Raw genomic sequence first — 57,671 nt, 5'->3', positions numbered from 1 at the left:
TATCCACCTGCGTGGCGAAACGGGCTGAGTAGGCGGAATATAACAAGCCCGCGACAAACATCAGTATCCGGGCGGTGATACGGTTCAAACGGTTGCTGTAATAGGCATCCAGCGAGTGTGTAATTTTCTCGAGCATGGTCTCTTCCTGCTTACTGCTGACCCGCCGTTCCGCTGGCGATGGAGGCCAGACGGGTGCGCAGCTCGTTTTCCATTGTGAGGAGCTCTTTTTCTACTTCAGCCCGGCGTTGACGCGCGTCAGTCGCAATTTTCACCGACTCTTCAATGGTGCTCAGCAACCGCGACTGCACATCGCGCAGGGTGTCGATATCCACCACTGACCGCTCCACCTCACGCGCCGTTTCCAGCGTGCCGGTTTGCAGCATTTCCGCATTGCGGCGCAGTAAATCATTGGTGGTATCCGCCACCTCTTTTTGCAGTTTCGCCGCCTGACGCTGGGTTTGCAGCGACATGGCCAGCGCTATCTGGCTTTTCCATACCGGAATGGTGGAAAGAATGCTGCTCTGGATCTTTTCCGCCAGTGACTGGCTGTTGCTCTGCATCAGGCGAATTTGCGGGGCGGACTGCATCGCAATCGTGCGCGATACCATCAAATCATGCAGGCGACGCTCAAAGCGCTGAATGCCTTCCAGCAGATCGCGCACGCGCTGCGCATTCATCGGGTCCGATGCAGCCTGCGCCTGCAACGCGGGCAGTTCGTTCTGTTTTACCTGCTCCAGCTTTTGCTTACCGGCAATAATGTGCAGCGTAATTTGCTGAAAAACCTCGCGGTTACGCTCAAAGAGGGTCTCAAGCACCGAAATATTACGCAGCAGATCAACCATCGCGTCATTCAGCTTTGCGGTAATGCTTTCCACCTGCTGAGACAGCGTCTGGTACTCCAGCAGCGTGCGCTCAATGCGGTTAAACAGCGATCCCAGCAGCGGCAGCGAGGCGAGAAAGCCCGGTTTTTGCTCAAAGGCGCTGATATCCACCCCTTTGATTTTTTGCAGTAGCTCGGTCAGTTGCGTACCGATAATGCCCGCATCTTTTGCCCGCACTTCCTGCATCAGGGAGTCGGAGAACTGCGAGATGCTGTTCATGGTTTTTGCGCCGAAGCCCAACGAAAACGCCGGGTCGTTAATATTGATCTCTTCGACAATATGCTGGATTTGCGCGTGATCCGCCGGGGTTAAATGTTCACTGCCGGGCAGGTCATTCATCGACTGGTTTACTTGCTGCGGTGCTGCGAGGTCAAGCGAGGTATTTTCCGTCATCCAATACGTCCTCAATGGGTAAATGGCAGACAGCAGTAATCTTATGTAATCGCTGGTTTTCTTGAGTCTTTATAAGGCTGTCTGTAAAGGCTAATACGTTACAACAGCAGCAAAGTATTAAACAGCCCAATTGTTAGCAAGTATAATAACCGTCTATTAACTTAAATTTTTTATTAAGATGGCAGATATTACACCGGCAAATTTCCTTGAAAATCAGGGAGACGCGCACAACTTTCATCCGATGCCGGGTGCGCGCAATCCGCATCTACAAACGATGCTGCCACGTCTTTTACGTCGTCGCCTGCAGTTTGAGCCGTGGTGGCAGCGCCTTGAACTGCCGGATGGCGATTTTGTTGATCTCGCCTGGAGTGAAGAACCGTATCAGGCGCGGCATAAACCGCGTTTGGTGGTGTTTCATGGTCTTGAAGGCAGCCTGCACAGCCCTTACGCCCACGGTCTGGTTCATGCCGCCAGGCAGCGCGGCTGGCTGGGCGTGGTGATGCATTTCCGTGGCTGTAGCGGCATCCCTAATCGTCTCAACCGCATCTATCACTCGGGTGAAACCGAAGATGGCACCTGGTTTTTGCACTGGCTGCGCCAGACGTTCGGCGCAGCGCCGACGGCGGCAGTCGGTTACTCTCTGGGCGGCAACATGCTCGGCTGCCTGCTGGCGAAAGCCGATGACAACCTGCCGGTCGATGCGGCGGTGATTGTGTCAGCGCCGCTGGTGCTGGAAGCGTGCAGCTACCACATGGATAAAGGGTTCTCCCGCGTTTATCAGCGCTACCTGCTGAACTTGCTGAAAGCCAACGCTGCGCGGAAATTACGCGCTTACCCAGGCTCGCTACCGTTAACGCTGTCGGCACTGCGCAAAGTGCGTCGCATCCGCGAGTTTGACGATCTGATCACCGCGAAAATCCACGGCTTTGCCGACGCGCTGGACTACTATCGCCGCTGTAGCGCAATGCCGGTATTGCCGGATATTCGCAAACCGACGCTGATCATTCACGCCAAAGACGATCCGTTTATGGATCATAACGTGATCCCGGATGCCGGGCATTTGCCAGCGAACATTGAGTATCAATTGACCGAACACGGGGGTCATGTCGGTTTTGTCGGCGGAACGTTACGCCACCCGGAAATGTGGCTTGAAACGCGCATTCCGGACTGGCTGTCCGCATATCTGGAGTCCAAATGATCATTCCCTGGCAAGATATCGCAACCGAAACGCTGGATAATCTCATTGAGAGCTTTGTCTTGCGTGAAGGCACCGATTATGGTGAACATGAACGTTCGCTTGAACAAAAGGTCGCCGACGTTAAACGGCAACTGCAACGCGGTGAAGCCGTGCTGGTGTGGTCTGAACTGCACGAGACGGTAAATATTATGCCGCGCGGGCAGTTCCGGGACTAACAGGGTGCAAGGCGGCTGGCTATACTGAAAACAATCGTTGATTCAGGGAGTTGCTATGTCCGCCAAACACCCGGTTATTGCCGTCACCGGTTCCAGCGGTGCGGGAACCACCACCACCAGCCTCGCCTTCCGTAAAATCTTCGCCCAGCTTGGTATGCAGGCCGCCGAGGTGGAAGGCGACAGTTTTCATCGCTATACCCGTCCGGAAATGGATATGGCGATCCGTAAAGCCCGCGATCTTGGGCGGCATATCAGCTACTTTGGCCCGGAAGCGAATGATTTTGGGCTGCTGGAGCAAACCTTTCGCGAATATGGTCAGACCGGCAAAGGTCAGGCGCGAAAATATCTCCATACCTACGATGAAGCCGTGCCGTGGAATCAGGTGCCGGGTACGTTTACCCCCTGGCAACCGTTGCCTGAACCCACAGATGTACTGTTTTACGAAGGGCTGCACGGCGGTGTTGTGACGCCGCAGCATGATGTGTCGCGCTATGTGGATTTGCTGGTCGGTGTGGTGCCGATTGTTAACCTGGAGTGGATCCAAAAGCTGGTGCGCGATACCAGCGAACGCGGGCATTCCCGTGAAGCGGTAATGGATTCCGTCGTGCGCTCAATGGAAGACTATATCAACTTCATCACCCCGCAATTTTCCCGCACCCATATTAACTTCCAGCGCGTCCCGACCGTCGATACCTCAAACCCGTTTGCGGCAAAAGGCATTCCCTCGCTGGATGAGAGTTTTGTGGTGATCCATTTCCGTAATCTGGAAGGGATTGATTACCCGTGGCTACTGGCCATGTTGCAGGGTTCGTTTATTTCCCATATGGACACGCTGGTAGTGCCGGGCGGTAAGATGGGGCTGGCGATGGAGCTGATTATGACGCCGCTGGTGCAACGGCTGATGGAAGGGAAAAAGATCAAATAGCGGTCGGCGTATAATGCCCGGTACGCCTGACGCTACCGGGCATCGTCCATCAGGCTTCGATGACTTCGTAGGAATGGGTGATGTTCACCGCTTTTTCCAGCATCAATGCCACAGAGCAGTACTTCTCCGCCGACAGATCCACAGCACGAGACACCGCCGCGTCTTTCAGATCGCTACCGGTGACGATAAAGTGCAGGTTGATATGCGTAAACAGACGCGGCGCTTCTTCACGACGTTCCGACGTCAGTTTCACTTCGCAGTTCGTCACGTTATGACGCCCTTTTTGCAGGATTGAAACCACGTCGATCGCGCTGCATCCGCCTGCAGCCATCAGCACCATTTCCATCGGGCTTGGCGCTTTGTCGCCTGAGTTGCCGTCCATCAGGATTTGGTGGCCCGATGCGGACTCACCGAGGAACGTTAACCCTTCCACCCATTTCACACGAGCCTGCATTTTAATTTACTCCGGAGTTGCAATTTTCTTTACAGATTACGCGTACATAACAAAAGTCGCAACGGAAGGCGACCTGCGTCATGCTGAAGCGAGACACCAGGAGACATGCGGTAAAAGCTATGCTAAAACAATCTGGATGCTACAGAGATACATTGACATTACGCATGTACGCAAAGGACATCATACATTAGAGACCGCAGATGACGCTGACGGTCCACTTCCAGGGATTTTGGAAGCGAAGACACGAAGTCGAATGATAGCGTGTATAGATTGCAACCCCAGAAGCAGGGTGCACATCCTGTGTCTGGAGACAGCTTATAACAGAGGATAATCGCGCATGGTGCTTGGCAAACCGCAAACAGACCCGACTCTCGAATGGTTCTTGTCTCATTGCCACATTCATAAGTACCCGTCGAAGAGCACGCTGATTCACCAGGGTGAAAAAGCAGAAACGCTGTATTACATCGTTAAAGGCTCAGTGGCAGTGCTGATCAAGGATGAGGAAGGGAAAGAGATGATCCTCTCCTACCTGAATCAGGGAGATTTTATCGGTGAACTGGGGCTGTTCGAAGAAGGTCAGGAGCGCAGTGCATGGGTACGCGCTAAGACCGCATGTGAAGTGGCCGAAATCTCCTACAAAAAATTCCGTCAGTTGATCCAGGTTAACCCGGACATTCTGATGCGTCTCTCCTCGCAAATGGCGCGCCGCCTGCAGGTAACGTCGGAGAAAGTTGGTAACCTCGCATTCCTGGACGTAACAGGCCGTATCGCACAAACGCTGTTGAACCTGGCGAAACAGCCGGATGCCATGACCCACCCGGACGGCATGCAAATTAAAATTACCCGTCAGGAAATTGGTCAGATCGTCGGTTGTTCCCGTGAAACAGTGGGCCGTATTCTGAAAATGCTGGAAGATCAGAACCTGATCTCCGCCCACGGTAAAACCATCGTGGTTTACGGAACACGTTAATCCGCAAAACGGCGCGTTGGTCATCCGGCGCGCCGTTTTTGTTTCCCCATGTGGCGCAGGCTGATTTATCACCCCGAAATCAACTATGCACTGCGACAAACGCTGGTGTTATGTTTGCCCGTGGCCATCGGGTTAATCGTCGGCCATCTCCAACAAGGCCTGCTGTTTTCTCTGGTTCCTGCCTGTTGCAACATTGCCGGTCTTGATACCCCGCATAAGCGCTTCTTTAAACGTTTGATTATTGGCGGCTCGTTGTTCGCCGGATGCAGTCTTGCCGTGCAGCTTCTGCTGGCCGAAGCGCTGCCTCTGCCGCTGATTTTTACCGTCCTCACCTTACTGCTCGGCGTGACTGCCGAGATCAGTGCACTGCACGGGCGCTTGCTGCCTGCGTCGTTGATAGCCGCGATCTTCACGCTGAGCCTTGCGGGCAGTATGCCAGTGTGGGAGCCGCTGCTGATTTATGCGCTGGGTACGCTCTGGTACGGCGCGTTTAACTGGTTCTGGTTCTGGATGTGGCGGGAACAACCGCTGCGCGAATCGCTCAGCCTGCTCTACCGGCAACTGGCTGATTATTGCGAAGCCAAATACAGCCTGCTGACGCAGCATGCCGATCCGGAAAAAGCCTTGCCACCGCTGCTTGCGCGCCAACAAAAAGCGGTGGATATGATCAGTACCTGCTATCAGCAACTGCATATGCTGGCGGCCAATCAACACAATGACTACAAACGCCTGCTGCGCGTCTTCCAGGTTGCGCTGGATTTACAGGAACATATTTCTGTCAGCCTGCACCAGCCGGAAGAGGTGCAAAAACTGGTGGAACAGACCCATGCTGAACAGGTGATCCGCTGGAATGCGCAAACCGTCGCCGCCCGCCTGCGCGTCCTGGCGGATGACATCCTCTATCACCGCTATCCGACACGTTTCACAATGGACAAGCAAATTGGCGCGCTGGAAAAAATCGCCCGCCAGCACCCGGAAAACCCGGTCGGACAGTTTTGCGCCTGGCACTTTAGCCGTATCGCCCGCGTGCTGCGAACCCAGCGTCCACTCTATCTGCGCGATTTGATGGCCGAAAAACAGCGCCGTCTGCCGCTTATTCCGGCGCTCAGAAGCTATTTATCATTGAAATCCGCGGCGTTGCGTAATGCCGCGCGTATCAGCGTGATGCTCAGTATCGCCAGCCTGATGGGCAGTGCGCTGCATTTGCCGAAGCCGTACTGGATCATGATGACCATCATGTTTGTGACGCAAAACGGCTATGGCGCAACACGGGTGCGTATTGTGCACCGGGCGGCCGGCACGCTCGCCGGGCTGATGATTGCCGGGATTGCCCTGCACTTTCACGTACCGCTTGGTTTTACGCTGGCGGCAATGCTGCTGATCACCCTGATAAGCTATCTGATTATCCGTAAGAACTACGGCTGGGCGATGGTCGGCTTTACCATTACCGCCGTGTATACCCTGCAACTGCTGACGCTCAACGGCGAGGAGTTTATCGTCGCCAGACTGATCGATACCCTGCTCGGCTGCCTGATTGCCTTCGGCGGCATGGTCTGGCTATGGCCGCAATGGCAAAGCGGCCTGTTGCGGCAGAACGCCCACGACGCGCTGGAAACCGATCAGGAGGCTATTCGCCTGATCCTCAGCGATAGTCCGCAGCCTACCCCGCTGGCCTGGCAACGGATGCGCGTCAACCAGGCGCACAATGCGCTGTTCAACTCACTGAATCAGGCCATGCTGGAGCCGGGGTTCAATACCCGCTATCTGGAGGACATGAAGCTTTGGGTGACGCACAGCCAGTTTATCGTTGAGCATATCAACGCCATGACCACCCTCGCGCGCGAACACACCATGCTGACGCCGGATCTGGCGCAACGCTATCTGCAATCCTGTGAAATTGCACTGCAACGCTGCCAGCAGCGACTGGAGTATGACGGGCCGGGCGAGTCGGGGGATGTGAATATTCTGGAGGCGCCGGAGACATTGACCCACGGGCCGATGAGCACTCTGGAGCAACATCTACAGCGGGTGCTCGGGCATCTGAACACCATGCACACCATTTCGTCGGTGGCATGGCGTCAGCGCCCGCATCATGGCATCTGGCTGGCCCGCAGACTGCGGGGTTAGCCGTTGATCACTTTTGCCACTGCAGCGGCAAAGCGATTCATCCCTTCGTTAATGTCTTGCACGTCTATCACCAGCGAGGGCGCAAAGCGCATCACATCCGGGCCGGCATTCAGCACCATTACGCCCGCATCGGCCGCCGCGTAGAGGAAATCACGGGCGCGGCCTTTAAACTCTGCTTTTAACTCTGCGCCAATCAACAGCCCCATACCGCGAATGTCGCTGAACAGGTCGAATTTCTCGCCGATTTGCTGCAAATGTTTAACGAACAGCTGGCGTTTTTCATTCACTCCGCTCAGCACGTCTGGCGTATTGATAATATCAAACGCCGTCCCGGCAACGGCGCAGGCCAGCGGGTTGCCGCCGTACGTCGAACCGTGTGAACCGGCATGGAACGCGCTGGCAATCTCATGCGTGGTCAGCATGGCGCTGATGGGGAAACCGCCGCCCAGTGCTTTCGCGCTGGTGAGAATGTCCGGCGTGACGCCATAGTGCATATAAGCAAACAGCTCACCACAACGCCCCATACCGCACTGGACTTCATCAAACACCAGCAACGCATCGTGCTGATCGCACAGTTCACGCAAGCCTTTAAGAAACGCCGGCGTTGCCGCGGTGACGCCGCCTTCACCCTGAATCGGCTCAACCACCACCGCACAGGTGTGATCGTCCATCACTGCTTTTACCGCATGCAGATCGTTAAACGGGACATGGATAATGTCTGCCGGTTTCGGACCAAAGCCGTCGGAGTACTTCGGCTGACCACCCACGCTCACAGTGAACAGCGAACGGCCATGGAAGGCATGATGGAACGCGATGATTTTGGTTTTATACGGGCTGTGACGCGTAGATGCATAAAAACGCGCCAGCTTAAATGCGGTTTCGTTGGCTTCAGTACCGGAGTTCATGAACACCACGCGCTCGGCAAACGTGGCGTCAATCAGTTTCCGCGCCAGGCGAAGTGCCGGTTCGTTAGTGAACACATTGCTGGTATGCCACAGGGTTTCCCCCTGCGTTTTCAGCGTTTCCACCAGCGCCGGATGGCAATGACCTAACGCCGTGACGGCAATACCACCTGCAAAATCAACATACTCTTTACCCTGCTGATCCCACACACGGCTGCCTTTTCCCTTCACCGGGATAAACTCGGCTGGTGCGTAAATTGGCAGAATAACGTCATCGAATGTTGCGCGCGTAATTGCGTCTTGCTGAGTTGCCATGTCATGCCCACCTATTAATATGCAGCATTGATTATGAAAATATAATCACGAAATATGCATAAAAAATCACTGCATGGCAACCACAAATCACCGGATGAGGAAGTTTTTCAGTAGCTGATGCCCTTGCTCGCTCAGGATGCTTTCCGGGTGAAACTGCACCCCTTCCAGATCCCACTGTCGGTGACGGATCCCCATAATTTCCCCGCTTTCACTCCACGCCGTGACCACAAAGTCGCCGGATAACGTAAGCGGATCGATAACCAGTGAATGGTAACGCGTGACGGTTAATGGATTATTAAGGCCGGTGAACACCCCGCTGCCATCATGGCTGATTGGCGAGGTTTTGCCGTGCATCACTTTTGCCGCACGCACGATCGTTGCGCCAAATGCCTGCGCGATCGCCTGATGCCCAAGACAGACACCAAGAAGGGGACATTTTCCGGCGTAATGGCGGATCACGTCTAACGAAATACCGGACTCATCCGGCGTGCAGGGGCCGGGTGAGATAACGATTTTTTGCGGTGCCAGCGCAGCGATATCCGCCAGTCCTATCTCATCATTACGTCTGACCTCTACGCTTGCCCCTAATTCGCAGAAATATTGATACAGGTTCCAGGTAAAAGAGTCGTAATTGTCGATAAGCAGGATCATGGTGGCCTCTGTGGTAGCAAACCGCGCTAGTTTACTCGCTTTCGCTGGCTTCGCTTACTACTTTGCTGAAGATCGCGCAGAGCGGCGCTAAATCCCCCATTGCTCCGGCCTGGTTCGCCGCCCCCCAGCGCGCAGGGTCGGCTTCCCGCCAGTCAAGAGAGAAACCGGCGTGCAGCGCCAGCTGTTCAAAGAAAATACGCTGCGCAATGCCATTACCAAGGCGGAACGGATGCAGCATATTGATTTCACAGTAGTAGTGGGCCAGACGTGCGACAAACTCCGCCTTTTCCAGGCCGCACAGCCACTCTTCATTTTCCAGTTGCTGCATCAGCGCATTGCCCTCTTTTTCGATGTACCCGAAATGGCAAAAGCGTGTATCGCCCTGATAGATATCGACCTCACGAAACCGCCCGGCCCAGTCAAATACATCCTGATAGAGGTGATGATGGATAGCGCACAAATGCGGCAAACCGCGCGCAAGCGGACCAAGCCCCAGCGTCGCTGCACGTAAGGCCGTCAATTCATACGCAGCCTGTTCCAGCCGTTGCGCTTGCCGGATGCTTAACACATTGCGCATCACGTTCAAACCGGGGTAGAGATAGGGATCGCGCCCGTCGCCAAATTTATCGCTCATAGTGCCTCCTGAGTTCATCAAGACGCGCATTCGCTTCGGCGGGGGTGAGCGTCACCAGAGGCGTGTCAACACCCTCCAGACGCCTGCTGGCCTGGAAATTGGCGTTGCGCTGCTGCTCCCAGAGACGGGATTTTTGCCTGTCGGTGAGTTTTTTGGTCATAGCGCCTCCCTGTTTCACACAGTTGCCACAAGTATAAGCAGCAATTTTGCGTTACGCAGAGCGCGCGAAGCGGCACGGGCCGGTTGACCCGTGCGGAAGAGACTTACGGCAGTACTTTCGCGGAAAGGATAACTATCGGTTTTGACGGGACATTCTGGTAAGGACCGAAGTCATGCGTCTGTACCTGAGAAATCTTATCGGCGACATCCATGCCTTTCACAACTTTACCGAAGACCGCATAGCCGAAATCGCGCTGGCCATGATCGAGGAAGGCATTATCCGCAACGTTGATAAAGAACTGGCTGGTGGCGCTGTCTTTATCTGCCGTACGCGCCATCGCAATGGTACCGCGGGTATTACGTAAACCGTTGTCGGCTTCGTTTTTGATCGGCGGGTTAGGCTGCTTTTGCTGCATCTGCTCGTTGAAGCCCCCGCCCTGAACCATAAACCCCGGGATCACACGGTGAAACGTCGTGTTGTTGTAAAAACCGTTGTTCACATAATCAAGGAAGTTTTTCACCGACACAGGGGCTTTCTGGTTGTTCAGCTCCAGTTCGATATTACCTGCAGAGGTGGTGAGCAGAACATGGGGGTCGCCTTTTGCGGCGAACGCAGCAGAGGAGAGACCGGAAAGCACAAAAACAGCCGCAACAGCCGCCAGAGTCGATTTAACCATTAGGTTTCCTTAACGAAGAGCAGTAAAGAAAGCGAGTGGCTTGATTCTAAAGAGCAGTCAGCCAGCAGGCCAGCCTTTTACTCAATTTTACGTATTTGGAAACATATGTAACACCAGGCAGCGCTTTGCAAAAGCATACCGCCTGGTGAATCGCTATTTTTGTGCGTTATGACGGCTGAACACCACCTCTTCACCGCCATTATCTGTCTGCACCCAGGTTTGCGCTGGTTGCGTAGTGGCAATCACCCGCCCCTGACGAATCGACCAGCGTACCGACGCCTGGCAACGCACGGCGTCAAAACCGCTTTCCACCGGTAAAATAATCATATTTGCCGGATTGCCCGGAACAATGCCGTACTCTGTCAGACCAAAGGTGCGGGCGCTGTTATGGGTGATTAAGCGCAGCCCCTCATCAATTTGCTGATAGCCCATAAGCTGACAAACATGCAGTCCCATATGCAATACCTGCAACATATTGCCCGTGCCCAGCGGATACCAGGGATCGAACACGTCATCGTGACCGAAGCAGACATTAATGCCCGCCGCCAGCAGCTCTTTTACCCGCGTAATGCCCCGACGTTTGGGATAATCGTCAAAGCGCCCCTGCAAATGAATATTGACCAGCGGATTGGCGACAAAGTTAATGCCGGAGAGTTTTAACAAGCGGAACAAACGGGAAGTATAAGCCCCATTATAGGAGTGCATGGCAGTGGTATGGCTGGCGGTCACACGCGGGCCAATACCCATTTTTAACGCCAGCGCCGCGACCGTTTCCACAAAGCGCGACTGCTCATCATCAATTTCATCACAGTGGATATCCAGCGGGCGATCATACTTCTGCGCCAGCGCAAAGGCGATGTGCAGCGATTCGACGCCATACTCACGGGTAAATTCAAAATGCGGGATCGCCCCCACCACATCCGCACCTAACCGGAGCGCTTCTTCCAGTAACGCTGCGCCATTGGGGTAGGAGAGGATCCCTTCCTGGGGAAAAGCGACGATTTGCAAGGTTATCCATGGCGCCACTTCGGCTTTCACTTCCAACATTGCTTTTAATGCCGTCAAGGAAGGATCGGAAACATCAACATGGGTGCGTACATACTGCACGCCGTTGGCCATTTGCCATTTCAGGGTTTGCCACGCGCGGCGCTTCACATCCTCATGGCTGAGCAACGCCTTGCGCTCGGCCCAGCGTTCAATGCCTTCAAACAGCGTACCGGATTGATTCCAGTTCGGCTCCCCGGCGGTTTGCGTGGTGTCGAGATGAATATGCGGCTCAATGAACGGCGGCAACGCCAGTCCGCCGCGCGCGTTCAGCACCTCATAACTGTCGCTGTGCGACGACCCCATCGGCGTGATATCACCAAAGCGTCCGTTCTCGATCGCAATTTGCCACACGCCATCGCGATCCGGTAAATGCACATTCTGAACTAACCAAAGCGGTGCTGCAGACATAACGCTACTCCCTCTGTTTTCGTCTGCTATTTCGGATCAGACGAGCAGGCAAAAAGACCTCTCTTTTTGTACACAATTTCTGCAAACCAGAAAAGCCTGTTATATCCACAACTTATAAAAACCAATAAAAATCAATCATCTACTCATTAAGTGGTATGCGAAGATGTATTTGATGCACATCAATAAGCCCCGAAGCTGAATCGTTAAGGTAGGCAGTAATAGAAAAGAAATCGAGGCAAAAATGAGCAAAGTCAAACTCGCTATCATCGGTAACGGCATGGTCGGCCACCGCTTCATTGAGGACCTCCTCGATAAAGCCGACGCGTCCGAATTCGACATTACCGTTTTCTGTGAAGAGCCGCGTAAAGCCTACGACCGCGTCCATCTCTCTTCCTACTTCTCTCATCACACGGCTGAAGAGCTGTCGCTGGTCCGCGAAGGTTTTTACGAGAAACATGGCGTTAAAGTGTTGGTCGGCGAACGCGCTATCACCATTAACCGTCAGGAAAAGGTGATTCACTCCAGCGCCGGGCGCACCGTCTGGTATGACAAACTGATCATGGCGACAGGTTCGTATCCGTGGATCCCGCCAATCAAAGGTTCTGAAACGCAGGACTGTTTCGTCTACCGCACCATTGAAGATTTAAACGCCATTGAGTCGTGCGCGCGTCGTAGCCGCCGAGGCGCAGTGGTAGGCGGCGGCCTGCTCGGTCTGGAAGCCGCAGGGGCGCTGAAAAACTTAGGCGTCGAAACGCACGTCATTGAATTTGCGCCGATGCTCATGGCGGAGCAGCTCGACCAGATGGGCGGCGAGCAGCTTAAACGCAAAATCGAAAGCATGGGTGTGCGTGTGCACACCAGCAAAAACACCAAAGAGATTGTCCAGCAAGGCTCGGAAGCGCGTAAAACGATGCACTTTGCCGACGGCAGCGCGCTGGAAGTTGACTTTATCGTCTTCTCTACCGGTATTCGCCCGCGCGATAAGCTGGCCACGCAATGCGGCCTGGAAGTCGCGCAACGCGGCGGTATTGTCATTAACGACACCTGCCAGACCTCCGATCCGGATATCTACGCCATCGGCGAATGCGCAAGCTGGAGCAATCGCGTTTACGGTCTGGTCGCGCCGGGTTACAAAATGGCGCAGGTCGCCGTGGATCATATTCTTGGCAAGCAAAATGCGTTTGAAGGCGCGGATCTTAGCGCCAAGCTGAAACTGCTCGGCGTTGACGTTGGCGGCATTGGCGATGCGCATGGCCGTACACCGGGCGCACGTAGCTACGTTTATCTTGATGAAAGCAAAGAAGTCTACAAACGCCTGATTGTCAGCCCGGATAATAAAACCCTGCTTGGTGCGGTACTGGTGGGTGACACCAGCGACTTCGGCAACCTGTTACAACTGGTGCTGAACGCCATTGAGCTGCCGGAAAACCCGGACGCGCTGATCCTGCCGGCGCATGCCAGCAGCGGCAAACCCTCTATCGGTGTCGATAAGCTGCCGGATAGCGCACAGATTTGCTCCTGCTTCGATGTGACCAAAGGCGACCTGATTGCCGCCATCAACAAAGGCTGCCATACGGTTGCGGCGCTGAAAGCCGAAACCAAAGCCGGTACCGGCTGCGGCGGGTGTATCCCTCTGGTGACACAGGTACTGAATGCGGAACTGGCGAAACAGGGCATCGAAATCACCAACAACCTGTGCGAACACTTCGCCTATTCGCGCCAGGAGCTGTATCACCTGATTCGCGTAGAAGGGATCAAATCCTTCGACGAACTGCTGGCGAAATACGGTAAAGGCTACGGTTGCGAAGTGTGTAAACCGACCGTTGGCTCACTGCTGGCATCCTGCTGGAATGAGTACATCCTGAAAGCGCAACATACGCCGTTGCAAGATACCAACGATAACTTCCTCGCCAACATTCAGAAAGACGGCACCTATTCGGTGATCCCGCGTTCCGCCGGTGGTGAAATCACCCCGGAAGGTTTGATGGAAGTCGGTCGAATCGCCCGCGAGTTTAATCTTTACACCAAAATCACCGGGTCGCAGCGTATTGGTCTGTTTGGCGCGCAAAAAGATGACCTGCCGGAAATCTGGCGTCAGCTGATCGATGCTGGTTTCGAAACCGGTCATGCCTATGCCAAAGCGTTACGCATGGCGAAAACCTGCGTCGGCTCGACCTGGTGTCGTTATGGCGTTGGCGATAGTGTCGGGCTCGGCGTTGAGCTGGAAAACCGCTACAAAGGCATCCGTACGCCGCACAAAATGAAATTCGGCGTTTCCGGCTGCACCCGTGAATGTGCGGAAGCGCAGGGCAAAGATGTGGGGATCATCGCCACTGAGAAAGGCTGGAACCTGTATGTCTGCGGTAACGGCGGTATGAAACCGCGTCATGCAGATTTGCTGGCGGCGGACCTCGACCATGACACGCTGCTGCACTATCTCGACCGCTTTATGATGTTCTACATCCGCACAGCAGACAAACTGACGCGTACCGCGTCCTGGCTGGACGGTATGGAAGGCGGCATCGAGTACCTGAAGAGCGTGATCATTGATGACAAACTCGGCTTTGATGCCCAGCTCGAAGCGGAAATGACTCGCCTGCGCAACGCGGTGATCTGTGAATGGACAGAAACCGTGAATACGCCAGCCGCGCAGGTACGCTTCAAACACTTTATCAACAGCGATCGTCGCGACCCGAACGTGCAGGTCGTGCCAGAGCGCCAGCAGCATCGTCCGGCGACCCCGTATGAACGCATCCCGGTAACGTTAGTGGAGGAAAACGCATGAGTCAGTGGAACACCATCTGCAAAATCGACGACATTTTGCCAGCCACCGGCGTTTGCGCCCTGGTGAACGATCAGCAAGTGGCGATTTTCCGCCCGCGCCACGACGACCAGGTTTACGCCATCAGCAATATCGACCCGTTCTTCCAGTCCAGCGTGCTGTCCCGCGGGCTGATTGCGGAGCATCAGGGCGAGCTGTGGGTCGCCAGCCCGCTGAAAAAACAGCGTTTCCGCCTGCGTGACGGGCTGTGCATGGAAGATGAAAGCCGCTCTGTCGCGCATTTTGATGCGCGCGTTAAAGACGGTGCCGTACAGATTAAAGCGTGATACCCCGGCGGGGGTGCAATGCTCCCGCCGTTACTTTTTGATTTTTAAACTTTTCTTTTTAACTTTGGATAATCAACACTATGTTTACCGACACGATTAATAAGTGCGCGGCTAACGCTGCGCGCATTGCACGCCTCGCGTCACAAAATCCGCTGGGTTTTTGGGTGAGTTCCGCGATGGCAGGCGCTTACGTTGGGCTTGCCATTATTTTGATTTTCACGCTCGGCAATCTGCTCGATCCCTCCGTTCGTCCGCTGGTGATGGGGGCAACATTTGGTCTTGCATTAACGCTGGTGATCATCGCGGGTTCTGAGCTGTTTACCGGCCACACCATGTTTCTGACGCTGGGCGTTAAAGCAGGCAGCATCAGCCACGCTCAGATGTGGACGATTTTGCCGCAAACCTGGCTGGGTAACCTGCTGGGTTCCGTTTTTGTTGCTCTGCTCTACAGCTGGGGCGGCGGCAGCCTGCTGCCGGTGGATACCTCTATTTTGCACACCGTTGCGCTGGCAAAAACCAACGCGCCAGCCTCGGTGCTGTTCTTCAAAGGCGCCCTGTGCAACTGGCTGGTCTGCCTGGCAATCTGGATGGCGATCCGCACCGAAGGCGCGGCGAAATTCATTGCTATCTGGTGGTGTCTGCTGGCGTTTATCGCTTCCGGCTACGAGCACTCCGTTGCCAATATGACCCTGTTTGCGCTCTCCTGGTTTGGTCATCATAGCGATGCATATACCCTCTCTGGCATTGGCCATAATCTGCTGTGGGTAACGCTGGGCAATACTTTCTCCGGCGCCGTATTTATGGGGCTGGGTTACTGGTATGCTACGCCAAAATCAGAGCGTCCTTCTGCGGTCAACACCGTGAAAAGCCAGCCAATAGCAGATAACTAATTTATCGGGGTAATGTCGTGGATCACTTACCAATTTTTTGCCAGCTACGCGATCGCCACTGCCTGCTCGTCGGCGGCGGCGATGTTGCGGAACGTAAAGCCCGGCTGTTAATGGACGCGGGTGCACGACTTACCGTCAATGCTCTCTCTTTTGTTCCCCAGTTCACCGTCTGGGCTGAGGAAGGCATGCTGACTCTGGTGGAAGGCGAATTCACCGAAACGCTGCTGGATGCGTGCTGGCTGGCCATTGCCGCCACCGACAATGAAGCGGTGAATCAACGCGTCAGCAATGCCGCAGAAGCACGCCGCATTTTCTGTAACGTGGTGGATGCCCCCACACAGGCGAGCTTTATCATGCCGTCAATTATCGACCGCTCGCCGCTGATGGTGGCCGTCTCCTCCGGCGGCACGTCGCCGGTGCTGGCGCGTTTGCTGCGTGAGAAACTGGAGTCGCTGCTGCCGCAACATCTCGGGCAGGTGGCGTTGTTCGCCGGAAAGCTGCGCAACCGGGTGAAGCAGCATTTTGCCACCGTCAGCGAGCGCCGTCGCTTCTGGGAAAAACTGTTCGTTAACGACAGACTCGCGCAGTCCCTGGCTAACCAGGACATGTCTGCCGTCAACAACATCACCGAGCAGTTGCTGGCGGAGCCGCTGGACAGCCGTGGCGAAGTGGTGCTGGTTGGCGCAGGCCCCGGCGATGCCGGGTTGCTGACCCTGAAAGGTTTGCAGCAAATCCAGCAGGCGGATGTGGTGGTGTATGACCGGCTGGTCTCCGACGACATTATGAAGCTGGTGCGCCGCGATGCGGATCGTGTATTCGTCGGTAAGCGCGCAGGTTACCACTGCGTACCGCAGGAGGAGATCAACCAGATCCTGCTGCGCGAGGCGCAAAACGGTAAACGTGTCGTGCGACTGAAAGGCGGCGATCCGTTTATCTTCGGGCGCGGCGGTGAAGAGCTGGAAACCCTGTGCCATGCGGGCATTCCTTTCTCGGTTGTGCCAGGCATCACGGCAGCCTCGGGATGTTCCGCCTATTCCGGCATTCCGTTAACCCACCGCGATTATGCGCAAAGCGTCAGGCTGGTTACCGGGCATCTGAAAACCGGCGGCGAGCTGGACTGGGCCAACCTGGCGGCAGAAAAGCAGACGCTGGTGTTCTATATGGGTCTTAATCAGGCGGCCACTATTCAGGCACAGTTGATTGCGCATGGCATGCAGGAAGACATGCCGGTAGCGCTGGTGGAAAACGGCACCTCGGTGCAACAGCGCGTGGTCAACGGAAGTTTGTCGCAGCTCGGTGAGCTGGCGCAGCAGGTAGAAAGCCCGGCGCTGATTATTGTTGGCCGTGTGGTGGCGCTACGCGATAAGCTGAAGTGGTTTTAAAGACAGAAAAAAGGGCAGGTTAAACCTGCCCTTTTCTATTTCGTCCGCGATTACGGTTTTGCTACAAAACCAATCGCTTCGTAGACTTTTTTCAGCGTTTCAGACGCACGGGCGCTGGCTTTCTCCGCCCCATCTTTCATCACCTGCTGCAGGAAAGCTTCGTCATTGCGATAACGGTGATAACGCTCCTGCAACTCGGTCAGCATGCCGGATACCGCATCCGCGACTTCGCCCTTAAGGTGACCGTACATTTTGCCTTCAAAGTGTTGCTCCAGCTCAGGAATACTCTGGCCTGTCACCGCAGAGAGAATATCCAGCAAGTTAGAGACACCCGCTTTATTGGCAATGTCGTAACGCACTACCGGCGGCTCATCGGAGTCGGTGACCGCACGTTTAATTTTCTTCACGACCGATTTAGGATCTTCCAGCAGGCCAATAACGTTGTTGCGGTTATCGTCCGACTTGGACATTTTTTTGGTCGGCTCCAGCAGCGACATCACGCGCGCGCCAGATTTCGGAATGAACGGCTCCGGCACCTTAAAGGTATCGCCATAAATGGCGTTAAAACGCTGTGCAATATCGCGGCTCAGTTCCAGATGCTGTTTCTGATCTTCACCCACCGGTACCTGGTTCGTCTGGTACAGCAGGATATCGGCAGCCATCAGCACCGGGTAATCAAACAGACCGGCGTTAATGTTCTCTGCATAGCGCGCAGATTTATCTTTGAACTGCGTCATACGGCTCAACTCGCCGAAATAGGTGTAGCAGTTCAGCGCCCAGCCCAGTTGAGCATGTTCAGGTACGTGGGACTGAACGAAGATGGTGCTCTTCTGCGGATCGATACCACAGGCCAGATAGAGTGCGAGGGTATCCAGCGTTGCCTTACGCAGCGCCTGCGGATCCTGGCGCACGGTGATGGCATGCTGGTCAACGATGCAGTAGATACAGTGATAGTCATCCTGCATGTTCACCCACTGACGCAGCGCACCCATATAGTTGCCAATGGTTAATTCACCGGAGGGCTGTGCGCCGCTAAAAACGATGGGCTTAGTCATTTTTCGTTTCCTGATTTTCACTGTGCGGGAGCCCGAGTGCGGGCAGTAAATCTTTTAAGCTTTCAAACACGAAGTCTGGTTTGCTTAAGGTGATGTCTTCGCCGTAGTTGTAACCGTAAGTCAGCCCTACAGAGGTGCTGCCTGCCGCCTGAGCGGCGAGAATGTCATTACGCGAGTCGCCGACGAAAAGCAGCTCATGAGACTGAATATTGAGCTTTTTACACACCAGAAGCAACGGTTCCGGATGCGGCTTTTTGTTCACCACGTCGTCACCGCCCACCACGAAGGTGAAGTACTGTGCAATACCGAGCGCTTCCAGTAACGGTGCGACAAACGGCGTCGGCTTATTGGTGACCAGCGCCAGAGGCAAACCTTTAGCATGTAGCGCCGCCAGCGTATCTGCGACGTCCGGGAACAGGAAACTGCCCTCTTCCACGGTCTCTTCGTAGTAACGGTTAAACAGTTTTCGCAGCATACGAACCTGTTCTTCCTGCGGCACATCACCGACATCAACATCCGGTTTACCTTGTGCAGCACGCTGAATAGCGCGCTCCTGGCGTGACCAGTTAAACGCGCGCTCCATCAGCACATCGGCGCCGTTACCAATCCAGGTCACCACGCGCGCCTCTCCGGCCTGCGGCAGCTCCAGCGCATACAATGCACTGTCTACGGCGGCAGTCAGGCCCGGTGCGCTGTCAACCAGCGTGCCATCCAAATCAAAAGCAATACCCTGAATTGACTGCATTTTACTCATGACTTACCTTTGCCAGTTCGCGACGCATTTCATCAATGACTTTTTTGTAATCCGGTTGGTCGAAAATCGCCGAACCCGCGACGAACATGTCCGCCCCCGCGGCAGCAATTTCGCCGATATTGTTCACCTTCACGCCGCCGTCGACTTCCAGACGAATATCGAAGCCGGACGCGTCAATGCGGCGGCGTACTTCACGCAATTTATCCAGCGTGTGCGGGATAAAAGACTGACCGCCAAAGCCCGGGTTAACGGACATCAGCAAAATCACGTCCAGCTTATCCATCACGTAATCAAGGTAGCTCAGCGGCGTGGCCGGGTTAAACACCAGCCCGGCTTTACAGCCATGCTCTTTTATAAGCTGCAGCGTGCGGTCAACGTGCTCAGACGCTTCAGGATGAAAGGTAATGATGCTTGCGCCCGCAGCGGCAAAGTCCGGCACCAGACGGTCGACCGGTTTCACCATCAGGTGCACGTCAATAGGCGCGGTGATGCCATAGTTGCGCAGCGCTTTCAGCACCATCGGGCCAATTGTCAGGTTCGGGACGTAGTGATTATCCATCACGTCGAAATGGACGACGTCCGCCCCGGCAGCCAGTGCATTGGCGGTGTCTTCACCCAGACGGGCAAAATCAGCCGACAGAATCGAAGGGGCAATCAAATACTGTTTCATCCGCATCTCCTTGAAAAATGATAAGTCGGCAGGCTGGCGGCGCGGTGAAAGCAGGTTACCGGGTTGCCGGGCGGTAAAGCGCCAGCAATTCATCCACCTTTTTACGCGTGCCGCCGTTACTGCTGATACTGCGACGCACTTTCACCACATGCAATTTTGCCTGACGGTACCACTCGCGCGTTAGCGCTGTATCGTGGTTGGAAATTAACACCGGGATCCGGTTCTGCACCAGGCTTTCGGCAATCGCCGCCAGATGCGCCTGCTGCTCCAGATTGAAACTGTTTGTGTGATACGCCGTAAAATTAGCGGTAGCGGAGAGCGGCGCATAAGGAGGATCGCAATACACTACGGAGTTCTCGTCGGCGCGCGCCATGCTGTCGGCGTAAGATTCGCAGTAAAAGAAGGCATTCTGCGCTTTTTCTGCAAAGTGATACAACTCTGCTTCCGGGAAATAGGGTTTTTTATAACGCCCGAACGGCACGTTAAATTCGCCACGCAGGTTATAACGGCAAAGACCGTTGTAACCATGACGATTGAGGTACAAAAACAGCAATGCGCGCCGGAACGGATCCTGGCAGGCATTAAACTCATCGCGCAGCGGGTAGTAAACCACAGACTGATTGGTTTCAGGCGTGAACAGTTCCCGCGCATGATGCACATACTCATCAGCACGGTCTTTGACGATGTTGTAAAGGCTTATCAAGTCGCTGTTGATATCAGCGAGGATATAGCGAGAGAACGACGTGTTGAGGAACACCGATCCCGCGCCGACGAACGGCTCGATAAGGCATTCGCCCTGTGGCAGATGCCTTTCGATATCGTCCAGCAGGGGGTACTTCCCCCCCGCCCATTTCAAAAAAGCGCGATTCTTTTTCATGCTGACTGATTGCTTACACTCTCTCCGGCTGTGGAGAAAGCTCCGACAGCATCTGCGCTTTAAACATTACTTCAGATCGGCCTGAACCTGATGCAGCGGTTTCGCCCACGGGTTCTTCGCCTGTACATCCGCTGGCAGTGCAGCAACCGCGCGTTTTGCATCATCTTTCGAGGCATACACGCCGCTCACCAGCACATACCACGGCTGACCGTTACGCGTGGTCTGATAAACAACGAAGTTTTTCAGATTTTCTTTCTTCGCCCACGCATTCAGGTTGGTGGAGTTCGAAGAGCTGCTCAGCTGCAACGTATAGTGGCTACCTGGCGCCGCTTTCAGTGCAGCGACATTACCGGTCGATGCTGCACCGCTTGCAGCAGGCGCTGCGCTCGCCGCTGGCGCAGTGACAACCGGCACAGCTGCCGTCGCGGCCGGTTTCGGCTGGACTGGCGTTGCTGCCGGCGTTTTCACTGGTGCAGCCGTCACGGTTTCAGTGCGTTTCGGCGGCTGAGCAACCGGTTTTGATTCTGCCGTTACCGCCGGGGCTTTCACCTGCGGTTTCGGCTCGATAACCATTTGCTTGCGCTCAGGACGCGAGGCAGCGGTATGGTTTTCCGCCGTTGCTGACTGCTGGCGGGCAGCGGCATTGCCATTACGCACCGGCGCAACCGTTGCCGGTTCGGTTGGCAGCGTGGAGTTAACGGCGCTGTCAATCTGCGACTGGTTTTGCGGCTGCGACAGCGCGCTGTTCAGATCGCCCTGCACTTCCACACGCTGCTGACCTTCTGGAGCAGTTGGCGTCTGGCCCTGCGACGGGGTAGATGAGATTGGCGGCAGAGAGACATCCTGCGATGGGTTACCCGCAGTCTGCGGCGCAGAGGCTGTACCCGGCGCTGGCTGAGCACCGTTCGTTTGATCGGCAGTGCCGCCAGGCGCACTTGCATTGCCATTATTCGCTGAGAGATCGATATTTTTCTCAGCCGGGGCTTGTTCGGTCGTGGAGGGCGCAGGCGATTTCAGCGCAGAGCCGATGCCAACAATCAGCAGCAACAGCACCAGAATACCCACACCCATCATCATGTACTGACGGGACGCAGGCCTTGCAGCAGCGGCCGTTTTACGCTTGCGCGGACGACGTTCTTCACGCTCCTCGTCCAGAGCGCCTTCATCCTCGTCATAACCCTCTTCCTCGCGCTCATCACGCGCCCGGCGGGTACGGGAAGGACGACGATCGTCGGTATCAAGATCAACATCATCAAAGTTGATCTGCGGCTCATCGACGCGATCGGAAGATTGACGAGAACGACCAGCACGACGATCGCTGGGATCGGGTTTCAGCTCGTCTTCTGGTTTGAATTCATCCATTTAACACCCCACTCAAAGGCGCATGCTACGACCTGCATAGCGCCCGAAGTTAAACGTCACGGCTTACCCGTGACCAGACCTTTCTAATTAGTTACGCTTGCTGGCAATCAGCAATAGCGGCCAGAACTACGTCGTGCGGCACTCCGCCGCGTACTTCACTCTTCCCTATGGCCAACGGGAGCACCAAGCGCATCTCCCCCGCCAGCACTTTTTTATCGCGCATCATATGCGGCAGGTAGGCTTGCGCGGACATGTCGCGAGGACCGTGCACCGGCAACCCTGCTCGTTCAAGCAGAACAATAATACGCTGCGTATCGGCCTTGCTGAACTGGCCCAGACACTCTGATGTGCGTGCTGCCATCACCATGCCAGCCGCAACGGCTTCGCCATGCAACCAGTTGCCGTAGCCCATTTCCGCTTCAATGGCATGGCCGAAGGTATGACCGAGATTCAGCAAAGCACGCAGGCCTGTTTCACGCTCATCGGCAGCCACGACTTCGGCTTTCAGTTCACAGCAACGGCGAATGCAGTACGCCATCGCCTGGCCATCTAGACGCAATAACGCGTCCATATTCTCTTCAAGCCATTCAAAGAACTCGCCGTCGAGAATAATGCCGTATTTGATCACTTCCGCGAGACCGGAAGACAATTCGCGGGCAGGAAGGGTATCCAGACAGTCGAGATCCACCACCACAGATGCAGGTTGATAGAACGCGCCGATCATGTTTTTACCGAGAGGATGGTTCACCGCCGTTTTACCGCCGACGGAGGAGTCAACCTGGGAGAGGAGCGTGGTCGGGACCTGGATAAAACGCACGCCCCGCTGGTAGCTTGCCGCCGCGAAGCCGGTTAGATCACCGATCACCCCACCGCCAAGCGCGATCAGCGTGGTGTCGCGCCCATGAGGTTTTTGCAACAGCGCGGTGAAGACCGTATCCATTACCGCCAGGCTTTTGTATTGCTCGCCGTCCGGCAAAATAACACTGTCGACTTTCACCCCAGCCTGCTCAAGCACGCGGCGAACGTTATCCAGATAGAGCGGAGCCAGTGTTTCGTTGGTGACCAGCATAACCTGATCACCAGACTTCAGCGGCGCGAAGGAAGCTGGATCGTTAAACAAACCAGCCGCAATGGTGATAGGGTAACTACGTTCCCCGAGAGTGACGGTAATCCTCTCCATGACGCGACATCCACCTTAGTTGCTTAAACCCGCAGGCCTTGTATTAAGCCAGAATTAGTTGCCTTCCAGCATATGAATAATCTGGTTTGCGACTACTTTAGCGCTCTGATCGTCGGTACGAATGGTCACGTCCGCAATCTCCTCGTACAGCGGATTACGTTCGTTGGCCAACGCTTCCAGCACTTCGCGCGGCGGTGAGTCCACTTGCAGAAGTGGGCGTTTTTTGTCACGTTGCGTGCGAGCCAATTGTTTTTCGATAGTGGTTTCCAGATAGACCACTACGCCACGGGCGGAGAGACGATTACGGGTTTCGCGAGATTTCACAGAACCGCCGCCGGTTGCCAGTACAATGCCCTGCTTTTCCGTCAGCTCATTGATGATTTTTTCTTCGCGATCGCGGAAACCTTCTTCACCTTCAACGTCGAAGACCCAGCCCACATCAGCTCCGGTGCGTTTCTCAATCTCTTGATCAGAATCGTAAAATTCCATATTGAGTTGTTGAGCTAACTGGCGCCCAATAGTGCTTTTGCCGGCACCCATAGGCCCAACCAGAAAGATATTGCGTTTCTCTGCCATTTTTTTGGTACTACTAAGACTATTCGTTGATGATAAACCCGCTGCGCAGACACCTGGCGTAGCAGGACATGAACTGAAACCTCATATGCGATAGTGCGAGAGTCAGATCGAAAATTATCTCAGTACTCCGGCTTGTTTGGCAACACATTAAATTACCAGTCGGGCGCGGATACCTGTTCAGGTGCGACGGAGACCACTGACGCTCAAATCGGTACTCCTTGTAAGCTAAATCATCTCTCACGTCAAACACCTGAACTAAGTTCCGTAGAAAAAGGGAGGGTAACGGCGGGATTAATGTACCGATGCCAGTCGCGGGGTAATAAACACCACCAGCTCGCGTCGTTCATTATCCTTTGTATCGTGACGAAATAACCGCCCGAATCCTGGGATGGCGCCGACCCCGGGAACCCGGCTTTCGCCAGCGGTCTGCTTTTGCGAGAAAATGCCGCCCAGCGCCAGCGTATCGCCGCTTTTCACCTCCACCTGCGTTTCAATTTCCTGTTTATCAATCGCCATCGTTTCACCACCGGCCTGTTGCAGGATCTGGCCGGGCATATTCTGGCTAATACGCAGTTTTAAACGCACACGCTTATCCGGCAATACCGTCGGCGTGACGTCCATACCCAGCACCGCCTCCTTAAATTCCACCGATGTCTGTCCGTTGTCACCGCTGGAGACCTGATAAGGGATTTCACTGCCTTGCTTAATGCTGGCAGGCTGGCGATGTGATGCCAGCAGCCTTGGACTGGCAATGATCTCCAGTTGCTGCTTTTGTTCAAGTGCGGACAGCTCAAGCTCCAGCAAGCGGGCATTGATACTGCCAATATTAAATCCCACCCGGGTCGACGCGGTCGGTACAGACAAATCGGCAGACAGCGCACCAACCTGCCCGCGTGCCGTCGATTCAGCCTGCGCCAACCCCCACTTCACACCCAGCTCTCGCAGGCTTTTTTCATTAATGGTGACGATATGTGCCGCCAGTTCAACCTGCTCAACCGGTAAGTCCATTTGCGCCACCCATTTTTCCAGCGCCGCCAGCCCTTCTTTATTATCACGGACTAATAAACGGTTAAGACGCATATCCACCGTGATTGTCCCTTGCGGGCTCAGCATCGCTCCCCCGGCTTTTGCCAGTTCCCCGGCGTCGGCATAACGCAACTCCATACTACGACTCAGGACAGGCGCATTCTGTTTACGTTTTGCCTGCGCCGCCTCCCGTTCAGCCTGCTGTTGCTGTTGCCGCGCGGCCGTGTGCGCCAGCCAGATATTCCCTTGTTGGCTCAACGTAAGCCCAGCGCTGGCGGCTACGGTTTGCAACGCCTGCCGCCAGGGAACATCCACCAGATGCAGCGACAACGTGCCGTTAACGTCCGGCGGGATCACCAGGTTTTGCTTCTCCAGCGCGACCAGCGCCTGCAGCACTTGCGCGACGGGCGCATCATCCACCGTCAGCGTCACCGGGGTTAGTGTCTGTGCGCAGACGATCGGCAAACTGAAGCACGCGGCGCTGACTATCCATTTTTTCATCCTGATCTCCTTCTCGTTTCCAGCGCCATTCTGCTGGCGTACAGCGCTCTCCCAGGGTTATTCGTATGCCATGTTCGTTGACGGCAATAACGCGCCACCCCGTTGGCAGCGTCTCTCCCTCGACGACCCGGCGCCATCGCCCGCTGTCATCGCGTAAAATGCCGATGCTTTGCTCCCCCGCCACGACCCCATGAAAACGCCAGTTTGCGAGCTGCCCCGTAAGACAGGTATCCCGCGGAGGCTGAAAGGGATCGCGCATTCCGCTCAGCAGCAAGCAGAGTCCTCCGGCGCAGAGCAGGCGTTTAGCGGTCATGATCATGTTCCAGCCCCAATGTAAAGCGCAGCCCATTTTCCTCAGCAATCAGCGAGAACGACGGAACCAACATGTCGCGCTGCGCCAACATCAGAAACGTCCCGCTAACCAGCGCCCATTGCGTTTGCAGCACCATTTCACCGCCGTTTTGCGCCGGTTGCCAGCGGAGCAACTGCCGTTCATGGGTATGAAAATCCAGCGGAGTAAACGGAGACAACGCGGCGTCGGTAGCGCTTTGTGGCGGTGGCGTGATATCGCGCAATTTACGCCACTGCGCACGCAGCGCACTTTCATTTGCTTCCTGCAGGATCAACAGTTGCGCTTGCCTGTCTTTTAATGGGGAAACAACCAGCCACCACGCCAGCATCAGCCCACAAAAGGCGCCCGTAAGCCAGCACACAACGCGCAAGCGTGGCGACATGGCAAACCAAAAATCAGCGTTAAGGGGCACGAAGAGGCTCCTTATTCAACTGGTAATGGAATTGCCATCGCCCTTGCGCATCGCGCACCGTCGCCCCCGTAGGCAAAAGATGGAACCCCGGTACAGCCCGCAGCGTCGTTTCAAGGTCGTTTAATGACGCAAACGCTCTCGCCAGACCCGACAGTTCCAGACGCCCCTGCTGCCAGCGAAGCTGCGTCAGCCAGGCCTCCTGCGGCAGATTTTCCGCCAGCGCAGAGAGCAGCGGCTGCCAGTCCCGGGTCTGCTGCCTCCGCTGCGCCCGCGCTTGCGCCTGCTGCCATTGCTGTTGCCTGAGCAGCAGCGGCTTCTCTCTGGCGATCAGCGCCGCCAGTACGTTTTCGTCCGATTGTCGCCAGATTGACGCCTGATGAAGATCGCCCGCGACAGTACCGCGCCAGACCATACAGCCAATAACCAGCAATAATGCCGTGCCCGTAAAGGTTGCCGCCCATACCCGCGCAATGTGCTGCCGCCTGCGCCGTCGCCAGGGTAAAAAGTTGACCAACTGCGACATCAGCACCTCCCGGCAAGCGCCAGCCCGAGAGCAACGGCATAGCTGGCCCCGGCTTTGGGCAGCGGAGGCTGGCGCCACGGAATAACCGACCAACAATCGAATTCGCCTTCCGCCTCGCCGCAAAGCGTGATTTCGTCAGTTGCCAACCCAAGCAGTGCGGCCAATTGTGCAACGGTATCGGCCTCCTCCAGACCTCGTCGCCCCCAGCTCTCTTTTGTCGCCCACAGCCATTGTCGTTCATCACGCCAGGCGAGGCAGCGAACGGGAGGAGTAAGCCAGGGAACGAGCGGTTGTAGCGCTGCGGCGTCAGGCGTAATAGAGGAAAGAGTTAACGAGAGCGACTGCGCCAGGCTCAGTAATGTCGCGACATCTTTATTTTGTGCGGCGGTCACACCATATGCGTTTCCGGGTTCATCTTCGGTGAAGTCGAAACAGAGATCGCTTTCCGCCATCTCCAGTTCCCGCGAAACAGAATGAGAAACCCAGCCGGACAACTCCCGCTCGCGCAGCGAGATAGCCGGTCGCGGCAGTTTTCTTTGCAACGTTTGCCCGGCGGGAAACGCCAGACGTACGCAGTGTCGCTGCGGAAGCGCGTGACGCCAGGGGCGCAGTACCGTCAGAAGCTGTTCAGGGGATTTAATCCGCCCTTGCACAATCACGCCATGGGGCAGCGGAAAATGCCACCAACGGCGTAGAGTCTGGCCGCGTCGGCCAGCGGCGATGGCGACGCTGAAGATGCCATCTTGTTGAATATGCAGACCAATCTTCCATTGCCTGAATGCCATAAATTACGATCTCCTTATCGTCTCTCTGGATGACGCTATATCAATGCATCAGGCTTGCCTTTATACTACCGCGCGGTTGTTTATAAACTGCCCAAATGACACTAAATGGGAAATCTCCAGTGAAGTTCGTAAAGTATTTATTCATCCTTGCAGTATGTTGCATTCTGCTGGGAGCAGGCTCGATCTACGGTCTGTACAAATATATTGAGCCACAGCTACCTGACGTCGCGACGCTCAGAGATGTGCGGCTACAGATTCCAATGCAGGTGTACAGCGCCGATGGCGAATTGATCGCACAATACGGCGAAAAACGCCGTATCCCGTTGTCCCTTAATCAGATCCCACCGGAAATGGTGAAGGCGTTTATCGCGACAGAAGACAGCCGTTTTTATGAGCATCACGGTGTCGATCCGGTCGGGATTTTCCGCGCCGCCAGCGTGGCGTTGTTTTCCGGCCATGCTTCACAGGGGGCGAGCACCATCACGCAACAGTTGGCGCGTAACTTCTTCCTGAGCCCGGAACGCACGCTAATGCGTAAAATAAAAGAAGTGTTCCTGGCCATCCGTATTGAGCAGCTACTGAATAAAGATGAGATCCTTGAGCTCTATCTCAACAAGATCTACCTCGGTTACCGCGCCTATGGCGTGGGCGCAGCGGCACAGGTCTATTTCGGTAAATCCGTCGATCAACTGACGCTGAGTGAAATGGCGGTGATAGCCGGTCTGCCTAAAGCCCCGTCGACGTTTAACCCGCTCTACTCGCTTGATCGTGCAACAGCCCGCCGCAACGTGGTGCTGGCGCGTATGCAGAGCGAAGGCTATATCACCCAGGAACAGTACGATCAGGCGCGCGGTGAGGCTATTGATGCCAATTACCACGCGCCGGAAATCGCCTTCTCCGCCCCTTATCTTTCCGAAATGGTACGCCAGGACCTGGTGGCGCAGTACGGCGATAAAGCCTACGAAGATGGCTATCGCGTTTACACCACCATCACCCGTAAAGTGCAACAAGGTGCTCAGGATGCGGTGCGCAATAACGTGATGGATTACGATATGCGCCACGGCTATCGCGGCCCCTCCAATGTGTTGTGGAAAGTGGGTGAAGCGGCATGGACCAGCAAAAAAATCACCGACTCGCTGAAAACGCTGCCGACATACGGACCACTTTCTCCGGCTGTTGTCACCAGCGCGAATCCGCAAGAAGCCACCGCCATGCTGGCAGATGGCACCTCCGTGTCGCTGCATATGGAAGGTGTGCGCTGGGCGCGTCCGTACCGTTCAGATACTCAGCAGGGCGCAACCCCGCGTAAAGTGACCGATGCGGTACAGGCCGGTCAGCAGATTTGGGTTCGTCAGGTAGATAACGCCTGGTGGCTGGCGCAGGTGCCGGATGTAAACTCGGCGCTGGTTTCCCTTAACCCACATAATGGCGCGGTACTGGCGCTGGTGGGGGGATTCGACTTTAACCAAAGCAAATTCAACCGTGCGACCCAGGCGCTGCGTCAGGTTGGGTCGAACATCAAACCGTTCCTTTACACGGCAGCGATGGATAAAGGCCTGACACTGGCAAGCATCCTCAATGACGTTCCGATTTCTCGTTGGGATGCAGGTGCAGGTTCCGACTGGCGCCCCAAAAACTCACCTGACGAATATGCCGGGCCAATCCGCTTGCGTCAGGGTCTGGGCCAATCGAAAAACGTGGTGATGGTTCGCGCCATGCGCGCCATGGGCGTCGATTACGCAGCAGAGTACCTGCAGCGATTCGGTTTCCCGGCGCAAAACATTGTGCATACGGAATCTCTGGCGCTCGGTTCGGCGTCGTTCACGCCGATGCAGGTTGCCAGAGGATATTCCGTGATGGCCAATGGCGGCTTCCTGATTGATCCTTACTACATTGCCAAAATCGAAAACGATCAGGGTAATGTGTTGTTTGAAGCGCACCCGAAAGTGGCCTGCGCGGATTGCGATATCCCGGTGATTTACGGTGAAACACCGAAATCAAACGTTCTGGAAAACAAGGACATGGAGAATGTGGCTCTCTCGCAGGAGCAACAGAATACTTCCGTGCCCATGCCGCAACTGGAACAGGCAAATCAGGCCCTGGTGCAGAGAAGCGGTGGCGAAGAGTATGCGCCGCATGTGATCAGCACTCCGCTGTCGTTTTTGATTAAGAGCGCGTTGAACAGTAACGTCTTCGGCGAACCGGGCTGGCAAGGTACTGGCTGGCGGGCAGGCCGCGATCTCAAACGTACTGATATCGGCGGAAAAACCGGCACCACCAACAGCTCGAAAGATGCCTGGTTCTCCGGTTACGGTCCCGGCGTTGTGACCTCGGTGTGGATCGGTTTTGACGATCATCGTCGCGATCTGGGGCGCACCACCGCTTCCGGGGCGATCAAAGATCAGATTTCCGGTTACGAAGGCGGTGCGAAGAGCGCCCAGCCAGCGTGGGATGCCTACATGAAAACGGTACTGGATGGCGTTGCGGAAGATCCGTTAACACCACCGCCTGGCATCGTGACGGTGAACATTGACCGCAGCACCGGGCAGTTGTCGAACGGAGGCAGCAGCCGTCAAGAATATTTCATTGAAGGTACGCAACCCACGCAGCAAGCCGTACATGAAGTGGGTACGACAATCATCGATAACGGCGAGACCCACGAACTGTTCTGATCCCTCACCACTTCCCTGAGAAGTGGTGTAAAAATGGCAACAAAAAAGGGCGCAAAAGCGCCCTTTTTATTGGCTTACGTCGTTACAGCCGCCCCTGCCCCTTCAGCCACTCACGGACCAGAAACAGTGCGCTGACGTTACGCGCCTCATTGAAATCGGGATCTTCCAGCAAATCCATTAAATGCTTCAGCGGCCAGCGAACCTGTGGCAGCGGCTCCGGCTCATCACCGGGCAAGGATTCAGGATACAGGTCTTCGGCAACGATAATATTCATCTTACTGGAGAAATAAGAGGGCGCCATGCTGAGTTTTTTCAGAAAAGTAAGCTCATTTGCACCAAATCCTACTTCTTCTTTTAGTTCACGGTTCGCCGCTTCGTATATACTCTCACCAGGATCGATAAGACCTTTGGAAAATCCCAGCTCGTAGGACTCGGTTCCCACCGCATATTCGCGGATCAGGATCAGATGGTCGTCGACAATTGGCACAATCATCACGGCTTCGTGTGTGGAAGGACGCATGCGTTCGTAGACACGGCGCACACCGTTGCTAAATTCCAGATCCACACTTTCGACGTTAAACAGTCGTGAAGAAGCGACCGTTTCAACATTAAGAATGGTGGGTTTTTGCAATGATTCGCTCATTATTATCGGTCTTTGCAGAGAAACTTGCGTTATTGTGCGACACTACACACGGTTTGGGCAATGTCATTCGCCGCTAATTTACATTTTCGTAACCTACCAGAAATCAATCCCCAAATAAACCCAAAAGTCAATAGCTTGAAATAAAACTAAGAATTTGCTGATATTCCCGTTAGGGTGGTTTTGCTATTCTTGTGTGTGATGGTATGCGCTTAAAATTACTCAAGTTAATTTCCTGCTTGCGGCGGCCAACCACAACACGTTATTTACGGGAAGGGTGCAACTGACTACACCTGTTAGAAAAAGTAAGATGGGGAAAGCATGAGCACCATTTTGATTTTTTTCGCTGCTATGCTGGCCTGCGCATTCCTCGCTGGATGGATTTTCAGGTTCAGGTCGCAACGTCGCTACAGGCTGCCTTATTTACAGGCCTTCGCTGGCGCGACGACCCGTAAACTGTCGCCAGAAGAGCGCGAAGCCGTCGAAAGCTATCTGGAGTCGCTCTCCCGTACACAAAATATCCCAGGCCCAACCGGCGCAACGACCGCCCCGGTGTCCATCAAATTAAATGCCCAAAGCAATACCGTCCTGTTTGTGGCGCACTCCATTACGCGCTATGGCATCACTACCGACGCCCCCAATAAATGGCGCTACTATCTTGATTCTGTCGAAGTGCATCTGCCGCCCTTTTGGGAGCAGTACATTACCGATGAGAACAATGTCGAACTGATCCGTACCGACTCACTGCCGCTGGTGATCTCACTGAATGGTCATACTCTCAGTGAATATATGAATGAAGAGCGCAGTGGCGAACTGGAGCGCGTTTCTGCGGCGCACTCCGCCATCCGCGGTGAAGAAACGGAGCAGATCGAACTGCTGAATATCCGCCGGGAAACGCAGGAAGAGTTCGCCTTAAGCCGGCCAGATGGCATGCGCGAAGCCCTGCTGGTATCTACCGCGTTCTTACTGTTCTTCTTCTGCCTGGTCGCCCCGGAAGTCTTCGTTCCGTGGCTGGCGGGCGGTGCCGTTATGCTGCTTGCCGCCGGGTTATGGGGGCTGTATGCGCCGCCAGCCAAAAACACCCTGCGCGAAATCCACTGTCTGCGCGGTACGCCAAAGCGTTGGGGTTTGTTCGGTGAAAACAATCAGGAGCAGATGAACAACATCTCGCTGGGCATTATCGACCTGATCTATCCTCGCCACTGGCAACCCTTCGTCACACAGGATTTGGGGCAACAAACGGATATCGATATTTATCTCGATCGCCACGTCGTGCGCCAGGGGCGTTTTTTATCCCTGCACGATGAGGTGAAAAACTTCCCGTTACAGCACTGGGTACGCAGCGCGGTGATCTCCACCGGTTCGCTGGTGGTACTGGCGATGCTGCTGATTTGGGTGCCGCTGGATATGCCGATTAAATTCACCGTCTCGTGGATCAAAGGCGCGCAAACCATTGAGGCCAGCAGCGTCAACCAACTCGAAGCTGCCGGGTTGCGCATAGGCGACACGTTGCGCCTCAGCGGCACCGGGATGTGCAACATTCATACTCAGAGCAACTGGGCTTCGCGTCAGACGTCACCGTTTACGCCATTCGACTGTTCGCAGATTATCTGGAATAACGCACCGCCGCTGCCACTGCCGGAGTCCGGGACGGTGACCAAAGCCACGGCGCTTGCCCAGGCGGTCAGCCGTCAGTTACACCCCACAGCAGAAGATGATTCCCGCGTTAGCCCTGTGCTGCGTTCCGCCATTCAGAAGTCTGGCATGGTCTTGTTGGATGACTTTGCCGATATCGTGCTGAAAACCCAGGATTTGTGTTCCGCTGAAGACGAGTGTTTACGGCTGAAAAACGCGCTGGTTAACCTGGGCAACAGCAAAGACTGGGACACGCTGACCAAACGGGCAAGCGAAGGGAAACTCACCGGCGTGAACGTTCTGCTGCGCCCGGTAAGTGCAGAGTCGCTGGATAATCTGGTCACCACCTCCACCGCGCCCTTTATCATGCGCGAAACAACCCGCGCGGCGCAGGCGCTGAACAGCCCAGCCCCCGGAGGTTTCCTGATTGTCAGCGAAGAGGGCAACGAGCTGGTCGACCAGCCATGGCCGCCGATCGCCCTGTATGACCACCCTGCGCAGGAACAGTGGACTGAATTCCAGAGGCTGGCGCAAATGCTGATGCAAACGCCATTCAGCGCGGAAGGGATCATTACCAACATCTATACAGATGCCAACGGCACCAAACACATCAGCCTGCACCGGATGCCGGATGCCACCGGCCTGTGGCGCTATGCCGGCACCACGCTGTTGCTGCTGACAATGATCATCAGCACCGTCTACAACGGCGTCCTTGCGCTGCGTCGTTACCAGCGTAATCGCACGCGTCTCGAAGAGATTCAGCAGTACTATGAAAGCTGCCTGAACCCACAACTGCTCCCCACGCAGGAAAGCCTCAGCTGATAACGACCCGCTGAACGAGCTGTGTTAACCTGTCGCGCAGGTTTTCATCTGGCTGGAGTTTTCCAATGCATCTTGATATCGCATGGCAGAATATCGATACCGTTCTGCTGGACATGGATGGCACGCTACTCGATCTCGCTTTCGACAATTTTTTCTGGCAAAAACTGGTGCCGGAAACCTTCGGCGCGAAACAAGGTTTAACCCCGGATGAAGCGCAGAACGTCCTCCGCCAGGAGTATCACGCCGTGCAGCATACGCTAAACTGGTATTGTCTGGATTACTGGAGCGAGCGGCTCGGTCTGGATATCTGCGCGATGACCACCCAGCATGGGCCACAGGCCGTGCTACGTGAAGACACCGTGCCGTTTCTGGATGCACTGAAAAAAAGCGGAAAACGCCGCATCCTGCTGACCAATGCGCACCCGCATAACCTGGCCGTCAAACTTGAGCACACCGGGCTCGCGTCGCACCTTGATTTATTGCTTTCCACCCACACATTTGGTTATCCGAAAGAGGATCAGCGTTTGTGGCAAGCAGTTACGCAAGAAACGGGCTTAACCCCCGAACGAACGCTGTTTATTGACGACAGCGAACCTATTCTGGACGCAGCGACCAAATTTGGCATTGGTTACTGCCTGGGCGTCACGAACCCGGATTCCGGTCTGGCGGAAAAAAGCTATTTACGCCATCCGGGAATGAACGATTACCGTCGACTGATCCCTTCTCTTCTTAAGGAGGCTTAATGAAACAACAGCCTGCGCAAGATATCCGACTGGATAAATGGCTGTGGGCAGCGCGTTTTTATAAAACCCGCGCCATTGCCCGCGAGATGATTGAAGGCGGCAAAGTGCACTACAACGGACAGCGCAGCAAGCCGAGTAAAATCGTTGAGCTGAATGCCACCTTAACGCTGCGTCAGGGAAACGATGAGCGCACGGTTATCATTAAGGGCATCACCGAACAGCGCCGTCCAGCCGATGAAGCGGTAGCACTTTATGAAGAGACGGCGGAAAGCATCGAGAAGCGCGAGAAAATGACGCTTGCCCGCAAGCTCAATGCCCTGACCATGCCGCACCCCGATCGTCGCCCGGATAAGAAAGAACGCCGCGATCTGATGAAATTTAAATACGGTGATAGCGAGTAACGCTCACCCGCAAGAGAGACAATTATGGCCCATCAAGACCAATTACACCGCTATCTGTTTGAAAACTATGCCGTACGCGGCGAGCTGGTGACCGTATCCGAAACCTGGAAACAGGTGCTGGAAAACCACAACTATCCGTTACCGGTGAAAACCATCCTCGGGGAACTGTTGGTAGCGACCAGCTTGCTCACCGCCACGCTGAAGTTTGCCGGCGATATCACCGTTCAGCTGCAAGGGGATGGCCCGATGAGTCTGGCGGTGATCAATGGCAATAACCGCCAGCAAATGCGCGGCGTTGCCCGCGTGCAGGGCGATGTGCCGGAAAATGCCGATCTGAAAACGCTGGTCGGTAATGGCTATCTGGTGATTACGATTACGCCAAAAGAAGGCGAGCGTTATCAGGGTGTTGTGGGTCTGGAAGGCGATACGCTGGCAGCCTGCCTGGAAGATTATTTCCTGCGCTCAGAACAGTTGCCGACGCGTTTGTTTATCCGCACCGGCGATGTCGATGGGCAGCCCGCTGCGGGCGGTATGCTGCTACAGGTGCTGCCTGCCCAGGAAACCCAGGCCGAAGATTTCGAACACCTGAGCGTGCTGACGGAAACCATCAAAGCAGAAGAGCTTTTCACGCTGAACGCCGAAGACGTGCTGTGGCGTTTGTACCATGAAGAAGACGTCACGCTTTATGATCCGCAGGACGTGGAATTTAAGTGCACCTGCTCCCGCGAGCGTTGCGCTGGCGCGCTGAAAACACTGCCGGATGAAGAAGTCGATAGCATTCTTGCTGAAGAGGGTGAAATCGATATGCACTGCGACTACTGCGGTAATCATTATCTGTTTAACGCGATGGATATTGCGGAAATCCGCAATAATGCCTCTCCAGCCGATCCTCAGGTTCACTGACAGACTCTTTCACGCCGCCTGCGGGCGGCGGTTTTGCAAATCTTGTCACGTTTCCGCTACAATCCTCTCTGAAACCCTTACGTAATTTTCTTTCATGAAAGCGATTACAGTCACAAAGTAGCCGTTAAAAATGTTGCGTTATGGCGTTTTAAGAACATTTTCCCGATCATTATGATGGAATTTGCCATAATCCGTTCCGTTACGTGACGGGTGTCACAGCGTTTTCCGTTAGTTTGGGTTTGTCGAGATACGTAAATCTATGAGCGTCGTCCCGGTTAACAAATGAAGAACAACCCTACAATTTCAGGCAGTACATCTTGGCTAAGGAGTAGTGATATGCGTGTTAAGAGCTTAACCCCGCAAGATCTCAAGGCTTATGGTATCAACGATGTTCAGGATCTCGTCTACAACCCCGATTACGATATGCTGTATCAGGAAGAGCTCCGTCCAGACCTGGAAGGATATGAGCGTGGTGTGTTGACGAATTCTGGTGCTGTCGCCGTCGACACCGGTATTTTTACCGGCCGTTCGCCGAAAGATAAATACATTGTCCGTGACGATACCACCCGCGACACCGTGTGGTGGGCTGATAAAGGCAAAGGTAAAAACGACAACAAACCGCTCTCCCCTGAAATCTGGCAGCACCTGAAAGGCCTGGTCACACAACAACTCTCCGGAAAGCGCCTGTTTATTATTGATGCGTTTTGCGGCGCCAACCCGGACACCCGTCTTGCCGTGCGCTTCATTACTGAAGTGGCCTGGCAGGCGCACTTCGTCAAAAACATGTTTATTCGCCCGACGGAAGAGGAACTGGCCAGCTTTACGCCGGATTTTATTGTCATGAACGGCGCGAAATGCACCAACCCTCAGTGGAAAGAGCAAGGGCTGAACTCCGAGAACTTTGTGGCCTTTAACCTCACCGAACGCATCCAGTTAATTGGCGGTACCTGGTACGGCGGCGAGATGAAAAAAGGCATGTTCTCAATCATGAATTACCTGCTGCCGTTGCAGGGTATTGCGTCGATGCACTGCTCCGCAAACGTCGGCGAGAAAGGCGATGTCGCGGTGTTCTTTGGCCTTTCCGGCACCGGCAAAACCACCCTCTCCACCGATCCGAAGCGCCGTCTGATTGGCGATGACGAACACGGTTGGGATGACGATGGCGTGTTTAACTTCGAAGGGGGCTGCTACGCCAAAACGATCCGCCTCTCTGAAGAAGCGGAACCGGATATCTTCCACGCCATCCGCCGGGATGCGCTGCTGGAAAACGTCAGCGTCCGCGCCGATGGCAGCATCGATTATGATGATGCCTCGAAAACGGAAAACACCCGCGTGTCGTATCCGATTTACCATATTCAGAATATCGTTAAACCGGTATCAAAAGCGGGCCACGCCACCAAGGTGATTTTCCTGACGGCGGATGCGTTCGGCGTACTGCCGCCGGTGTCACGTCTCACGGCAAGCCAGACACAATACCACTTCCTTTCCGGTTTTACCGCTAAACTGGCGGGCACCGAACGTGGGGTAACGGAACCGACACCGACCTTCTCCGCCTGTTTCGGCGCGGCGTTCCTGTCGCTGCACCCCACGCAGTATGCAGAAGTTCTGGTGAAACGCATGCAGGCATCCGGCGCACAGGCTTACCTGGTCAATACCGGCTGGAATGGCACCGGCAAACGTATTTCCATCAAAGATACCCGCGCCATTATCGACGCGATTCTGGATGGCTCGCTGGACGACGCCGAAACCTTCACCCTGCCGATGTTTAACCTGGCCATCCCCACAACGCTGCCTGGCGTGGATAGCCGGATCCTCGATCCACGCCACACCTACGCCTCGCCGGAACAGTGGCAGGAGAAGGCCACGCAACTGGCTAAGCTGTTTGTGGAAAACTTTGAGAAATACACGGATACCCCTGCTGGCGCCGCACTGGTTAGCGCCGGGCCGAAATTGTAATCCGGCAACGCAAGAGAAACAAAACCCGCCAGTTGGCGGGTTTTTTATTCAGGCGTCTTTTGTTGGCCCGCTCACGCGAGCAACAGGAACAGGTAGCCAGGCGCGAATAGATAACCCACCGCGCTCGCTGGTGCCCAGCTCCAGCAAACCGTTATGGTTATCGACAATGCGCTGCACAATCGCCAGGCCAAGGCCGGTGCCGCTGGTGCTGCGGGCGCTATCGCCACGGACAAACGGCTGGAACAGATGTTTACGTTGTTCCGGCTTAATGCCCGGACCGTCATCCTCCACCTGGAACCAGGCGCGGTTCAGTTCGGTGCCGCTGCTGACTTTAATCCAGCCGTTACCGTAGCGCGCCGCATTCACCACCATGTTGGCGACTGCGCGCTTAATCGAGAGCGGATGCATACGCACGAAGATCTCGCTGGCGTTTAACGCCGTCTCAATTTCCCGTTCATAGCCGCTTTCGGCTGCCACCACTTCGCCAAGCACCGCATTCAGTTCCGCCATTTCCATCGGCATCTCCTGACCGGTACGCAGATAATCAATAAACTGCTCGATAATGGCGTTGCACTCTTCAATGTCTTTATTAATCGACTCGGCAAGGTAGCCATCTTCTTCCGCCATCATTTCTGTCGCCAGGCGGATACGCGTCAGCGGCGTGCGCAAATCATGGCTCACCCCGGCCATTAACAGCGTGCGGTCATCCGCCAGTTGTTTCACCCCGGCGGCCATCTGGTTAAAGGCGCGGGTCACCGAGCGCACTTCCGATGCGCCATATTCCCGCAACGGCGCGGGAATTTGCCCTTTCCCCACTTTGAGTGCGGCATGCTCCAGGTCAACAAGCGGTCGGTTCTGAATGCGGATAAACAGCCAGGCGCCGCCTATCGCCAGCAGCATAATCGCCAGCGTGTAACGGAACAGCGGAGAGAAGTCGCCCTGATGAATTTCGGTCAACGGCACGCGCACCCAGATATTGGGCGACAGCCAGGTTTTCAGCCACACGACCGGCGAGCTTTTGTTCACCTCGACGCGCACTTCAGTCGGCCCACCAAGCTGCTGCGCCATTTGCTGGCTTAAGAACTCATAATGCTGAGCCCAACGCAGGCCCGCGTCTTCCGCGGCCTCGTTGGAATAGAGCGAAATCCCCAGTTCCCGGTAGATTTCGCGACGAAACGCCGGTGGCACCACCAGTTGCGTACCGTCCTCCAGTTGCAGTTTATCGGTCATCAGCATACGCACTTCGTAGGCGAGAACCTTATTAAACTGCTGGAGGCTGGGCAAAATGGCGAAGTTCAGCACCACCAGGTAAGTTGTCACCAGGCTGACGAACAGCAAGGTGACAATGAGCAACAACGTGCGGGCAAATGAACTGCGCGGTGAGAAGCGCACTCGCTTCATGCTTTAGAGCCGTCCGGCACAAATACGTAGCCCAGGCCCCACACGGTCTGAATATAACGCGGGTGAGCAGGATCCTCTTCCACCATGCGGCGCAGACGGGAAATCTGCACATCGATAGAACGTTCCATCGCCGAATATTCACGACCGCGCGCGAGGTTCATCAGCTTATCGCGCGATAGCGGCTCACGCGGGTGACTGACCAGCGCTTTCAGTACCGCAAACTCACCGCTGGTCAGCGGCATCGGTTCATCTTCACGGAACATTTCGCGGGTGCCGAGGTTCAGTTTGAACTTACCAAAGGCAATAACCGCTTCTTCCTGAGATGGCGCACCCGGCAGTTCATTCGCCTGGCGGCGCAGCACCGCGCGAATACGCGCCAACAGTTCACGCGGGTTAAACGGTTTGGGAATGTAGTCGTCAGCGCCAATTTCCAGACCAACGATACGGTCCACCTCTTCCCCTTTCGCCGTCACCATGATGATCGGCATCGGGTTACTCTGGCTGCGCAGACGGCGGCAGATTGAGAGGCCATCTTCGCCTGGCAGCATCAGGTCCAGCACCATCAGATGGAAAGATTCACGGGTTAACAAACGATCCATTTGTTCAGCGTTAGCGACGCTACGAACCTGGAAGCCTTGCTCGGTAAGGTAACGCTCAAGCAATGCGCGCAGGCGCATGTCGTCATCCACTACCAGAATCTTATAATTCTCTTGCATTGTTTATACTCCCAAAGGTTCCGACAATTATGACTCCGTATTCTAAAAAAGTGCGCGTTCACGACCAGCTAAATCTGGTATACATTCTAGTCGAAATTGTTACAAAGCATATTTAACAGCAAGTTATATGCATATTTCATCACAGAAAGCATGATTAATCCGCACCTTAGACATAACGATTTGTAAAGCATGTGCGAGACAGAGAAAAGGCAATTGCATGAAAACGCCCCTGATCACCCGTGAAGGTTACGAAAAACTGAAGCAGGAACTCGATTTTCTCTGGCGTGAGGAGCGCCCGGAAGTCACCAAAAAAGTGACCTGGGCCGCGAGCCTGGGCGATCGCAGCGAAAACGCCGACTACCAGTACAATAAAAAACGCCTGCGTGAGATAGACCGCCGGGTACGCTATCTCACCAAATGTCTGGAAAACCTGAAAATTGTTGATTACTCACCGCAGCAGGAAGGCAAAGTGTTCTTTGGCGCCTGGGTGGAAATTGAAAACGATGATGGCGCAACCCTGCGTTTTCGTATCGTGGGTTATGACGAGATCTTTGGTCGTAAAGATTACATCTCAATCGACTCGCCGATGGCGCGCGCCTTGCTGAAGAAAGAAGCGGGAGATGTCGCCGTGGTGCAGACACCGGGCGGCGAAGCGACCTGGTACGTTAATGAAATCGAGTATGTGAAATAACCCATCCGGAACTGTCCGAGAGCAACCCATAGCGGCTGGCAATTTTCAGCGCCAGTCCGTATAACTACACGCTGTTTTTATGCAGAAGATGATAAAGAAATGATGAATGATTCGCTCTGCCGCATTATTGCGGGTGAACTTCAGGCCCGGGCCGAACAGGTGGAATCCGCCGTTCGCCTGCTTGATGAAGGGAACACAGTGCCGTTTATCGCGCGCTATCGTAAAGAGGTCACCGGCGGTCTGGACGACACGCAACTGCGTCAGCTCGAAACCCGTCTTGTCTACCTGCGCGAACTGGAAGAGCGCCGTCAGGCGATCCTCAAATCCATTGGCGAGCAGGGCAAACTCAGTGACGAACTGGCCAAAGCCATTAACGGTACGCTGAGCAAAACCGAACTCGAAGATCTCTACCTGCCGTACAAACCCAAACGCCGCACCCGCGGGCAGATCGCCATTGAAGCCGGGCTGGAGCCGCTGGCCGATGCGTTGTGGACCGATCCTTCACAGGATCCGGACACCTTAGCCGCGACCTTTGTCGACGCCGATAAAGGCGTGGCGGACAGCAAAGCCGCACTGGATGGCGCACGTTATATCCTGATGGAACGCTTCGCCGAAGATGCCGCGCTGCTGGCGAAAGTGCGCGATTATCTGTGGAAAAACGCCCACCTGGTGGCGACCGTTGTCAGTGGCAAAGAGGAAGAAGGCGCGAAATTCCGCGACTACTTCGATCATCATGAGCCGATTGCCACTACCCCCTCTCACCGCGCACTGGCCATGTTCCGTGGGCGTAACGAAGGCGTACTTCAGCTCTCGCTGAATGCCGACCCGCAATTTGACGAACCGCCAAAAGAGAGCCACTGCGAGCAGATCATTATCGATCACCTCGGCCTGCGTCTGAATAATGCCCCGGCGGATAGCTGGCGCAAAGGCGTGGTGAGCTGGACCTGGCGTATCAAAGTGTTAATGCATCTGGAAACCGAGCTGATGGGCACGGTACGTGAACGCGCAGAAGATGAAGCGATTAACGTTTTTGCCCGCAACCTGCACGATCTGTTGATGGCCGCACCGGCCGGTCTGCGCGCCACCATGGGGCTCGATCCGGGCCTGCGTACCGGCGTAAAAGTCGCGGTCGTGGATGGCACCGGCAAACTGGTGGCGACCGACACCATTTACCCGCATACCGGCCAGGCTGCGAAAGCGGCGGTTGCCGTCGCGGCGCTGTGTGAGAAGCATAACGTTGAGCTGGTCGCCATCGGCAACGGCACCGCGTCCCGCGAAACAGAGCGTTTCTACCTCGATGTGCAGAAACAGTTCCCGAAAGTCACCGCACAAAAAGTGATCGTCAGTGAAGCCGGCGCATCGGTCTACTCCGCTTCTGAGCTGGCAGCGCTGGAATTCCCGGATCTCGACGTTTCTCTGCGCGGTGCGGTCTCTATCGCCCGCCGTTTACAGGATCCACTGGCTGAGCTGGTGAAAATCGATCCGAAATCCATCGGTGTCGGCCAATATCAGCACGATGTCAGCCAGACGCAGTTAGCGCGCAAGCTGGATGCGGTCGTTGAAGACTGCGTGAACGCCGTCGGCGTTGACCTGAATACCGCCTCTGTTCCACTGCTGACGCGCGTAGCAGGTCTGACCCGCATGATGGCGCAGAACATCGTCACCTGGCGCGATGAAAATGGTCAGTTCCAGAATCGCCAGCAGTTACTCAAAGTCAGCCGCCTTGGGCCGAAAGCCTTTGAGCAGTGCGCAGGCTTCCTGCGTATCAACCACGGTGACAACCCGTTGGATGCTTCAACAGTCCACCCGGAAACCTACCCGGTGGTGGAGCGTATTCTGGCGGCAACCGCGCAATCCCTGCGCGATTTGATGGGCAACAGCAGTGAACTGCGCAAACTGAAAGCCACTGAATTTACCGATGAGCGCTTCGGTGTGCCGACGGTGACAGACATTATCAAAGAGCTGGAGAAACCGGGGCGTGACCCGCGTCCGGAGTTCAAAACCGCGACCTTTGCTGAAGGTGTTGAAACCCTCAACGACCTGCTGCCTGGCATGGTGCTGGAAGGCGCGGTCACCAACGTCACCAACTTTGGCGCGTTCGTTGACATCGGCGTGCATCAGGATGGCCTGGTTCATATCTCTTCGCTGGCGGACAAGTTCGTTGAAGATCCGCATACGGTGGTCAAAGCGGGCGATATCGTGAAAGTGAAAGTGCTGGAAGTGGATCTCCAGCGCAAACGCATCGCGCTGACCATGCGTCTGGATGAACAACCCGGCGACAGCAACACCCGTCGCGGTAATGGCAACAGCAACGCGGGCAACCGCGATGCTGGCCGCAACAACGCACGCCCGGCGAAAGCACCGCGCGGCCGCGATACACAACCCAGCGGCAACAGCGCGATGATGGATGCGCTGGCGGCGGCAATGGGTAAGAAACGCTAAACGCAGACGATAGCCCTTCCCGGACAAGAGAAGGGCTATTTTTTCGACAAACCATTCGAAAATATAAAAGTTAATTCACACCGTTATTCAACGTAATAAAATTAACTCTTTATTTTACATGCTAATTAGCGTTCAAAAATATTAATCAACTCTATCTATAATTAGCGCATTTAACATGCTGTATCAGTGCATTTTTTCACGTCAATCACTTTCCATCCTTAATAAATCCTTAAGCCAGAAAAAATGTCATTAACGCTATTTTTTTGTGTCTTTATTTTTCCAACACAGCACGAAATGCATAACCCAACAAAATGTTGAGCTACGTCAAAACAGGTCCAAATTAATATATTCGACTGCCTGCCAGCGCATTTTTATGATTGATGATAAAAACTATTCTCATTATCATTGTGCCATGTTGAGTATTTCTCTTTTCTCATTGGCCACTACCGGATGCCATGCGCCCGCACGACGCATGATAAATATTGGTTCGCAGCGTACATAAGTAGGTTCTATGCAATTCTCTCCTGACAGCGCGTGGAAAATTACCGGCTTTTCACAAGAAATTAGCCCGGCATGGCGGCAAAAACTCCTCTCTTTAGGCATGTTGCCCGGTTCCTCTTTTAATGTGGTGCGCGTGGCGCCGTTAGGCGATCCCATTCATATCGAAACCCGACGCGTTAATTTAGTGTTACGGAAAAAAGATCTTGCCTTCCTCGAACTGGAAGCAGTTTCACGTTAATGGTTCGGCCGTTACAGAGAGTTACGTAAAATGAAAAAAATAACCATTGGCTTAATTGGTAATCCTAATTCAGGCAAGACAACATTATTCAATCAGTTAACCGGTGCGCGTCAGCGTGTGGGTAACTGGGCTGGCGTTACCGTTGAACGCAAAGAGGGTTCATTCACTACCACAGATAACCAGGTCACGCTGGTCGACCTTCCCGGCACTTACTCCCTGACCACCATTTCTGCGCAAACCTCACTGGATGAACAGATTGCCTGCCACTACATTCTGAGCGGCGACGCAGACCTGCTGATCAACGTGGTGGATGCCTCCAACCTGGAGCGTAACCTCTACCTGACCCTGCAACTGCTGGAACTCGGCATTCCCTGCATTATCGCCCTGAATATGCTAGATATCGCCGAAAAACAGAAAGTACGCATTGATGTCGACGCCCTTGCCGCGCGCCTTGGCTGCCCGGTGATCCCACTGGTTTCCACCCGCGGTCGCGGCATTGAAGCCCTGAAGCTGGCGATCGACCGCCATCAGGCCAACGACAGCGTTGAACTGGTGCATTACGCCCAACCACTCTCCCGGGAAGCGGACGCGCTGGCGCACATGATGGGTGACGAGACACCGTGGCAGCAACGCCGCTGGATGGGTCTGCAAATGCTGGAAGGTGATATCTACAGCCGCGCCAACTCAGGCATCAGTACCCAGCACCTGGAAACGACTCTGTCTCGTTTGCAGGCCGAAATGGATGACCCGGCGCTGCATATTGCCGATGCGCGTTATCAATCCATCGCCGCGATTTGCGACACGGTGAGCAACACGCTGACCGCCGAGCCCAGCCAGTTCACGGCTGCGGTCGACCGCGTGATCCTGAACCGTTTTTTGGGCCTGCCCATCTTCCTGTTCGTCATGTACCTGATGTTCCTGTTCGCCATTAACATCGGCGGCGCATTCGCCCCTATTTTTGATGCCGGTTCAGTGGCGGTGTTTGTGCATGGCATTCAGTGGCTGGGTTATACGTTGCACTTCCCGGCGTGGCTGACCGTGTTCCTTGCCCAGGGGCTGGGCGGCGGGGTGAATACCGTGCTGCCGCTGGTTCCGCAGCTTGGCATGATGTACCTGTTTATGTCTTTCCTCGAAGACTCCGGGTATATGGCACGCGCCGCCTTTGTGATGGATCGCCTGATGCAATCGCTGGGACTGCCGGGTAAATCCTTTGTGCCGTTGATTGTCGGCTTTGGTTGCAACGTGCCATCGGTGATGGGTGCACGTACGCTCGATGCGCCGCGTGAGCGGTTGATCACCATCATGATGGCGCCGTTTATGTCCTGCGGTGCGCGTCTGGCGATCTTTGCTGTTTTTGCTGCGGCCTTCTTTGGTCAGCAGGGTGCGGTGACGGTGTTCTCGCTGTATGTGCTTGGTATCGTGATGGCTATTCTGACCGGGCTGATGCTGAAGTTCACCCTGCTGCGTGGTGAAGCATCGCCGTTCGTTATGGAGCTGCCGGTTTATCACGTACCTCACCTGAAAAGCCTGCTGCTGCAAACCTGGCAGCGCCTGAAAGGTTTTGTTATCCGTGCGGGTAAAGTGATTATCGTGGTCAGTATTTTCCTGAGCGCAATGAACAGCTTCTCGCTGGATGGCCGCACCGTCGACAAAATCGACGAGTCGGCGCTGGCCTCCATTAGCCGCGTCTTCACTCCCCTGTTAGAGCCGATTGGCGTGCATGGCGATCACTGGCAAGCCACGGTCGGGCTGTTTACCGGCGCGATGGCAAAAGAAGTGGTGGTGGGTACGCTGAATACGCTCTATACCGCCGAAAATATTCAGGAAGCGGCGTTTAATCCAGCGGAATTCAGCCTGACGGGCGAGTTAGCCGCAGCGCTGAGTGAGACCTGGAAAAGCCTGCAAGACACGTTCAGCCTGAGCGTGCTGGCCAACCCGATTGAAGCCAGCAAAGGTGATGGCGAGATGGCCACCGGTACAATGGGCGTGATGAGCGAGAAATTTGGCAGCGCGGCAGCCGCATACAGCTACCTGATTTTCGTGCTGCTGTACGTTCCCTGCATCACAGCAATGGGGGCCATCGCCCGTGAATCCAGCCGTGGCTGGATGGGGTTCTCGGTACTATGGGGGCTGAACATTGCCTACTCGCTGTCGACCCTGTTCTACCAGACGGTGACGTTTAACCAGCACCTGGTTTACAGTCTGACCTGCATTCTGGCGGTGATCCTGTTCAACGTCGTGGTCATTGGCGCGCTGCGGCGCGCCAGAAGCCGGGTGAACGTCAACCTGCTGGCAACACGCAAAACCGTCGCCAGTTGCTGCGACAGCCCGGCGGGCGACTGCCACTAAGGAGCGACAGGATGGCATCGTTAATTGACGTTCGGGATCTACTGGCCTTGCGCGGGCGGATGGAAGCCAGCCAGCTCAGCGCCACGCTGCATACGCCGCGAGCGCTGATCGATGCCATGCTCGCGCGCATGGAAGCCATGGGCAAAGCGGTGCGCATTCAGGAAGAGGCTACCGGGTGTTTAACCGGTAGCTGCAAACACTGCCCGGACGGGAAAGACGCCTGCTCACGCGAGTGGTGGGCGTTGCGATAATGACAGCCTCCTCCCCGCAGCGGGAGGGGCTTACAACCGCGATTTAAGCGCCACCAGCGTGTCGCAAAATGCGGCGGGATGCGAGATAAACGGCGCATGCGCGGCTTTCGGGAAGACCACCGATTCACTCTCCGGCCACATCTCATCCAGCATCGGGACGATTTTACGCGGCACCAGCCCATCAAGCCGGCCATACAGACGCAAAAACGGCATGGTCAGCGCCGTTAGCGCATCACGCAGATCCACCGTTTTCAGGATCTCCAGCCCGCCATTCAACACCTCCGCCGACGGCATATCCAGCGACAGCACCGCGCTTTTCAGCAACCGGGCATCCTGCTTTGCCGTATCCGTCCCCAGAGTTTGCAGCGCCAGAAAACGCTCGACGGTGCGCTGGAAATCTTCACTGAGCTGGTGCTGAAACCCCGCCAGTACATCGGGTTTGATCCCGGCCCAGTCATCCTGCGCGCTAAAACAGGGCGATGAGGCCACCGTGACCAGTGCGTTAACACGATCGGGCGCCAGCAACGCCGCCTGGCTTGCCACCAGCCCGCCAAGACTCCAGCCCAGCCATACCGCTTTTTCCGGTGCCTGAGACAATATGAGGTCCGTCATCTGCCGCAGTGTTAACGCGGCAAAACCACGGCTCCTGCCATAGCCCGGCAAATCCACCAGATGCAGGGTAAAGTGCGTACTCAGTTCCGGGGTGATGCAATCCCAGACCTGCGCATTCAGTCCCCATCCGTGCAGCAGCACAAGATGACAATCACCTTCGCCTTTGGTTTGCCACCAGATGTCACTCATCAGTTATCGTTCTCTTCTTTCACACAGGGAGGTGCAATATGCTAACAGCGCCGGGGTTATGCTGGCTATGTCGGATGCCGCTCGCGTGCAGCCACTGGGGGATCTGTTCTTTGTGCACGCGTGCCATCCGCAGGCGCGGCAGCGTTTGCCCTTTGTGCGGTTTACCTGCCGCCCGCGACGATATTCACTGCGGGCGTTGCCTGCAAAAACCGCCGCCCTGGCAGCGGCTTATCGCCGTCAGTGATTATGCGCCGCCGCTCAGTACGCTACTGCATCAGTTTAAGTTTGCACCGCGTCCGGAAGCAGCAAATGCGCTGTCCCGGCTGCTGTTATTAGCCGTACGCGGCGCGCACCCGACCCGGAACCCGGCAAAACCCGATATGATCATCAGCGTGCCGCTGCATGCCCGCCGCCAGTGGCGCAGAGGCTTTAATCAAAGCGATCTGTTATGTCAGAAACTGGCGCATTGGCTACAGTGCAGCGCTCCACGCGCCGCGCTGCGCCGCCTGCGGGCTACACCGGTTCAGCATCATCTCAGCGCGCGTTTGCGCAAACAGAACCTGAAAAACGCCTTCCGACTTGAATTGCCGGTCGCCGGACTCCATATCGTCGTGGTGGATGATGTCGTCACGACCGGCAGTACCGTTGCAGAAATCACCCGCCTGCTTTTACGCAGCGGCGCAGCGGCTGTTCAGGTATGGTGCCTGTGTCGAACCTTGTAGACCCTCGATGATGGGCGTATTATAACCAAGTAAAATAGTCAACTATTAGGCCATTGCTATGATCCGTATCTCCGACGCAGCCCAGGCGCATTTTGTTAAACTGCTGGCAAATCAGGAAGAAGGGACACAAATTCGCGTATTTGTGATTAACCCGGGTACGCCAAACGCCGAATGTGGCGTCTCCTATTGCCCACCGGACGCGGTTGAAGCAAGCGACACCGCGCTGAAATTTGAGCAGTTGGTTGCCTACGTCGACGAACTGAGCGCGCCGTATCTGGAAGATGCGGAAATCGATTTTGTTACCGACCAGCTGGGCTCCCAGCTCACGCTGAAAGCGCCGAACGCCAAAATGCGTAAGGTCTCTGACGACGCCCCACTGATGGAGCGCGTGGAGTATCTGCTGCAGTCGCAAATCAACCCGCAGCTCGCCGGTCACGGCGGTCGCGTATCGCTGATGGAAATTACCGATGAAGGCTACGCCATTCTGCAATTTGGCGGTGGCTGTAACGGTTGCTCAATGGTCGACGTCACGCTGAAAGAAGGGATCGAGAAGCAACTGCTGACCGAATTCCCGGAACTGAAAGGCGTGCGCGATCTGACCGAGCACCAACGCGGCGAGCACTCCTACTACTAAGTCTTGCTCCCGTTGTTGCATACAGGCCCGGTGGCGCTTCGCTTACCGGGTCTGAGCCTGATTGGCAACCCGAACTCCCCCGATCATGTCTGCCCGTTCAGCCACACACCTCACGCTGTTACCCGTATCCTTGCCATCACAGATCTCTTTTTCTTTGGGGTTAGTTTCCCCACGTTAATATGACGGATGTCTCAGTTCTCACATTTAGATCCGCCTGGTGATTCTCTTCCTGTGCATGTTACCCGTATCATTCAAGCCAGCACCCACAAGACAAAAACATCCAGCTACAATTTTTAGTTATGGATGTAAGCCGTAACGGTGCGGCAATCCGCTGTTTCTTACCCTGGAGCATTGAGGGATTGCCAGAAAAGAATGACGTTACCCATAACAAATTAAAGGCCAGGTAAATCATGCCATTAGTCATTGTCGCTATCGGTGTCGCCCTTTTATTGCTGTTAATGATCCGTTTTAAACTCAACGGGTTTATTGCCCTGATCCTGGTGGCGCTCGCCGTCGGGATGATGCAAGGCATGCCGCTGGACGCGGTTATCAAATCCATTAAAGCCGGTGTCGGTGGAACGCTGGGCAGTCTTGCGCTGATCATGGGCTTCGGCGCCATGCTGGGTAAACTGCTGGCGGATTGCGGCGGCGCGCAGCGCATTGCCACGACCCTCATCGAGAAATTCGGACGTAAACATATTCAGTGGGCCGTGGTGTTAACCGGTTTTACCGTCGGTTTCGCCCTGTTCTATGAAGTGGGCTTCGTACTGTTGCTGCCGCTGGTGTTCACCATAGCCGCGTCTGCGCGTATTCCGCTGCTTTACATCGGCGTGCCAATGGCGGCTGCGCTGTCCGTCACGCATGGTTTCCTGCCGCCGCACCCAGGCCCGACCGCCATTGCCACCATCTTCCATGCGGACATGGGTAAAACCCTGCTCTACGGTACGCTGCTCGGTATCCCGACGGTGATCCTCGCAGGCCCGGTGTATGCACGCTTCCTGAAAAGCATTGATAAGCCGATCCCGGAAGGTCTGTACAACGCCAAAACCTTTACCGAAGAAGAGATGCCAGGCTTTGGCGTCAGCGTCTGGACCTCTCTGGTCCCGGTGATCCTGATGGCGCTGCGCGCCGTGGCGGAAATGGTGCTGCCGAAAGGTCACGCTATCCTTCCGTATGCAGAGTTCTTTGGCGACCCGGTGATGGCAACCATGATTGCCGTCCTGATTGCGGTCTTCACCTTTGGTCTGAACCGTGGTCGTTCAATGGACGACATTAACGACACCCTGACCAGCTCTATCAAAATCATCGCCATGATGCTGCTGATCATCGGCGGCGGCGGCGCGTTCAAGCAGGTTCTGGTCGATAGCGGTGTGGATAAATACATTGCCGCCATGATGCACTCCACCAACCTCTCCCCGCTGTTTATGGCGTGGTCTATCGCGGCAGTCCTGCGTATTGCGCTCGGTTCTGCAACCGTGGCGGCGATCACCGCAGGCGGTATTGCCGCACCGCTGATTGCCACCACCGGCGTAAGCCCGGAACTGATGGTGATCGCTGTGGGCTCCGGTAGCGTGATCTTCTCCCATGTGAACGATCCGGGTTTCTGGCTGTTCAAAGAGTATTTCAACCTGACCATCGGTGAGACCATGCGTTCATGGTCCGCGCTGGAAACCATTATCTCCGTGTGCGGCCTGGTGGGATGCTTGCTGCTGGGTATGGTGGTCTGATAAAACGCAGGCGCTTCCTGACACGATGAAAATGCCCGGTCTGACCGGGCATTTTTATTAGCGTTTACCTGCTGCTTTGCGGCGGCGGTCGAGATCCTTAATCAGGCGGTTAACCTTCTCATCGGCAAACATCTTCTCCAGCGTAACCGCCAGCTTGCGCCGCCAGTTTTTATACTGATAACTGGTGCCCGGAATGTTGACCGGCCCCGGCATATCGAGCCAGTCTTCCGGCTGTAATCCCAGTAACGCGCTGTTGCTGTCCGCGATAAAACGCTGCATCCCACGATTGAGGATCGCCGTCATTGGCATGCGTGAGGCGTTATGCCCGGCGCGTTTTGGCAGGCAACCGGACTGATGCAATGCATCCAGTAACCCCTGTTTTGCCCGTTCGCGATCCTGATACAGGCCACGCAATATCACTTCATCCGGGTATAACCCGAGAGTTTTACCGAGGGTTAAATCGCCGCTCTCCCAGTATCCGCGTAACGTCGGCAGGTCGTGCGTGGTGGCGACCGCCATCGACTGCGGCGGATAGGCCTGCGGCGTACGGAACGTCTTTTCGTGATCGCTTTCGAAGTAGAGCACCTTGTACGAGTAAACGCCGCTACTGCGTAGCTTACCGACAATCTCCACCGGCACCGTGCCCAGATCCTCACCAATCACCATGCACTGATGGCGCTGACTTTCCAGCGCCAGAATAGCGAGCAGATCATCAACCGGATACTGCACATACGCCCCGTGATCGGCGGTTTCACCGTAAGGGATCCACCATAAGCGCAGCATCGACATCACATGATCAATACGCAGCGCACCACAGCTTTTCATATTGGCACGCAGCAAATCGATAAACGGCGCATAACCACGGGCGTGCATCACGTGCGGATCCATCGGCGGCAGACCCCAGTTTTGCCCCAGCGGCCCCAGAATATCCGGCGGCGCGCCAACGGATGCTTTCAGGCAATACAACTCGCGATCGCACCAGGTTTCCGCACCGCCTTCCGCCACGCCCACCGCCAAATCACGGTACAGGCCAATCGGCATGCCGTTGTTCTGGCTGGTCGCCCAGCAATCGGCAAACTGCGTATACGCCAGCCACTGAAGCCAGAGATAAAAATCCACCTCGTCGGCATGTTGCTGACAAAACGCTTTCACCTGCGGACTTCGGGTGGACTGATACCCTTCCGGCCATACGGGCCAGCCCCAGCGCAGTTCATCCTCCTGCACCTGCCAGGCATGCAGCGCATCAAATGCCGCTTGCCAGTAGAGACTTTCCCCCTCCTGCTGCACAAAATCCCGGAAGGCTGACGCCTGTTCGTCGTCTTCGGCGCGCTGACGAAAGTGCTTCCATGCCATACGAAGCGCCGCCAGTTTCAGCGCGGTCACCGTGGCGTAATCCACCCATTCGGCATCCCGCGCGGCACGCAGCGTTTGCTGCGTCGTGGGCAACGTCCACCACGCCTGCGCCTCTTCACTGTCGCGAAAGTCCACCAGGGCATTAACATCAATATAGATAATATTCAGCCAGCGTCGGGATGACGGACTGTACGGGCTGGCGCTCTCCGGGTTCGCCGGATAGAGCGCATGAATGGGGTTGAGACCAATAAACGCGCCGCCGCGCTTTGCCACCTCGCCGAGCATCGCCTTCAGATCGCCAAAGTCGCCAATGCCCCAGTTATCCTGCGAACGCAGGGTGTAAAGCTGAACGCAAGCACCCCACAGTTTTTTCCCCTCCAGCAACGCCTGCGGTTCGTAACAGCGCGCCGGGGCGATAATTAACCGGCACGGCCATTTCTGGCCTTTCTGCTCCAGCACCAGTGAGTGATAGCCCAGCGCCAGCCCGGTCGGCAACGCCAGGTTCGCGCCGCCACGCACCTCGCCTGCATGCTGTTTGCCCGCTTCCGTGGTCAGATGCCAGCGGAACTCGCCTTTGCCCTGCACCGGCAGCACCTTCTTTTTGCCGCGGATAAAAACCTGCACCGGTGGCACAGGTGAAGGTGTGGTCGCCGCAGGTGCCGGGTGCATGGCGTCCAGCAACCGCCGTTTGGTCAGCGCAGTAATGGACTGCGGTTTGCCGTGCGCATTGATGTAGTCAGGGCTGATCCCCGCCGCCAGCGCGGCATGCTCCAGACGTTTGCTTTCCATTGCGCTTCCTTAACGTTTCGCCTGCCAGATACGGGTTTGATAATCACGAATCGAGCGATCGGAGCTGAACATACCGCAGCGGGCGGTATTGAGGATCGCCGCACGGGTCCAGGCTTCCTGATCGCGATACAGTGCATCGACGCGTTTTTGCGCTGCCACATAGGCGCTGAAATCCGCCAGCACCAGGTAGGGATCGCCGCCCTGTTTGCCAATACTGTGCAGCATCTGATCAAATGCATGCTTGTCACCGCCGCTGAACTTCCCGCTCTCCAGCGCTTTCAGCACCGCATCCAGTTGCTTGTCTTTCTTGCGCCATTTCAGCGGATCGTAGCCTTTGGCTTTCAGCGCTTTCACCTGTTCAACGGTATGACCGAAGATAAAGATATTCTCTTCGCCAACCTGCTCGGCAATCTCGACGTTCGCGCCGTCCAGCGTCCCGACGGTGAGCGCGCCATTCAGCGCCAGCTTCATGTTGCCGGTACCGGAGGCTTCCTTACCGGCAGTAGAAATCTGCTCGGAGACATCCGCCGCTGGGATCAGTTTTTCCGCCGCCGACACGCAGTAGTCCGGCAGGAACACCACCTTCAGTTTGTCGCCCACTTTCGCGTCGTTGTTGATCACCTCCGCCACTTTGTTAATGGCGTAGATGATGTTTTTCGCCAGGTAGTAACCCGGCGCAGCTTTGGCGCCAAACAGGAATACGCGCGGCACGCGGTCAGCCTTCGGGTTTTCACGGATCTCGTTATACAGCGCAATGATATGCAACAGGCCAAGATGCTGGCGTTTGTACTCGTGAAGACGTTTGATCTGAATATCAAACAGCGCCTGTGGGTTGATCTCAATACCGGTACGGGCTTTGACAAAGGCCGCCAGACGGACTTTGTTCTGCTGTTTGATCTCGCGATATTGCTGGCGGAACGCCGCATCGTCAGCGTATTTCTCAAGATTAATCAGTTGATCAAGATCGTTCGCCCACTCTTTTTTCAGCGTCTTATCCAGCAACGCTGCCAACAAGGGGTTGCACTGCTTGATCCAACGGCGCGGGGTAATGCCGTTGGTCACATTGTGGAATTTACCCGGCCACAACTGGTGGTATTCCGGGAACAGATCTTTGACGACGAGGTCCGAATGCAGCGCCGCTACGCCGTTTACCGCAAAGCCGCCGACCACGCACAAATTCGCCATCCGCACCTGTTTGTGGTGTACCACCGCCAGCTTCGCCCATACCGCCTTGTCGCCAGGCCAGGTCTTCTCGACCAGCACCTTAAACTTGTCGTTGATCTGCTTGATGATCTGCATATGGCGCGGCAGCAGCGCTTTTACCAGGGTTTCATCCCAGCACTCCAGCGCTTCCGGCATCAACGTGTGGTTGGTGTAAGCAAAGGTCCGGCTGGTGATCGCCCAGGCATCATCCCAGCTCAGTTGATGCTCATCGAGCAACACACGCAGCAGTTCCGGGATGGCAATGGTCGGGTGAGTATCGTTCAACTGGATAACTTCAAAATCCGGCAGTTGCGCCAGTTTGCGTCCCGCCAGATGGTGGCGGCGCAGAATATCCGCCACCGAGCAGGCGCACTGAAAATATTGCTGCATCAGGCGCAGTTTTTTCCCGGCCTGGTGGTTGTCATTCGGGTACAGCACCTTGGTGAGTTTTTCCGCGTCGATGCCGGTTTGCTCGGCACGCAAGAAATCACCGTCATTAAATTTGGTCAGATCAAACGGATGAGCATGGGTTGCCTGCCACAGGCGCAACGGTTGCGTCACACTGTTGCGATAGCCAATCACGGGCAGATCCCAGGCTTCGCCAACCAGGGTAAACGCCGGTTGCCACTGCCCCTCTTTGCTGACCTTACCGCCAATACCCACGTGCACATCCAGCTGTTCGTTATGGCTGAACCACGGGTAGCTGCGACGATGCCAGTCATCCGGCGCTTCATGCTGTTGCCCGTCGACAAAAGATTGACGGAACAGACCATACTGGTAATTCAGCCCGTAGCCCGTGGCGGATTGCCCCACCGTCGCCATCGAGTCCAGGAAACAGGCTGCCAGTCGCCCAAGCCCGCCGTTGCCCAACGCCGGATCGATCTCCTCTTCCAGCAGATCGCTAAGATTTATTGCGTGTGCATCCAGCACTGCCGCCACATCCTGATACCACCCCAGATTAAGCAGATTGTTGCCGGTCAGACGACCAATCAAAAACTCCATCGAAATGTAGTTAACATGGCGCTGCTTTTTCGCCGCTTTCGGCGCAGGTTGTGCTGCCAGCAGTTCCGCCAGCGCGCCGCTGACTGCCTGCCACCACTGACGGGTGGTCATTTCCGTTGCAGCCGCCAACCCCAAACGCTGCCACTGGCGCGTGAGGGCCGCTTCAAACTGCGCTTTATCAAACGTTGGCTTTGACATAAAGAATCCGGGTCCTTTTGTGAAATAAATCGACGTTAGCGCTAGTGTGCCAGGCTCAGTTTCTGAGTTCCTCATCCTGCCTGGGATTAGCCGGGGAGGAGTAGCGGGGATGAGCGAAAATTGTGATCGCCGCCACTTAAAGGTAGCGTCTCTTTTGCACATTTTTCAAACAAAAAGCGGTAAATCGCAGCGGAAAAATGTGTAGTGTCGTAACGAAGGGGTAAGAGAATATGAAATGTCGTTTCAGACGAAATTCGTTTTACGCGTGGGCGAAAACCGGCAGAAATTAAATCCATTAAAATCTGCTTTTACCCATTTCACTATTTGTGCGATTTAAGTCCGGCAGGGATAAATATCTTTCCGGGGCGTGGAATGTTAACAAAACACGCCGCATAACTGCCCCGGGCAGCGCGCCAGTTCTGACCCCACGACTTTTGTAACTATTGTTCTTAATTTATTCATTACGGGAATAAAAATGTGACAGGGTGCAAATTCACAATCGTCAGATTTGGACATAACTTGCAATAAATCCACATCTGACCGACCTTATTAGTATTAATTACGAAGCGCAAAAAAAATCAAACCCTCTGTTTGCCTCACAGTGAAGTGATAACTATGTTGATTCCGTCAAAATTAAGTCGTCCGGTTCGTCTCGACCACACGGTGGTGCGTGAACGTTTGCTGGCGAAACTTTCCGGCGCCAACAATTATCGGCTTGCGCTGATCACAAGCCCTGCGGGTTACGGAAAAACAACGCTCATTTCCCAATGGGCGGCCGGTAAAAATGACATTGGCTGGTTCTCGCTGGACGAAGGAGATAACCAGCAAGAGCGTTTTGCCAGTTATTTTGTCGCCGCTATCCAGCAGGCGACAGGCGGTCACTGCGTGAGCAGCGAGGCGATGGCGCAAAAACGCCAGTACGCCAGCCTGGCCTCACTCTTTTCTCAACTGTTCGTTGAGCTAACTGAATGGCAGCGGCCGTTGTATCTGGTAATTGACGATTACCATCTGATAACCAACCCGGTTATCCACGACGCCATGCGTTTCTTCCTGCGCCATCAGCCGGAAAACCTGACGCTGCTGGTGTTGTCACGCAACTTACCTCAGTTAGGAATAGCCAACCTGCGCGTGCGTGAACAGTTGCTGGAAGTGGGCAGTCAGCAACTGGCCTTTACCCACCAGGAAGCCAAACAGTTCTTTGATTGTCGCCTGACGGCGCCTATCGAAGCGGCCGAAAGCGGCCGGTTGTGCGACGACGTTGCCGGTTGGGCCACCGCGCTGCAACTTATCGCCCTTTCCGCCCGGCAAAACCACAGTGCCCCACATCAGTCCGCGCGCCGTTTGTCAGGAATTAACGCCACCCATCTCTCCGACTACCTGGTGGATGAGGTGCTGGATAATGTCGATACCGATACCCGCCAGTTCCTGCTAAAAAGCGCGCTGCTACGCTCAATGAATGATGCACTGATTGTACGGGTGACCGGCGAAGAGAACGGGCAAATGCGCCTGGAGGAGATCGAGCGCCAGGGGCTGTTCCTGCAACGTATGGATGATTCCGGCGAGTGGTTTAGTTATCACCCGTTGTTCGGCAGTTTCCTGCGCCAGCGCTGTCAGTGGGAACTGGCGACCGAGCTGCCGGATATCCACCGCGCGGCGGCGGAAAGCTGGATGGCGCAAGGCTTCCCTAGCGAAGCCATTCATCACGCGCTGGCCGCCGGCGATGGCGTTATGCTGCGGGATATTCTGCTGCATCATGCCTGGGGACTGTTTAACCACAGCGAACTGAGCGTACTGGAAGAGTCGCTGAAAGCGCTGCCATGGAAAAGCCTGCTGGAGAACCCGCGTCTGGTGCTGTTACAGGCCTGGTTGATGCAAAGCCAGCATCGCTATGGCGAAGTGAACATGCTGCTGGCCCGCGCCGAGCAAGAGATGACCACACAAATGGATGCCTCACTGCACGGCGATTTCAATGCCCTGCGTGCTCAGGTCGCCATTAACGACGGCGATCCTGCCGAGGCGGAACGGCTGGCAATGGTCGCACTGGATGAACTGCCGCTGGCGAATTACTACAGCCGTATCGTCGCCACTTCCGTACATGGCGAAGTGCTGCACTGTAAAGGCGAGCTGACCAGTTCGCTGTCGGTGATGCAGCAAACCGAGCAGATGGCCCGCCGCCACGATGTCTGGCATTACGCGCTGTGGAGCCTGATCCAACAAAGCGAAATCCTCTTTGCACAGGGCTTTTTGCAAGCCGCCTGGGAGATGCAGGAGAAAGGGTTTACGCTGATCCGCGAACAGCACCTCGAACAACTGCCGATGCACGAGTTCTTGTTACGCATTCGCGCGCAATTACTCTGGGCATGGGCGCGGCTGGATGAATCAGAAGCCGCAGCACGCCAGGGGCTGGAAGTCCTGGCGGCATTGCAGCCGCAACAGCAACTGCAATGCCTGGCGCTGGTGGTGCAAAACTCACTGGCGCGCGGCGATCTGGATAATGCCCGCAGCCATTTGCACCGGCTGGAAAACCTGCTTGGCAACGGTCAGTACCACAGCGACTGGGTGTCGAACGCCGATAAAGTCCGGGTTATTTACTGGCAAATGACCAATGACAAGAAAGCCGCTGCGCAGTGGCTGCGCCAGACGCCGAAACCCGAGTTCGCCAATAACCATTTCCTGCAAAGCCAGTGGCGCAACATCGCCCGCGCGCAGATCCTGCTGGGGGATTTCGATCCGGCGGAAATGGTGCTGGAAGAGTTGAACGAAAATGCGCGCAGTCTGCGACTGATGAGCGACATCAACCGCAATCTGCTGTTGCTTAACCAGCTTTACTGGCAGGCCGGGCGTAAAAATGATGCCCAGCGCGTGCTGCTGGAAGCCTTGCAACTGGCTAACCGCACGGGTTTCATCAGTCACTTTGTGATTGAAGGCGAAGCGATGGCGCAGCAGTTGCGCCAGTTAATTCAGCTCAATACGCTACCGGAGCTGGATCAACACCGCGCCCAGCGTATTCTGCGCGAGATAAACCAGCACCACCGACATAAATTCGCCCATTTCGATGAGGGTTTTGTTGAGCGGCTGCTGACCCACCCGGAAGTGCCGGAACTGATCCGCACCAGCCCGTTAACCCAGCGGGAGTGGCAGGTACTGGGGCTTATCTACTCCGGTTACAGCAACGAACAGATTGCCGGGGAGCTGGCTGTCGCCGCGACCACCATCAAAACCCATATCCGCAATCTCTACCAAAAACTCGGCGTTGCTCACCGTCAGGATGCGGTTCAGCACGCGCAGCAGTTATTGAAAATCATGGGGTATGGCGTCTGACGGCAGCGTGATGCCGTCAGACGTTGCTCCCTGTCAGCACAGCTCAAGCTGAATATTGCTGTTGGCAATCACTTTCATCACGCCCGCAGGCGGCATGATATCGGTGTAGACCGCATCCACCATGCTGATGCTGCCCATATTGACCATCGCG

General features: G+C 55.4%; 52 protein-coding genes (2 of these 52 running past the window's edge). 24 read left to right on the top strand and 28 right to left on the bottom strand.

Annotated features, from left to right (window positions below; translation table 11 throughout):
* Positions 1–136 carry the start of a 5-bromo-4-chloroindolyl phosphate hydrolysis family protein gene (locus ACQ3G7_RS19385; RefSeq protein ID WP_430891349.1) on the bottom strand. 845 nt of this gene lie to the left of the window's left edge, so 136 of the gene's 981 nt are visible here — the first part of the coding sequence; the start codon lies at positions 134–136; its stop codon lies off the left edge, out of view.
* A gap of 13 nt (positions 137–149) precedes the next feature.
* Complete coding sequence (locus tag ACQ3G7_RS19380) at positions 150–1,274, bottom strand: toxic anion resistance protein (protein ID WP_430891347.1); 1,125 nt, start codon at positions 1,272–1,274, stop codon at positions 150–152.
* Between the two features lie 178 nt (positions 1,275–1,452).
* Here ACQ3G7_RS19380 and ACQ3G7_RS19375 point away from each other — a divergent pair, with 178 nt between their 5' ends.
* From ACQ3G7_RS19375 to ACQ3G7_RS19365, 3 genes are read left to right on the top strand one after another with little or no spacing between them, the layout of a single operon-like run.
* A complete protein-coding gene (locus tag ACQ3G7_RS19375; protein WP_430891345.1) occupies positions 1,453–2,472 on the top strand; it encodes a hydrolase in 1,020 nt (339 codons plus the stop codon).
* On the top strand, positions 2,469–2,687 hold the full coding sequence (locus tag ACQ3G7_RS19370) for a YheU family protein (protein WP_061492895.1): 219 nt from the start codon (positions 2,469–2,471) through the stop codon (positions 2,685–2,687). The genes ACQ3G7_RS19375 and ACQ3G7_RS19370 overlap by 4 nt, the downstream gene beginning before the upstream one ends.
* Before the next feature lie 55 nt (positions 2,688–2,742).
* Positions 2,743–3,612 carry a phosphoribulokinase gene (locus tag ACQ3G7_RS19365; protein ID WP_430891343.1) on the top strand — a complete coding sequence of 290 codons (870 nt, stop codon included), beginning with the start codon at positions 2,743–2,745 and terminating at the stop codon, positions 3,610–3,612.
* Between the two features lie 49 nt (positions 3,613–3,661).
* Here the strand turns inward: ACQ3G7_RS19365 and ACQ3G7_RS19360 are convergent, their stop codons facing one another.
* Positions 3,662–4,066, bottom strand: coding sequence for an OsmC family protein (locus ACQ3G7_RS19360; protein ID WP_263099061.1), 405 nt, complete (start codon positions 4,064–4,066; stop codon positions 3,662–3,664).
* Positions 4,067–4,403: 337 nt separating this feature from the next.
* Here ACQ3G7_RS19360 and crp point away from each other — a divergent pair, with 337 nt between their 5' ends.
* Together crp and ACQ3G7_RS19350 are read left to right on the top strand one after the other, a co-directional pair.
* A complete protein-coding gene (crp, locus tag ACQ3G7_RS19355; RefSeq protein ID WP_000242758.1) occupies positions 4,404–5,036 on the top strand; it encodes a cAMP-activated global transcriptional regulator CRP in 633 nt (210 codons plus the stop codon).
* Positions 5,037–5,084: 48 nt separating this feature from the next.
* On the top strand, positions 5,085–7,163 hold the full coding sequence (locus ACQ3G7_RS19350) for a YccS/YhfK family putative transporter (RefSeq protein WP_430891326.1): 2,079 nt from the start codon (positions 5,085–5,087) through the stop codon (positions 7,161–7,163).
* Here ACQ3G7_RS19350 and argD read toward each other — a convergent pair.
* The 6 genes from argD to ACQ3G7_RS19320 form a co-directional block, all read right to left on the bottom strand.
* The gene (gene argD / locus ACQ3G7_RS19345; RefSeq protein WP_430891324.1) at positions 7,160–8,380 is read right to left on the bottom strand and encodes a bifunctional acetylornithine/succinyldiaminopimelate transaminase; all 1,221 of its coding nucleotides are present in this window, start codon (positions 8,378–8,380) and stop codon (positions 7,160–7,162) included. The genes ACQ3G7_RS19350 and argD overlap by 4 nt on opposite strands.
* Positions 8,381–8,467: 87 nt before the next feature.
* Entirely contained in the window at positions 8,468–9,031 is a 564-nt protein-coding gene (pabA, locus tag ACQ3G7_RS19340; RefSeq protein WP_430891322.1) for an aminodeoxychorismate synthase component 2, read from the bottom strand.
* 31 nt (positions 9,032–9,062) lie between these two features.
* Positions 9,063–9,665, bottom strand: coding sequence for a putative adenosine monophosphate-protein transferase Fic (locus ACQ3G7_RS19335; protein WP_430891320.1), 603 nt, complete (start codon positions 9,663–9,665; stop codon positions 9,063–9,065).
* Entirely contained in the window at positions 9,655–9,825 is a 171-nt protein-coding gene (gene ficA, locus ACQ3G7_RS19330) for a FicA/YhfG family antitoxin (protein ID WP_263099056.1), read from the bottom strand. Before ficA ends, ACQ3G7_RS19335 begins: the two co-directional genes overlap by 11 nt.
* Positions 9,826–9,928: 103 nt before the next feature.
* Entirely contained in the window at positions 9,929–10,501 is a 573-nt protein-coding gene (gene ppiA, locus ACQ3G7_RS19325; RefSeq protein WP_263099055.1) for a peptidylprolyl isomerase A, read from the bottom strand.
* A gap of 153 nt (positions 10,502–10,654) precedes the next feature.
* A complete protein-coding gene (locus ACQ3G7_RS19320) occupies positions 10,655–11,956 on the bottom strand; it encodes a cytosine deaminase (protein ID WP_430891317.1) in 1,302 nt (433 codons plus the stop codon).
* A 241-nt stretch (positions 11,957–12,197) separates the two neighbouring features.
* On the opposite strand from ACQ3G7_RS19320, the gene nirB reads away from it, so the two are divergent.
* The 4 genes from nirB to cysG all read left to right on the top strand — a co-directional run bounded on the left by nirB (position 12,198) and on the right by cysG (position 17,336).
* Entirely contained in the window at positions 12,198–14,741 is a 2,544-nt protein-coding gene (nirB, locus tag ACQ3G7_RS19315; protein WP_430891315.1) for a nitrite reductase large subunit NirB, read from the top strand.
* Positions 14,738–15,064: a nitrite reductase small subunit NirD gene (gene nirD / locus ACQ3G7_RS19310; protein WP_263099052.1), complete on the top strand. Its 327-nt coding sequence runs from the start codon at positions 14,738–14,740 to the stop codon at positions 15,062–15,064. The genes nirB and nirD overlap by 4 nt, the downstream gene beginning before the upstream one ends.
* Before the next feature lie 80 nt (positions 15,065–15,144).
* A complete protein-coding gene (gene nirC / locus ACQ3G7_RS19305; RefSeq protein ID WP_263099051.1) occupies positions 15,145–15,954 on the top strand; it encodes a nitrite transporter NirC in 810 nt (269 codons plus the stop codon).
* 17 nt (positions 15,955–15,971) lie between these two features.
* Positions 15,972–17,336, top strand: coding sequence for a siroheme synthase CysG (gene cysG / locus ACQ3G7_RS19300; RefSeq protein WP_430891313.1), 1,365 nt, complete (start codon positions 15,972–15,974; stop codon positions 17,334–17,336).
* A 50-nt stretch (positions 17,337–17,386) separates the two neighbouring features.
* Here the strand turns inward: cysG and trpS are convergent, their stop codons facing one another.
* The 12 genes from trpS to ACQ3G7_RS19240 all read right to left on the bottom strand — a co-directional run bounded on the left by trpS (position 17,387) and on the right by ACQ3G7_RS19240 (position 27,409).
* On the bottom strand, positions 17,387–18,391 hold the full coding sequence (gene trpS / locus ACQ3G7_RS19295; protein WP_430891311.1) for a tryptophan--tRNA ligase: 1,005 nt from the start codon (positions 18,389–18,391) through the stop codon (positions 17,387–17,389).
* Positions 18,384–19,145, bottom strand: coding sequence for a phosphoglycolate phosphatase (gene gph, locus ACQ3G7_RS19290; protein ID WP_430891309.1), 762 nt, complete (start codon positions 19,143–19,145; stop codon positions 18,384–18,386). Before gph ends, trpS begins: the two co-directional genes overlap by 8 nt.
* Positions 19,138–19,815 carry a ribulose-phosphate 3-epimerase gene (gene rpe / locus ACQ3G7_RS19285; protein ID WP_430891307.1) on the bottom strand — a complete coding sequence of 226 codons (678 nt, stop codon included), beginning with the start codon at positions 19,813–19,815 and terminating at the stop codon, positions 19,138–19,140. The genes gph and rpe overlap by 8 nt, the downstream gene beginning before the upstream one ends.
* A gap of 55 nt (positions 19,816–19,870) precedes the next feature.
* Positions 19,871–20,692 carry an adenine-specific DNA-methyltransferase gene (gene dam, locus ACQ3G7_RS19280; RefSeq protein ID WP_263099046.1) on the bottom strand — a complete coding sequence of 274 codons (822 nt, stop codon included), beginning with the start codon at positions 20,690–20,692 and terminating at the stop codon, positions 19,871–19,873.
* Between the two features lie 66 nt (positions 20,693–20,758).
* Complete coding sequence (gene damX / locus ACQ3G7_RS19275) at positions 20,759–22,054, bottom strand: cell division protein DamX (protein WP_430891304.1); 1,296 nt, start codon at positions 22,052–22,054, stop codon at positions 20,759–20,761.
* A gap of 91 nt (positions 22,055–22,145) precedes the next feature.
* On the bottom strand, positions 22,146–23,234 hold the full coding sequence (gene aroB / locus ACQ3G7_RS19270) for a 3-dehydroquinate synthase (protein WP_430891302.1): 1,089 nt from the start codon (positions 23,232–23,234) through the stop codon (positions 22,146–22,148).
* 54 nt (positions 23,235–23,288) lie between these two features.
* A complete protein-coding gene (gene aroK, locus ACQ3G7_RS19265) occupies positions 23,289–23,810 on the bottom strand; it encodes a shikimate kinase AroK (protein ID WP_263099043.1) in 522 nt (173 codons plus the stop codon).
* A 291-nt stretch (positions 23,811–24,101) separates the two neighbouring features.
* On the bottom strand, positions 24,102–25,337 hold the full coding sequence (gene hofQ / locus ACQ3G7_RS19260) for a DNA uptake porin HofQ (RefSeq protein ID WP_430891300.1): 1,236 nt from the start codon (positions 25,335–25,337) through the stop codon (positions 24,102–24,104).
* Positions 25,249–25,650: a HofP DNA utilization family protein gene (locus ACQ3G7_RS19255; RefSeq protein WP_430891298.1), complete on the bottom strand. Its 402-nt coding sequence runs from the start codon at positions 25,648–25,650 to the stop codon at positions 25,249–25,251. The genes hofQ and ACQ3G7_RS19255 overlap by 89 nt, the downstream gene beginning before the upstream one ends.
* Positions 25,640–26,101 carry a HofO family protein gene (locus ACQ3G7_RS19250; protein WP_430891296.1) on the bottom strand — a complete coding sequence of 154 codons (462 nt, stop codon included), beginning with the start codon at positions 26,099–26,101 and terminating at the stop codon, positions 25,640–25,642. Before ACQ3G7_RS19250 ends, ACQ3G7_RS19255 begins: the two co-directional genes overlap by 11 nt.
* Entirely contained in the window at positions 26,091–26,624 is a 534-nt protein-coding gene (locus ACQ3G7_RS19245) for a PilN domain-containing protein (protein ID WP_430891294.1), read from the bottom strand. Before ACQ3G7_RS19245 ends, ACQ3G7_RS19250 begins: the two co-directional genes overlap by 11 nt.
* Positions 26,624–27,409 carry a type IV pilus biogenesis protein PilM gene (locus tag ACQ3G7_RS19240; protein ID WP_430891292.1) on the bottom strand — a complete coding sequence of 262 codons (786 nt, stop codon included), beginning with the start codon at positions 27,407–27,409 and terminating at the stop codon, positions 26,624–26,626. The genes ACQ3G7_RS19245 and ACQ3G7_RS19240 overlap by 1 nt, the downstream gene beginning before the upstream one ends.
* Before the next feature lie 119 nt (positions 27,410–27,528).
* Between ACQ3G7_RS19240 and mrcA the strand changes: the two genes are divergently transcribed.
* On the top strand, positions 27,529–30,081 hold the full coding sequence (mrcA, locus tag ACQ3G7_RS19235) for a peptidoglycan glycosyltransferase/peptidoglycan DD-transpeptidase MrcA (RefSeq protein ID WP_430891290.1): 2,553 nt from the start codon (positions 27,529–27,531) through the stop codon (positions 30,079–30,081).
* Between the two features lie 82 nt (positions 30,082–30,163).
* Here the strand turns inward: mrcA and nudE are convergent, their stop codons facing one another.
* On the bottom strand, positions 30,164–30,724 hold the full coding sequence (gene nudE, locus ACQ3G7_RS19230; RefSeq protein ID WP_263099036.1) for an ADP compounds hydrolase NudE: 561 nt from the start codon (positions 30,722–30,724) through the stop codon (positions 30,164–30,166).
* Between the two features lie 318 nt (positions 30,725–31,042).
* On the opposite strand from nudE, the gene ACQ3G7_RS19225 reads away from it, so the two are divergent.
* The 5 genes from ACQ3G7_RS19225 (at position 31,043) to pckA (ending at position 37,181) form a co-directional block, all read left to right on the top strand.
* Positions 31,043–33,178, top strand: a complete 2,136-nt coding sequence (locus tag ACQ3G7_RS19225) for an intracellular growth attenuator family protein (RefSeq protein WP_430891288.1) — start codon at positions 31,043–31,045, stop codon at positions 33,176–33,178.
* A 65-nt stretch (positions 33,179–33,243) separates the two neighbouring features.
* Positions 33,244–33,921: a GMP/IMP nucleotidase gene (gene yrfG / locus ACQ3G7_RS19220; protein ID WP_430891286.1), complete on the top strand. Its 678-nt coding sequence runs from the start codon at positions 33,244–33,246 to the stop codon at positions 33,919–33,921.
* Positions 33,921–34,322, top strand: coding sequence for a ribosome-associated heat shock protein Hsp15 (hslR, locus tag ACQ3G7_RS19215; protein ID WP_263099033.1), 402 nt, complete (start codon positions 33,921–33,923; stop codon positions 34,320–34,322). The genes yrfG and hslR overlap by 1 nt, the downstream gene beginning before the upstream one ends.
* 24 nt (positions 34,323–34,346) lie before the next feature.
* Positions 34,347–35,225 (top strand): Hsp33 family molecular chaperone HslO, encoded by an 879-nt coding sequence (hslO, locus tag ACQ3G7_RS19210; RefSeq protein ID WP_430891284.1) that lies wholly within the window; start codon positions 34,347–34,349, stop codon positions 35,223–35,225.
* 336 nt (positions 35,226–35,561) lie between these two features.
* Positions 35,562–37,181 carry a phosphoenolpyruvate carboxykinase (ATP) gene (pckA, locus tag ACQ3G7_RS19205; RefSeq protein WP_430891282.1) on the top strand — a complete coding sequence of 540 codons (1,620 nt, stop codon included), beginning with the start codon at positions 35,562–35,564 and terminating at the stop codon, positions 37,179–37,181.
* Positions 37,182–37,229: 48 nt separating this feature from the next.
* On the opposite strand, the gene envZ is transcribed toward pckA, so the two are convergent.
* Together envZ and ompR are read right to left on the bottom strand one after the other, a co-directional pair.
* The gene (gene envZ, locus ACQ3G7_RS19200) at positions 37,230–38,582 is read right to left on the bottom strand and encodes a two-component system sensor histidine kinase EnvZ (RefSeq protein ID WP_430891280.1); all 1,353 of its coding nucleotides are present in this window, start codon (positions 38,580–38,582) and stop codon (positions 37,230–37,232) included.
* Positions 38,579–39,298, bottom strand: a complete 720-nt coding sequence (gene ompR / locus ACQ3G7_RS19195; RefSeq protein WP_001157751.1) for an osmolarity response regulator transcription factor OmpR — start codon at positions 39,296–39,298, stop codon at positions 38,579–38,581. Before ompR ends, envZ begins: the two co-directional genes overlap by 4 nt.
* Positions 39,299–39,515: 217 nt before the next feature.
* Here ompR and greB point away from each other — a divergent pair, with 217 nt between their 5' ends.
* The 5 genes from greB to feoC all read left to right on the top strand — a co-directional run bounded on the left by greB (position 39,516) and on the right by feoC (position 45,770).
* Positions 39,516–39,989, top strand: coding sequence for a transcription elongation factor GreB (gene greB, locus ACQ3G7_RS19190; protein WP_263099029.1), 474 nt, complete (start codon positions 39,516–39,518; stop codon positions 39,987–39,989).
* Between the two features lie 99 nt (positions 39,990–40,088).
* A complete protein-coding gene (locus ACQ3G7_RS19185) occupies positions 40,089–42,431 on the top strand; it encodes a Tex family protein (protein ID WP_430891264.1) in 2,343 nt (780 codons plus the stop codon).
* 511 nt (positions 42,432–42,942) lie between these two features.
* Entirely contained in the window at positions 42,943–43,170 is a 228-nt protein-coding gene (gene feoA / locus ACQ3G7_RS19180; RefSeq protein ID WP_017459530.1) for a ferrous iron transporter A, read from the top strand.
* 30 nt (positions 43,171–43,200) lie between these two features.
* A complete protein-coding gene (feoB, locus tag ACQ3G7_RS19175) occupies positions 43,201–45,519 on the top strand; it encodes a Fe(2+) transporter permease subunit FeoB (protein ID WP_430891262.1) in 2,319 nt (772 codons plus the stop codon).
* An 11-nt stretch (positions 45,520–45,530) separates the two neighbouring features.
* The gene (gene feoC, locus ACQ3G7_RS19170) at positions 45,531–45,770 is read left to right on the top strand and encodes a [Fe-S]-dependent transcriptional repressor FeoC (RefSeq protein WP_061492860.1); all 240 of its coding nucleotides are present in this window, start codon (positions 45,531–45,533) and stop codon (positions 45,768–45,770) included.
* Positions 45,771–45,800: 30 nt separating this feature from the next.
* Here the strand turns inward: feoC and bioH are convergent, their stop codons facing one another.
* Positions 45,801–46,571: a pimeloyl-ACP methyl ester esterase BioH gene (bioH, locus tag ACQ3G7_RS19165; protein WP_430891260.1), complete on the bottom strand. Its 771-nt coding sequence runs from the start codon at positions 46,569–46,571 to the stop codon at positions 45,801–45,803.
* Between the two features lie 38 nt (positions 46,572–46,609).
* Between bioH and gntX the strand changes: the two genes are divergently transcribed.
* From gntX to gntT, 3 genes are all read left to right on the top strand, one after another.
* On the top strand, positions 46,610–47,293 hold the full coding sequence (gntX, locus tag ACQ3G7_RS19160) for a DNA utilization protein GntX (protein ID WP_430891258.1): 684 nt from the start codon (positions 46,610–46,612) through the stop codon (positions 47,291–47,293).
* 58 nt (positions 47,294–47,351) lie between these two features.
* The gene (gene nfuA / locus ACQ3G7_RS19155; RefSeq protein ID WP_263099023.1) at positions 47,352–47,927 is read left to right on the top strand and encodes a Fe-S biogenesis protein NfuA; all 576 of its coding nucleotides are present in this window, start codon (positions 47,352–47,354) and stop codon (positions 47,925–47,927) included.
* A gap of 410 nt (positions 47,928–48,337) precedes the next feature.
* A complete protein-coding gene (gene gntT / locus ACQ3G7_RS19150) occupies positions 48,338–49,654 on the top strand; it encodes a gluconate transporter (protein ID WP_263099022.1) in 1,317 nt (438 codons plus the stop codon).
* Positions 49,655–49,711: 57 nt separating this feature from the next.
* Here the strand turns inward: gntT and malQ are convergent, their stop codons facing one another.
* Both malQ and malP read right to left on the bottom strand, forming a co-directional pair.
* A complete protein-coding gene (malQ, locus tag ACQ3G7_RS19145; RefSeq protein WP_430891255.1) occupies positions 49,712–51,796 on the bottom strand; it encodes a 4-alpha-glucanotransferase in 2,085 nt (694 codons plus the stop codon).
* A 9-nt stretch (positions 51,797–51,805) separates the two neighbouring features.
* A complete protein-coding gene (gene malP / locus ACQ3G7_RS19140; RefSeq protein WP_430891253.1) occupies positions 51,806–54,199 on the bottom strand; it encodes a maltodextrin phosphorylase in 2,394 nt (797 codons plus the stop codon).
* Positions 54,200–54,814: 615 nt separating this feature from the next.
* On the opposite strand from malP, the gene malT reads away from it, so the two are divergent.
* The gene (gene malT / locus ACQ3G7_RS19135) at positions 54,815–57,520 is read left to right on the top strand and encodes an HTH-type transcriptional regulator MalT (RefSeq protein WP_430891251.1); all 2,706 of its coding nucleotides are present in this window, start codon (positions 54,815–54,817) and stop codon (positions 57,518–57,520) included.
* A gap of 33 nt (positions 57,521–57,553) precedes the next feature.
* On the opposite strand, the gene ACQ3G7_RS19130 is transcribed toward malT, so the two are convergent.
* Positions 57,554–57,671 carry the 3' end of a DeoR/GlpR family transcriptional regulator gene (locus ACQ3G7_RS19130; protein WP_263099018.1) on the bottom strand. It continues 641 nt past the right edge of the window, so the window shows 118 of its 759 coding nt (coding positions 642–759); the start codon falls outside the window, past its right edge; the stop codon is at positions 57,554–57,556.

The sequence above is a fragment of the Kosakonia sp. N21 genome (genome assembly GCF_050587465.1).
In the GTDB taxonomy this organism is placed as follows: domain Bacteria; phylum Pseudomonadota; class Gammaproteobacteria; order Enterobacterales; family Enterobacteriaceae.
The sequence above is the reverse complement of the archived record's forward strand: the minus strand, read 5'-3'. Positions and strand labels throughout refer to the sequence as shown.

Coding starts and splice junctions, on each gene's coding strand:
- ACQ3G7_RS19255 (WP_430891298.1), bottom strand. CDS start 25,650: ATGACCGCTAAACGCCTGCTCTGCGCCGGAGGACTCTGCTTGCTGCTG.
- malQ (WP_430891255.1), bottom strand. CDS start 51,796: ATGGAAAGCAAACGTCTGGAGCATGCCGCGCTGGCGGCGGGGATCAGC.
- pckA (WP_430891282.1), top strand. CDS start 35,562: ATGCGTGTTAAGAGCTTAACCCCGCAAGATCTCAAGGCTTATGGTATC.
- ACQ3G7_RS19360 (WP_263099061.1), bottom strand. CDS start 4,066: ATGCAGGCTCGTGTGAAATGGGTGGAAGGGTTAACGTTCCTCGGTGAG.
- hslR (WP_263099033.1), top strand. CDS start 33,921: ATGAAACAACAGCCTGCGCAAGATATCCGACTGGATAAATGGCTGTGG.
- ppiA (WP_263099055.1), bottom strand. CDS start 10,501: ATGGTTAAATCGACTCTGGCGGCTGTTGCGGCTGTTTTTGTGCTTTCC.
- nfuA (WP_263099023.1), top strand. CDS start 47,352: ATGATCCGTATCTCCGACGCAGCCCAGGCGCATTTTGTTAAACTGCTG.
- crp (WP_000242758.1), top strand. CDS start 4,404: ATGGTGCTTGGCAAACCGCAAACAGACCCGACTCTCGAATGGTTCTTG.
- nirB (WP_430891315.1), top strand. CDS start 12,198: ATGAGCAAAGTCAAACTCGCTATCATCGGTAACGGCATGGTCGGCCAC.
- ACQ3G7_RS19365 (WP_430891343.1), top strand. CDS start 2,743: ATGTCCGCCAAACACCCGGTTATTGCCGTCACCGGTTCCAGCGGTGCG.
- rpe (WP_430891307.1), bottom strand. CDS start 19,815: ATGAAACAGTATTTGATTGCCCCTTCGATTCTGTCGGCTGATTTTGCC.
- nirD (WP_263099052.1), top strand. CDS start 14,738: ATGAGTCAGTGGAACACCATCTGCAAAATCGACGACATTTTGCCAGCC.
- ACQ3G7_RS19335 (WP_430891320.1), bottom strand. CDS start 9,665: ATGAGCGATAAATTTGGCGACGGGCGCGATCCCTATCTCTACCCCGGT.
- ACQ3G7_RS19375 (WP_430891345.1), top strand. CDS start 1,453: ATGGCAGATATTACACCGGCAAATTTCCTTGAAAATCAGGGAGACGCG.
- greB (WP_263099029.1), top strand. CDS start 39,516: ATGAAAACGCCCCTGATCACCCGTGAAGGTTACGAAAAACTGAAGCAG.
- ACQ3G7_RS19240 (WP_430891292.1), bottom strand. CDS start 27,409: ATGGCATTCAGGCAATGGAAGATTGGTCTGCATATTCAACAAGATGGC.
- aroB (WP_430891302.1), bottom strand. CDS start 23,234: ATGGAGAGGATTACCGTCACTCTCGGGGAACGTAGTTACCCTATCACC.
- aroK (WP_263099043.1), bottom strand. CDS start 23,810: ATGGCAGAGAAACGCAATATCTTTCTGGTTGGGCCTATGGGTGCCGGC.
- envZ (WP_430891280.1), bottom strand. CDS start 38,582: ATGAAGCGAGTGCGCTTCTCACCGCGCAGTTCATTTGCCCGCACGTTG.
- argD (WP_430891324.1), bottom strand. CDS start 8,380: ATGGCAACTCAGCAAGACGCAATTACGCGCGCAACATTCGATGACGTT.
- bioH (WP_430891260.1), bottom strand. CDS start 46,571: ATGAGTGACATCTGGTGGCAAACCAAAGGCGAAGGTGATTGTCATCTT.
- malP (WP_430891253.1), bottom strand. CDS start 54,199: ATGTCAAAGCCAACGTTTGATAAAGCGCAGTTTGAAGCGGCCCTCACG.
- ACQ3G7_RS19225 (WP_430891288.1), top strand. CDS start 31,043: ATGAGCACCATTTTGATTTTTTTCGCTGCTATGCTGGCCTGCGCATTC.
- ompR (WP_001157751.1), bottom strand. CDS start 39,298: ATGCAAGAGAATTATAAGATTCTGGTAGTGGATGACGACATGCGCCTG.
- feoB (WP_430891262.1), top strand. CDS start 43,201: ATGAAAAAAATAACCATTGGCTTAATTGGTAATCCTAATTCAGGCAAG.
- ACQ3G7_RS19380 (WP_430891347.1), bottom strand. CDS start 1,274: ATGACGGAAAATACCTCGCTTGACCTCGCAGCACCGCAGCAAGTAAAC.
- pabA (WP_430891322.1), bottom strand. CDS start 9,031: ATGATCCTGCTTATCGACAATTACGACTCTTTTACCTGGAACCTGTAT.
- feoC (WP_061492860.1), top strand. CDS start 45,531: ATGGCATCGTTAATTGACGTTCGGGATCTACTGGCCTTGCGCGGGCGG.
- ACQ3G7_RS19320 (WP_430891317.1), bottom strand. CDS start 11,956: ATGTCTGCAGCACCGCTTTGGTTAGTTCAGAATGTGCATTTACCGGAT.
- gntT (WP_263099022.1), top strand. CDS start 48,338: ATGCCATTAGTCATTGTCGCTATCGGTGTCGCCCTTTTATTGCTGTTA.
- malT (WP_430891251.1), top strand. CDS start 54,815: ATGTTGATTCCGTCAAAATTAAGTCGTCCGGTTCGTCTCGACCACACG.
- hslO (WP_430891284.1), top strand. CDS start 34,347: ATGGCCCATCAAGACCAATTACACCGCTATCTGTTTGAAAACTATGCC.
- trpS (WP_430891311.1), bottom strand. CDS start 18,391: ATGACTAAGCCCATCGTTTTTAGCGGCGCACAGCCCTCCGGTGAATTA.
- gntX (WP_430891258.1), top strand. CDS start 46,610: ATGCTAACAGCGCCGGGGTTATGCTGGCTATGTCGGATGCCGCTCGCG.
- dam (WP_263099046.1), bottom strand. CDS start 20,692: ATGAAAAAGAATCGCGCTTTTTTGAAATGGGCGGGGGGGAAGTACCCC.
- ACQ3G7_RS19185 (WP_430891264.1), top strand. CDS start 40,089: ATGATGAATGATTCGCTCTGCCGCATTATTGCGGGTGAACTTCAGGCC.
- gph (WP_430891309.1), bottom strand. CDS start 19,145: ATGAGTAAAATGCAGTCAATTCAGGGTATTGCTTTTGATTTGGATGGC.
- ficA (WP_263099056.1), bottom strand. CDS start 9,825: ATGACCAAAAAACTCACCGACAGGCAAAAATCCCGTCTCTGGGAGCAG.
- hofQ (WP_430891300.1), bottom strand. CDS start 25,337: ATGAAAAAATGGATAGTCAGCGCCGCGTGCTTCAGTTTGCCGATCGTC.
- ACQ3G7_RS19245 (WP_430891294.1), bottom strand. CDS start 26,624: ATGTCGCAGTTGGTCAACTTTTTACCCTGGCGACGGCGCAGGCGGCAG.
- feoA (WP_017459530.1), top strand. CDS start 42,943: ATGCAATTCTCTCCTGACAGCGCGTGGAAAATTACCGGCTTTTCACAA.
- ACQ3G7_RS19350 (WP_430891326.1), top strand. CDS start 5,085: ATGTGGCGCAGGCTGATTTATCACCCCGAAATCAACTATGCACTGCGA.
- ACQ3G7_RS19370 (WP_061492895.1), top strand. CDS start 2,469: ATGATCATTCCCTGGCAAGATATCGCAACCGAAACGCTGGATAATCTC.
- nirC (WP_263099051.1), top strand. CDS start 15,145: ATGTTTACCGACACGATTAATAAGTGCGCGGCTAACGCTGCGCGCATT.
- yrfG (WP_430891286.1), top strand. CDS start 33,244: ATGCATCTTGATATCGCATGGCAGAATATCGATACCGTTCTGCTGGAC.
- nudE (WP_263099036.1), bottom strand. CDS start 30,724: ATGAGCGAATCATTGCAAAAACCCACCATTCTTAATGTTGAAACGGTC.
- damX (WP_430891304.1), bottom strand. CDS start 22,054: ATGGATGAATTCAAACCAGAAGACGAGCTGAAACCCGATCCCAGCGAT.